Annotated in this window: 57 protein-coding genes and 1 tRNA gene; 24 read left to right on the top strand and 34 right to left on the bottom strand. The window is 66.5% G+C overall.

All coding sequences use genetic code 11. The annotated features are described in order from the left end of the window. Nucleotides 1-136: 136 nt before the first annotated feature. A tRNA-Tyr gene (locus tag A5733_RS11450) sits at nt 137-219 on the bottom strand. A gap of 107 nt (nt 220-326) precedes the next feature. Here A5733_RS11450 and A5733_RS11455 point away from each other — a divergent pair. Then, nucleotides 327-818, top strand: a complete 492-nt coding sequence (locus A5733_RS11455; protein WP_067767699.1) for a YajQ family cyclic di-GMP-binding protein — start codon at nt 327-329, stop codon at nt 816-818. Nucleotides 819-868: 50 nt separating this feature from the next. Here the strand turns inward: A5733_RS11455 and A5733_RS11460 are convergent, their stop codons facing one another. From A5733_RS11460 to A5733_RS11535, 16 genes are all read right to left on the bottom strand, one after another. Then, complete coding sequence (locus tag A5733_RS11460) at nt 869-2,038, bottom strand: MFS transporter (RefSeq protein ID WP_076240202.1); 1,170 nt, start codon at nt 2,036-2,038, stop codon at nt 869-871. Then, nucleotides 2,035-3,372: an LLM class flavin-dependent oxidoreductase gene (locus tag A5733_RS11465; protein ID WP_076240203.1), complete on the bottom strand. Its 1,338-nt coding sequence runs from the start codon at nt 3,370-3,372 to the stop codon at nt 2,035-2,037. Before A5733_RS11465 ends, A5733_RS11460 begins: the two co-directional genes overlap by 4 nt. Before the next feature lie 11 nt (nt 3,373-3,383). Then, nucleotides 3,384-4,241, bottom strand: a complete 858-nt coding sequence (locus A5733_RS11470) for an ABC transporter permease (RefSeq protein WP_067767690.1) — start codon at nt 4,239-4,241, stop codon at nt 3,384-3,386. Continuing rightward, nucleotides 4,234-5,037 carry an ABC transporter ATP-binding protein gene (locus tag A5733_RS11475; RefSeq protein WP_076240204.1) on the bottom strand — a complete coding sequence of 268 codons (804 nt, stop codon included), beginning with the start codon at nt 5,035-5,037 and terminating at the stop codon, nt 4,234-4,236. Before A5733_RS11475 ends, A5733_RS11470 begins: the two co-directional genes overlap by 8 nt. After that, the gene (locus tag A5733_RS11480; RefSeq protein ID WP_369830928.1) at nt 5,034-6,065 is read right to left on the bottom strand and encodes an ABC transporter substrate-binding protein; all 1,032 of its coding nucleotides are present in this window, start codon (nt 6,063-6,065) and stop codon (nt 5,034-5,036) included. The genes A5733_RS11475 and A5733_RS11480 overlap by 4 nt, the downstream gene beginning before the upstream one ends. Before the next feature lie 285 nt (nt 6,066-6,350). Beyond that, nucleotides 6,351-7,160 (bottom strand): mannan-binding family protein, encoded by an 810-nt coding sequence (locus A5733_RS11485; protein ID WP_076240243.1) that lies wholly within the window; start codon nt 7,158-7,160, stop codon nt 6,351-6,353. An 11-nt stretch (nt 7,161-7,171) separates the two neighbouring features. Continuing rightward, entirely contained in the window at nt 7,172-7,864 is a 693-nt protein-coding gene (locus tag A5733_RS11490; protein ID WP_076240206.1) for a hypothetical protein, read from the bottom strand. 22 nt (nt 7,865-7,886) lie between these two features. Further along, a complete protein-coding gene (locus tag A5733_RS11495) occupies nt 7,887-9,131 on the bottom strand; it encodes an MlaD family protein (protein ID WP_076240207.1) in 1,245 nt (414 codons plus the stop codon). Beyond that, nucleotides 9,128-10,381, bottom strand: a complete 1,254-nt coding sequence (locus tag A5733_RS11500; RefSeq protein ID WP_076240208.1) for an MCE family protein — start codon at nt 10,379-10,381, stop codon at nt 9,128-9,130. The genes A5733_RS11495 and A5733_RS11500 overlap by 4 nt, the downstream gene beginning before the upstream one ends. Further along, nucleotides 10,378-11,493, bottom strand: coding sequence for an MCE family protein (locus A5733_RS11505; protein WP_076240209.1), 1,116 nt, complete (start codon nt 11,491-11,493; stop codon nt 10,378-10,380). The genes A5733_RS11500 and A5733_RS11505 overlap by 4 nt, the downstream gene beginning before the upstream one ends. Continuing rightward, the gene (locus tag A5733_RS11510; RefSeq protein ID WP_076240210.1) at nt 11,490-12,527 is read right to left on the bottom strand and encodes an MlaD family protein; all 1,038 of its coding nucleotides are present in this window, start codon (nt 12,525-12,527) and stop codon (nt 11,490-11,492) included. The genes A5733_RS11505 and A5733_RS11510 overlap by 4 nt, the downstream gene beginning before the upstream one ends. Beyond that, nucleotides 12,520-13,575 carry an MCE family protein gene (locus A5733_RS11515; protein ID WP_067772636.1) on the bottom strand — a complete coding sequence of 352 codons (1,056 nt, stop codon included), beginning with the start codon at nt 13,573-13,575 and terminating at the stop codon, nt 12,520-12,522. The genes A5733_RS11510 and A5733_RS11515 overlap by 8 nt, the downstream gene beginning before the upstream one ends. Then, the gene (locus A5733_RS11520; RefSeq protein ID WP_076240211.1) at nt 13,572-15,278 is read right to left on the bottom strand and encodes an MlaD family protein; all 1,707 of its coding nucleotides are present in this window, start codon (nt 15,276-15,278) and stop codon (nt 13,572-13,574) included. The genes A5733_RS11515 and A5733_RS11520 overlap by 4 nt, the downstream gene beginning before the upstream one ends. Beyond that, entirely contained in the window at nt 15,279-16,136 is an 858-nt protein-coding gene (locus A5733_RS11525; protein ID WP_067772642.1) for an ABC transporter permease, read from the bottom strand. Between the two features lies 1 nt (nt 16,137). Then, the gene (locus A5733_RS11530) at nt 16,138-17,007 is read right to left on the bottom strand and encodes an ABC transporter permease (RefSeq protein WP_067772647.1); all 870 of its coding nucleotides are present in this window, start codon (nt 17,005-17,007) and stop codon (nt 16,138-16,140) included. A 443-nt stretch (nt 17,008-17,450) separates the two neighbouring features. Further along, the gene (locus A5733_RS11535) at nt 17,451-17,780 is read right to left on the bottom strand and encodes a helix-turn-helix transcriptional regulator (RefSeq protein ID WP_076240212.1); all 330 of its coding nucleotides are present in this window, start codon (nt 17,778-17,780) and stop codon (nt 17,451-17,453) included. Between the two features lie 95 nt (nt 17,781-17,875). Between A5733_RS11535 and A5733_RS11540 the strand changes: the two genes are divergently transcribed. Together A5733_RS11540 and A5733_RS11545 are read left to right on the top strand one after the other, a co-directional pair. After that, nucleotides 17,876-19,087, top strand: a complete 1,212-nt coding sequence (locus A5733_RS11540; protein ID WP_076240213.1) for an MFS transporter — start codon at nt 17,876-17,878, stop codon at nt 19,085-19,087. Nucleotides 19,088-19,141: 54 nt separating this feature from the next. Next, the gene (locus A5733_RS11545) at nt 19,142-20,167 is read left to right on the top strand and encodes an NAD(P)H-dependent glycerol-3-phosphate dehydrogenase (protein WP_067772655.1); all 1,026 of its coding nucleotides are present in this window, start codon (nt 19,142-19,144) and stop codon (nt 20,165-20,167) included. Nucleotides 20,168-20,170: 3 nt separating this feature from the next. Here A5733_RS11545 and A5733_RS11550 read toward each other — a convergent pair whose 3' ends face one another. The 4 genes from A5733_RS11550 to A5733_RS11565 form a co-directional block, all read right to left on the bottom strand. After that, nucleotides 20,171-20,683, bottom strand: coding sequence for a hypothetical protein (locus A5733_RS11550; protein ID WP_067772658.1), 513 nt, complete (start codon nt 20,681-20,683; stop codon nt 20,171-20,173). 51 nt (nt 20,684-20,734) lie between these two features. After that, the gene (locus tag A5733_RS11555; protein WP_082957789.1) at nt 20,735-21,046 is read right to left on the bottom strand and encodes a hypothetical protein; all 312 of its coding nucleotides are present in this window, start codon (nt 21,044-21,046) and stop codon (nt 20,735-20,737) included. A 128-nt stretch (nt 21,047-21,174) separates the two neighbouring features. Then, the gene (locus tag A5733_RS11560) at nt 21,175-22,683 is read right to left on the bottom strand and encodes a cell wall metabolism sensor histidine kinase WalK (protein WP_067772661.1); all 1,509 of its coding nucleotides are present in this window, start codon (nt 22,681-22,683) and stop codon (nt 21,175-21,177) included. Between the two features lie 7 nt (nt 22,684-22,690). Further along, nucleotides 22,691-23,464 (bottom strand): response regulator transcription factor, encoded by a 774-nt coding sequence (locus A5733_RS11565; protein WP_067772664.1) that lies wholly within the window; start codon nt 23,462-23,464, stop codon nt 22,691-22,693. 488 nt (nt 23,465-23,952) lie between these two features. On the opposite strand from A5733_RS11565, the gene A5733_RS11570 reads away from it, so the two are divergent. Next, on the top strand, nt 23,953-26,115 hold the full coding sequence (locus tag A5733_RS11570; protein WP_067772667.1) for a bifunctional SulP family inorganic anion transporter/carbonic anhydrase: 2,163 nt from the start codon (nt 23,953-23,955) through the stop codon (nt 26,113-26,115). A gap of 83 nt (nt 26,116-26,198) precedes the next feature. Here A5733_RS11570 and htpX read toward each other — a convergent pair whose 3' ends face one another. Both htpX and grcC1 read right to left on the bottom strand, forming a co-directional pair. Next, nucleotides 26,199-27,074 (bottom strand): zinc metalloprotease HtpX, encoded by an 876-nt coding sequence (htpX, locus tag A5733_RS11575; RefSeq protein ID WP_067772670.1) that lies wholly within the window; start codon nt 27,072-27,074, stop codon nt 26,199-26,201. A 74-nt stretch (nt 27,075-27,148) separates the two neighbouring features. Then, on the bottom strand, nt 27,149-28,156 hold the full coding sequence (gene grcC1, locus A5733_RS11580; protein WP_198938773.1) for a nonaprenyl/(2E,6E)-farnesyl/geranylgeranyl diphosphat synthase: 1,008 nt from the start codon (nt 28,154-28,156) through the stop codon (nt 27,149-27,151). A 21-nt stretch (nt 28,157-28,177) separates the two neighbouring features. Between grcC1 and menJ the strand changes: the two genes are divergently transcribed. Next, entirely contained in the window at nt 28,178-29,398 is a 1,221-nt protein-coding gene (gene menJ, locus A5733_RS11585; RefSeq protein ID WP_076240215.1) for a menaquinone reductase, read from the top strand. Nucleotides 29,399-29,404: 6 nt separating this feature from the next. Here the strand turns inward: menJ and A5733_RS11590 are convergent, their stop codons facing one another. From A5733_RS11590 to A5733_RS11600, 3 genes are all read right to left on the bottom strand, one after another. Continuing rightward, the gene (locus A5733_RS11590; protein WP_076240216.1) at nt 29,405-29,887 is read right to left on the bottom strand and encodes a TspO/MBR family protein; all 483 of its coding nucleotides are present in this window, start codon (nt 29,885-29,887) and stop codon (nt 29,405-29,407) included. Between the two features lie 262 nt (nt 29,888-30,149). After that, nucleotides 30,150-30,431, bottom strand: coding sequence for a pyrimidine/purine nucleoside phosphorylase (locus tag A5733_RS11595; protein WP_067772682.1), 282 nt, complete (start codon nt 30,429-30,431; stop codon nt 30,150-30,152). Between the two features lie 60 nt (nt 30,432-30,491). Next, complete coding sequence (locus A5733_RS11600) at nt 30,492-31,427, bottom strand: GTP-binding protein (protein ID WP_076240217.1); 936 nt, start codon at nt 31,425-31,427, stop codon at nt 30,492-30,494. Between the two features lie 342 nt (nt 31,428-31,769). On the opposite strand from A5733_RS11600, the gene A5733_RS11605 reads away from it, so the two are divergent. From A5733_RS11605 to A5733_RS11660, 12 genes are read left to right on the top strand one after another with little or no spacing between them, the layout of a single operon-like run. Further along, on the top strand, nt 31,770-32,579 hold the full coding sequence (locus A5733_RS11605) for an ABC transporter permease (RefSeq protein WP_067772687.1): 810 nt from the start codon (nt 31,770-31,772) through the stop codon (nt 32,577-32,579). Continuing rightward, nucleotides 32,579-33,436, top strand: a complete 858-nt coding sequence (locus tag A5733_RS11610; protein ID WP_142253940.1) for an ABC transporter permease — start codon at nt 32,579-32,581, stop codon at nt 33,434-33,436. The genes A5733_RS11605 and A5733_RS11610 overlap by 1 nt, the downstream gene beginning before the upstream one ends. After that, entirely contained in the window at nt 33,433-34,869 is a 1,437-nt protein-coding gene (locus tag A5733_RS11615) for an MCE family protein (protein WP_076240218.1), read from the top strand. Before A5733_RS11610 ends, A5733_RS11615 begins: the two co-directional genes overlap by 4 nt. Continuing rightward, entirely contained in the window at nt 34,866-35,918 is a 1,053-nt protein-coding gene (locus A5733_RS11620) for an MCE family protein (RefSeq protein WP_076240219.1), read from the top strand. The genes A5733_RS11615 and A5733_RS11620 overlap by 4 nt, the downstream gene beginning before the upstream one ends. Further along, nucleotides 35,919-36,977 (top strand): MCE family protein, encoded by a 1,059-nt coding sequence (locus A5733_RS11625; RefSeq protein WP_369830927.1) that lies wholly within the window; start codon nt 35,919-35,921, stop codon nt 36,975-36,977. Further along, on the top strand, nt 36,974-38,077 hold the full coding sequence (locus A5733_RS11630) for an MCE family protein (protein WP_076240245.1): 1,104 nt from the start codon (nt 36,974-36,976) through the stop codon (nt 38,075-38,077). Before A5733_RS11625 ends, A5733_RS11630 begins: the two co-directional genes overlap by 4 nt. Before the next feature lie 2 nt (nt 38,078-38,079). After that, the gene (locus A5733_RS11635) at nt 38,080-39,135 is read left to right on the top strand and encodes an MlaD family protein (protein ID WP_076240220.1); all 1,056 of its coding nucleotides are present in this window, start codon (nt 38,080-38,082) and stop codon (nt 39,133-39,135) included. Continuing rightward, nucleotides 39,132-40,355: an MlaD family protein gene (locus tag A5733_RS11640; RefSeq protein ID WP_076240221.1), complete on the top strand. Its 1,224-nt coding sequence runs from the start codon at nt 39,132-39,134 to the stop codon at nt 40,353-40,355. The genes A5733_RS11635 and A5733_RS11640 overlap by 4 nt, the downstream gene beginning before the upstream one ends. Further along, nucleotides 40,352-40,948, top strand: a complete 597-nt coding sequence (locus A5733_RS11645; protein ID WP_083666118.1) for a hypothetical protein — start codon at nt 40,352-40,354, stop codon at nt 40,946-40,948. Before A5733_RS11640 ends, A5733_RS11645 begins: the two co-directional genes overlap by 4 nt. 26 nt (nt 40,949-40,974) lie before the next feature. Continuing rightward, nucleotides 40,975-41,880 carry an oxygenase MpaB family protein gene (locus tag A5733_RS11650; protein WP_076240223.1) on the top strand — a complete coding sequence of 302 codons (906 nt, stop codon included), beginning with the start codon at nt 40,975-40,977 and terminating at the stop codon, nt 41,878-41,880. Nucleotides 41,881-41,885: 5 nt separating this feature from the next. After that, nucleotides 41,886-42,584, top strand: coding sequence for an oxygenase MpaB family protein (locus A5733_RS11655; protein WP_076240224.1), 699 nt, complete (start codon nt 41,886-41,888; stop codon nt 42,582-42,584). Between the two features lie 31 nt (nt 42,585-42,615). After that, nucleotides 42,616-43,290 (top strand): sensor domain-containing protein, encoded by a 675-nt coding sequence (locus A5733_RS11660; RefSeq protein WP_142253941.1) that lies wholly within the window; start codon nt 42,616-42,618, stop codon nt 43,288-43,290. 16 nt (nt 43,291-43,306) lie between these two features. On the opposite strand, the gene A5733_RS11665 is transcribed toward A5733_RS11660, so the two are convergent. Further along, nucleotides 43,307-44,011 carry a hypothetical protein gene (locus A5733_RS11665; protein ID WP_142253942.1) on the bottom strand — a complete coding sequence of 235 codons (705 nt, stop codon included), beginning with the start codon at nt 44,009-44,011 and terminating at the stop codon, nt 43,307-43,309. A 215-nt stretch (nt 44,012-44,226) separates the two neighbouring features. On the opposite strand from A5733_RS11665, the gene A5733_RS11670 reads away from it, so the two are divergent. The 4 genes from A5733_RS11670 to A5733_RS11685 all read left to right on the top strand — a co-directional run bounded on the left by A5733_RS11670 (nt 44,227) and on the right by A5733_RS11685 (nt 47,735). Then, nucleotides 44,227-44,865, top strand: a complete 639-nt coding sequence (locus A5733_RS11670) for a hypothetical protein (protein WP_076240227.1) — start codon at nt 44,227-44,229, stop codon at nt 44,863-44,865. After that, entirely contained in the window at nt 44,862-45,176 is a 315-nt protein-coding gene (locus A5733_RS11675) for a hypothetical protein (RefSeq protein ID WP_076240228.1), read from the top strand. Before A5733_RS11670 ends, A5733_RS11675 begins: the two co-directional genes overlap by 4 nt. A gap of 34 nt (nt 45,177-45,210) precedes the next feature. After that, nucleotides 45,211-46,068 carry an AraC family transcriptional regulator gene (locus A5733_RS11680; RefSeq protein ID WP_076240247.1) on the top strand — a complete coding sequence of 286 codons (858 nt, stop codon included), beginning with the start codon at nt 45,211-45,213 and terminating at the stop codon, nt 46,066-46,068. Between the two features lie 200 nt (nt 46,069-46,268). Further along, the gene (locus A5733_RS11685) at nt 46,269-47,735 is read left to right on the top strand and encodes a hypothetical protein (protein WP_142253943.1); all 1,467 of its coding nucleotides are present in this window, start codon (nt 46,269-46,271) and stop codon (nt 47,733-47,735) included. Nucleotides 47,736-47,869: 134 nt separating this feature from the next. On the opposite strand, the gene A5733_RS11690 is transcribed toward A5733_RS11685, so the two are convergent. After that, the gene (locus A5733_RS11690; RefSeq protein WP_067766623.1) at nt 47,870-48,562 is read right to left on the bottom strand and encodes a demethylmenaquinone methyltransferase; all 693 of its coding nucleotides are present in this window, start codon (nt 48,560-48,562) and stop codon (nt 47,870-47,872) included. 162 nt (nt 48,563-48,724) lie between these two features. On the opposite strand from A5733_RS11690, the gene A5733_RS11695 reads away from it, so the two are divergent. Continuing rightward, a complete protein-coding gene (locus tag A5733_RS11695) occupies nt 48,725-49,549 on the top strand; it encodes an SDR family oxidoreductase (RefSeq protein ID WP_076240230.1) in 825 nt (274 codons plus the stop codon). Nucleotides 49,550-49,574: 25 nt separating this feature from the next. Here A5733_RS11695 and A5733_RS11700 read toward each other — a convergent pair whose 3' ends face one another. Then, on the bottom strand, nt 49,575-50,702 hold the full coding sequence (locus tag A5733_RS11700; RefSeq protein ID WP_076240231.1) for a glycosyltransferase family 1 protein: 1,128 nt from the start codon (nt 50,700-50,702) through the stop codon (nt 49,575-49,577). Between the two features lie 89 nt (nt 50,703-50,791). On the opposite strand from A5733_RS11700, the gene A5733_RS11705 reads away from it, so the two are divergent. Continuing rightward, complete coding sequence (locus A5733_RS11705; RefSeq protein WP_233152673.1) at nt 50,792-51,484, top strand: thioredoxin domain-containing protein; 693 nt, start codon at nt 50,792-50,794, stop codon at nt 51,482-51,484. Here the strand turns inward: A5733_RS11705 and A5733_RS11710 are convergent. From A5733_RS11710 to A5733_RS11730, 5 genes are read right to left on the bottom strand one after another with little or no spacing between them, the layout of a single operon-like run. Then, nucleotides 51,474-52,007, bottom strand: a complete 534-nt coding sequence (locus A5733_RS11710) for a DUF3592 domain-containing protein (RefSeq protein ID WP_067766608.1) — start codon at nt 52,005-52,007, stop codon at nt 51,474-51,476. The genes A5733_RS11705 and A5733_RS11710 overlap by 11 nt on opposite strands. Continuing rightward, nucleotides 52,004-53,647, bottom strand: a complete 1,644-nt coding sequence (menD, locus tag A5733_RS11715; protein WP_076240248.1) for a 2-succinyl-5-enolpyruvyl-6-hydroxy-3-cyclohexene-1-carboxylic-acid synthase — start codon at nt 53,645-53,647, stop codon at nt 52,004-52,006. The genes A5733_RS11710 and menD overlap by 4 nt, the downstream gene beginning before the upstream one ends. Nucleotides 53,648-53,672: 25 nt before the next feature. Further along, nucleotides 53,673-54,455, bottom strand: coding sequence for an alpha/beta fold hydrolase (locus A5733_RS11720; protein WP_076240233.1), 783 nt, complete (start codon nt 54,453-54,455; stop codon nt 53,673-53,675). A gap of 37 nt (nt 54,456-54,492) precedes the next feature. Next, the gene (locus A5733_RS11725; RefSeq protein WP_076240234.1) at nt 54,493-55,218 is read right to left on the bottom strand and encodes a DJ-1/PfpI family protein; all 726 of its coding nucleotides are present in this window, start codon (nt 55,216-55,218) and stop codon (nt 54,493-54,495) included. 11 nt (nt 55,219-55,229) lie between these two features. Next, nucleotides 55,230-56,198 (bottom strand): GlxA family transcriptional regulator, encoded by a 969-nt coding sequence (locus tag A5733_RS11730; RefSeq protein ID WP_198938776.1) that lies wholly within the window; start codon nt 56,196-56,198, stop codon nt 55,230-55,232. Between the two features lie 87 nt (nt 56,199-56,285). On the opposite strand from A5733_RS11730, the gene A5733_RS11735 reads away from it, so the two are divergent. Next, the gene (locus A5733_RS11735; protein ID WP_233152674.1) at nt 56,286-56,642 is read left to right on the top strand and encodes a type II toxin-antitoxin system HicB family antitoxin; all 357 of its coding nucleotides are present in this window, start codon (nt 56,286-56,288) and stop codon (nt 56,640-56,642) included. Nucleotides 56,643-56,703: the final 61 nt, after the last annotated feature.

Consider the following 56,703-nt stretch of genomic DNA (forward strand, 5'->3'; position numbering starts at 1 on the left):
CACGGCTGGGCCGGCAGATCAACACCCTAACCGCCACGACACACCGACAGCCGTACACACATTTTGGCCATTAACCCCCCAGAACCCCCGGGGCCAGAAACCACACAGGCCCCCTCGAAAGGGGGCCTGACTTGGGTGGCAGGTACAGGATTCGAACCTGTGTAGGCGTTAGCCGACGGATTTACAGTCCGCTCCCATTGGCCGCTCGGGCAACCTGCCGGGTTCGCGCCGCCCCGTCTCCGGTTTGGTGCGACTAGCAGGGTACAACGAGGATGTACCAAAGTTACAAACCGGCAGGACTCACCGAGGGAAGGGAGAGGCATCCAATGGCGGATTCCAGCTTCGACGTCGTCAGCAAGGTCGACCGTCAGGAGGTCGACAACGCGCTCAACCAGGCCGCCAAGGAGCTGTCCACCCGGTTCGACTTCCGCGGCACCGACACCAGCATCGCCTGGAAGGGCGAAGAGGTGATCGAACTCACCTCCAGCACCGAGGAGCGCGTCAAGGCTGCAGTCGACGTGTTCAAGGAAAAATTGGTCCGGCGCGACATCTCGATGAAGGCCTTCGACGCGGGTGAGCCGCAGGCCAGTGGCAAGACCTACAAGGTGACCGGCGACATCAAGCAGGGCATCAGCAGCGAGCAGGCCAAAAAGATCACCAAGATCATCCGCGACGAGGGCCCCAAGGGCGTCAAGGCTCAGATCCAGGGCGACGAGATCCGGGTCAGCTCGAAGAAGCGTGACGACCTGCAGGCCGTCATCTCGTTACTCAAGGGCTCGGACCTGGACGTGGCGTTGCAGTTCGTCAACTACCGCTAGGCCGAGCGTGAAGAAGATCGCGAGATTCTCGAGGCATCTCGCGATCTTCTTCACGTTGGGCGCCAGGCCGGGATGAACCGGTGCATGGTGGCTGCCCCGGCGCAGGCCACCACTCCGAGAGCGGCCGCCGCGACACCCAGCGGCGCCACCACTGCCACTCCGCCGACCGCGAGCGGGCCGAGAAACATCCCGCTGTCGTGCATGAGCCGCCAGGCCGCCAGAAACTCGGCCCGGGTCGCGGTGGGCGCGACATCGGCGCCCAGCGTCATGATCACGCCGTTGCCGAGTCCGTTGCCCACACCCATCAACACCGCCACGGCCGTCATGCCGATCACCCCGGCGGCGAACGGCAACGCGAACAGCGACACCCCGATCACGAGCAGGGACGGCACGGCCATCGCCCGGCGCCCGTAGCGGTCCATCACCATCCCGGCCGGATACGAACACAACAGGTCGGCCAACGCTCCGATGCCGAACACCACCGAAGCGGTCGCCGCACTCAGCCCCAGGTGATCGGCCCACAACGGCAGCACCGCATCTCGGGACGAGCGCGCCGCCCCCATCATCAGCGCACCCAGGCCCAGAGTGCCCAACACCGCGCGGTGGGTGCGCACGATCTCGGCGAGCCGCGCTCCGCCGGGCACCGCTCCCTCGGCCCGCGGTGGATCGGCCAGCCGGGCCATCAGATACCCCGACACCACGATGCCGACCAGCTGCACGAGGAAGCCGCCGTGGGTGCCGACAGCCAGGATCACCGCCGCGCCGATGAGCGGCCCGACGAAATAGCCCAGCCGCCACGTCATCGCGAACATCGCCATCGCGCGGGCGCGTCTGGCCACGCCCACCGCCTCAGCCAGATAGCTCTGCCGCGCCAAACCCCAGACCGCACTGGAGAACCCGGTCAGCAACACGCCAATGCCGAGAACCAGTGGATTCCAGGCGATCAGGCACAACAGCACCCCCGCGGTACCCAGCGAGGACCCGACGATGATGGACCGGCGCTCACCGAACCGGGCCACCATGCGGCCGGCCGGCAGATCACCGAGCACCGCGCCGAGCCCGACGAGCGCGACGATGAAACCAGACGCGCCCACCGAGGCGCCCAGATCGCGGGCGATCAGCGCGATGACGGGTGCGCCGGCGCCCTGGCCGATCCCGAAGATCGCGGACGGCAGGAAGACCGTGGTGACGAGCGAGCGGAGCGGGACCCCCTCGCTCACGCGCTGGTTTCGGCCGCCGTCGCCGTGTAGCGGCTGGGGCGGTGGGCCAGCCCGTAATGCCCGCGCAGCGTCGTCGCGGTGTACTCGGTGCGGAACAGCCCGCGGCGCTGCAGGATCGGCACCACCTGCTCGACGAAATCTTCCAGACCCCCGGGCAGATATGGCGGCATGATGTTGAAGCCGTCGGCAGCGCCCTCGGTGAACCACAGCTCGAGGTCATCGGCGACCTGCTCGGCGGTGCCGGCGAACGTCCGGTGCCCACGCCCGCCACCGAGCTTGGCGATCAACTGCCGCACGGTCAGCGACTCCCCCGCGGCCAGATCCTTGACCAGTTGGTAGCGGCTCTTGTTGCCCTGGATCTGCTCGATGGGCGGCAGCGTAGGCAGCGGGGCGTCGAGGGCGTGCGCGGTGAGATCCACCCCCAGCATCTGTGACAGCTGCCGCAACGAGTACTCGGGTGAGATCAGATCGGTGAACTGCTGCTCCAACTCGAGCGCAGCCTCCTCGGTGGGCCCGATGAACGGCACGACACCGGGCAGGATCTTGACCTCGTCGGCACCGCGGCCGAACTTCACCGCCCGCGCCTTCACGTCACGGTAGAACGCCTTGCCGTCGGCCACCGAGCGCTGGGCGGTGAAGATCGCCTCGGCGTAGCGCGCGGCGAAATCCTTACCGGACTCCGAGGATCCGGCCTGGACCAGCAGCGGACGGCCCTGCACTGAACGCGGCGAGTTCAGCGGCCCCCGGACCGTGAAATGCTCGCCGTCGTGGTCGATCCGGTGCACCCGCTCCGGGTTGGCGAAGATGCCGGTGGATTCGTCGAGGACGAGCGCGTCGTCCTCCCAGCTGTCCCACAATGCCGTTGCCACGTAGACGAATTCGGCGGCCCGGCGATAACGCCCGGCGTGGTCTGGAATGCCTTCCACACCGAAGTTGGCGGCCTCGTCCTCCCCGGCCGAGGTGACGATGTTCCACCCGGCCCGCCCGCCACTGATGTGATCGAGCGACGCGAAACTACGGGCCAGAGTGTAGGGCTCGATGTAACCGGTGGTCGCGGTGGCGATCAGGCCGACGTGCTCGGTGACCGTGGCCATCGCGGTCAACAGGGTGATCGGTTCGAAGATCGCCTGCGTGTTGTGCTTCACCCGGGGTCCGACCGCGAGCCCGTCGGCGAAGAACACCGAGTCGAGCTTGCCGTGCTCGGCAAGCTGGGCCAGTCGCTGGAAGTGCGTGACGTCGGTCAGGTTTCGCACATCGGTGCGTGGGTGCCGCCACGCCGCCTCGTGGTGGCCGACACCCATGAGAAAGGCGTTGAGATGAAGTTGTCGAGTCATGTGACCGTCCTCTAGGTAGTGGCCCGCCAACCGGACAGGCGTCCCTCGATCGCCACCAGAATGGCGTTGAAGGTGACACCCACCAAGGCGATGGTGACGATGCCGGCGTACATGTTCGGGATCTGGAAGTTGAACTGCGCAGCGGTGATCAGATAGCCGAGCCCGGCTTTGGCCCCGACCATCTCGGCGGCGATCAGCACCAGGATCGAAGAGGCGGCAGCCATGCGCAGACCGGTGAAGATCGTCGGGACCGCCGCGGGCAGGATCACTTTCTGGAACAGCCGCAGTGGTGAAAGACCGAGCGACCGCGCCGATTTGATCAGCAGCGGGTCCACGGTTCGCACGCCGGAGATGGTGTTGAGCAGGATCGGGAAGGACGCCGCGTAGATCACCAGCGCCACCTTGGAGGTCTCCCCGATACCCAGGATCAGGATGAACACCGGCAGCAGCGCCAGCGCGGCGGTGTTGCGGAAGAGTTCCAGGATCGGGTTGAGAAACTCCGCGACCGGCCGGTACCAGGCGATCGCCACGCCCAACGGGATACTGACCGCGATCGCCACACCCAACCCCAGCAGCGCGCGCGACAGGCTGGCCGAAACATGCTCGGCCAGTTGACCGTTGCCTGCCAGGGTGAACCAGGCGCTGACAACCTCCGACAGCGGTGGCAGAAACACCTTGTCCACCAGTCCGATCCGCGGGGCGGCCTCCCACAACGCCAGGAACGCGGCAACCACCACGACGGGACGCAGCACACGCCATGTGAGCGCTTGCAGGCGCCGGCCCCGGTGGTGGGGTTCGGGTAGCTCCGGTGTCTCGGCCGGTGCCTCTGCCAGAGTGTCGACGGGTGCCTCGGCGATGGCGTTAGACATGCTGAACCTCCTCGGACTGGGCGCGTTGGACCTCGTCGTGCAGCAGCGACCAGATGTGGTGGCGCTGCGCCCGGAATCCCGCGCTGGACCGGATGTCGTCGGCGCTCCGGTCGATGTCGACGTCGACGATCTTCTTGATCCGTCCCGGCCGCGACGTCAGCACCGCCACCCGCTGGCCGAGATACAACGCCTCGTCGATGCCGTGGGTGATGAACAGGATGGTCTTGCCGGTGGCCTGCCAGATTCGCAGCAGCTCGTCCTGCAGGGATTCACGGGTCTGGGCATCCAGCGCGGCGAACGGCTCGTCCATCAGCAGCACCTCGGGGTCGAAGGCCAGACTGCGCGCGATTGCGACGCGCTGCTTCATCCCGCCCGACAGCTCGTGCGGGTATCGGTCGGCGAAGCCCTTCAGACCGACCAGCTCGAGATACTCGTCAGCTCGTCGGCGACGCTCCGCGGTCGGCAACCCCTTTGCCTCCAGGCCGAATTCGACGTTCTTGCGGGCGGTGCGCCACGGCAGCAGGGCATATTGCTGGAACACGATGCCGCGGTCCAGGCCAGGACCGCGGACGGGCTTGCCGTCGAGCAGGATCTCCCCCGACGTCGGTTGCGTCAGCCCGCCGAGCAGGTCCAGCAGTGTCGACTTACCGCAGCCACTGGGCCCGACCAGGACCAGGAACTCACCGGCGGCCAGGTCGATACTGATGTCGTCGATCGCGGTGAAGCTGGTCTTCTCGCCGCGGATTGCGAAGCGCTTGGTGACGTGGCGTAGTTGCAGTTTGGGTTGTGTACTCATCGGTGTGCCAATGCCTGACCGTCGGGCCCGCTGCCGTCGGGATAAGTCCCGTTGGCGTACGGATTGAATTCGTTGGTGTAGAGGTCTTTTGCCGTCAACGTGCCCGGTTCGAGTTCCCCGTTGCGCACCAGCCAGTCGATCCAGGTCTGCAGTTCACGGTCGGCGATCACCGCGCCGGGCACCGGAATCCCTGAGCTACGCCAGTATTCGACGGCCTTGGTGTCCTCATTGCGGTGGCGCTTGTTGATGATCGCGCGGAACTTCGCCACCACCTCGTCCCGCGGGGTCACCTGTGCCCAGCGGACCGCGCGCGCTGTGCCCTGGACGAAATCGGCCACGGCATCGCGGTTCTTGGCCAGGAAATCGTCGCGCACCACATAGGTGCCGTAGCTGAACGCACCGAACAGCGCCTTGTCGGTGAACAGCGGCCGGATCCCACCGCGTTGCAGCGCGGACTCCCGGTAGATCTCGTTGAGCGCCGCGACATCGATCTGCCCGTCGCGCAGGGCCTGCTCGGTGTTGACGGGTGGCACCACCGTGAGGGTGACGGTCTTGATCTCGTCGTTGGTCAAGCCCTCTTTGGCCAACCATTCCCGGGTGAGGAATTCGTGGTGGGCGCCGAGGGTGTTCATCCCGACCTTCTTGCCGATCAGGTCGCGGGCCGAGCGAATCGGGCTGTTCTCCAACACGTAATAGCCGGTGTACTCGTCCTCGTCGGCGCCGTAGGAGCTGAGTACCGAGGTGATCGGGGCACCGGCGGCGTTGAGTTTGACCACGGCACCGTTGAACGCCGAACCGAAATCGATGTCGCCGGTGGCCACCGACTGGATGTCCTGCGGCCCGCTGGTGGTGTTACCCACCCACTCCAGCTTGACGTTCTTGTAATAGCCGAGTTCCTCGGCGAGTTCGTGGAACTCGACCTCGCCGGTCCACCCCTGATACCGCAGCACGGTCTTGCCGTCGTCGGTGCGCGCCGCCTCGCCGGAGGAGCCACACCCGGTCAGCACCAGCACGAGTGCGCTGAGCATCGCGAGTACCGAACTGAATAGGCGCATGGCCGTTGTCTCCCAAAGAGTCGCGGTGATGGTCGCGGCTCATGGTGGCAACAAACGTCGGTCGAGTAACCCTTTAGCCTCGCGAAGAATCGAATGGCCGACGGACCGCCCGGGGGCACCCATGTGCCTTTCGGAATGCTGCGACGAATGTGCACGCTGTTGTCGAAGAGCTGCAGTGATTTCGCCGACAACCGACACATTCGTCATAGGGATCGACACCCATAGTGCGCGCCAGGCTGGGACGCTTCGTTAGAAGGGTCAGACGCCGCCGAACTGCGGTTGCAGCACCGGGGCGAGTGCTGAGAGTGGGATGTGTGCCTGCACGGTGCCGCCGTCCATCGCCCACTGCATCCGGCCCGGCGTGAAGTCAATTGGACTGTCATGTCCGACCGGGTAATCCGGCATGTAGAGGATCAATTCGTCCGGCGTCAGCGCCCAGGCCTTGTAGCCGCCCGAGTACACCTTGTCCGGGGTCCAGCGGTCCGGGGTGAACGGGTATGTGCCGGGCTGGTGCGGCGGCGGCGCGGCATCGAGCGCGGCGACGATGAACGGCTCCCCCAGGCGCGGAATCTCGACCCGGTGGTCGACATCCGGTTTGAACAAGTCGGCGAGCTGCACCTGCCGCCCGTCGACGAAGGTGAACGTGCGGTAGGCGTCACTGAAGATCGGGGCGTTCGGGTGCGCCAGCGCGTCGGTACCGACCGTGCCGGAGTACATCTCGTGGAAGACCGCCGTCATCGCGCCGCCGTGGTGAAAGATCTCGAAGTGCTGTTCACCGGAGCTGTCGGCGGCCATCTTCATCGCCGCGGTGCGCCAGTTGTTCATCAGGTTGGTCAGGTACTGCCGGATGACGGGGTTGTCCACCAGGTCGCCCGGTAACGCCATCTTGATGTCCCGGACCGCTTTTCGGTCCGAGACCACGGACGTGTTGCAGAACTGTCCATCCCACTGTCCGCCCAGTTCGTCGCAGAACGTGGCCGCCGACGCCGCGGCGTCGGGAGCGGTCGTGGTGGCCACCATGGTGCCGGCCAACCAGGCTGCCGCGCCGATCAGCTTGCCGATGCGCATCATGGGCCGGCTCAGGCGAGTTCCACTTTGCTTGTGCGCCACTGCCCGTCGACTTTTTCCATCGTCATCTTGATGCGGCTGCGGTCGATCCGCGGGTCGGGCACCTGGGTGTTGGACACCGACTGGTCGACGAACAGCAACACCACGACCTTGTCCTTGCTCGCCGACTGCACTGCCGACTCGACGACCACACCGTGCGCGGTGGCCTTGTTGTCGATGAGCAACTGGCGCAACTGCATGCTCGACTGCGAGTACATGTCCTTGAACTCACCGGTGGCGCCGGCCAGCACCTGGTTGAAGTTCTCGTCGACCTTGTTGGAGTCGATGCTCGTCAAGATCTGGGCATAGGCCACCGCCGCGTCTTGCGCCTGCCGACTGGCCTGCGCCACCTGCTTCGTCTGCCACAGCTGCCAGCCCAGGAATCCCGACAGGGCCAACGCGGCGACGAACACCACGACCCCGGCGCCGATGAGCACGCGACGACCCCAACCCCGCGGCTTGGCCGCGTCGGAGGGCTTGGCCGCGTCGTCCCCGGCCGCATCGTCGGCCTTATCGTCGGCCTTGTCGTCGTCGTTGGTCTCGTCCTTCGCCTCGGAATCCGGCTCGGTCATTTCCTCGGCGGTTTCCTCGATACCGATCGCGTCGTCCACGGTGCCAGCTTGCCCGTCGCCGGTCGGCTTGTCAGTCGTGAGGGTCACCGTCATCTCCTTGGGTGCATCGGGTGGATCACCGGGGCGGCTCGATCGGCAACGTCGGACCGCCGTACGGCGTCGGGATGGTGTATCGCCCCTTGGGCGTCGGATCGGTGGTACGCCCCAGGTCAGCGCCCGGGGGCGGGCCCGCGGTGTCGTCGCCGGCCGGACGCGGCGCATTCTTGGCGCCGCGGACCAGCACACCGGGATGCTCGTCGCGGCAGTACGTGTACATATACGGCTCCGGGTAGTCGGCCGCCGACGGTGGCCGACGTGGTGTCCCGTAGTCACACGAGTAACGCGGATAGATCTCGCCGGTGGCCCACAACCCGTTGTCGTGCATGACGCTGCCGATCGCGTCGAGGGCCGAGGTGCGGTAGTCCGGGAACAGCGCATGCAGCGCCGGCACCCGCAGATACAGGAGTTGCGACGTGCTGGCCAGGCTTCCCAGCAGCTGCACCATCGTGTCGGAGTTGTCGACGAACAAGTTGTCGACCGAGGTCAGCGCGCCCGGGGTCTCGTTGGTGAGCCGGCGGAAGCCGTCCCGCATCCGGTTGATCCCGTCGAAGGTGGAGCTCAGGTTGTCCGAGGCCACTGCGATGCCGGCGTTCTTGTCCGCCGCCAGGCTGAACACCACGCGGCTGTTACGCAGGATGCTCGTCGTCTCGGGAAGCACCGAATCCAGCGTCGACAGCAGAAACGTGCCGCCGTCGATGATGTCGGACAGCTTGCGCGGACCGGCGCTGCTCATGCTCAGTTCCCGCCGGATCAGTTCCAGCTTGTCGACGTCGACCTGGGCCAGGGCACCGTCGGCATCAGCCAGCAGCTGGGCCAGGCTGACCGGAACCGAGGCTTCGGTGATCACATTGCCGTCGCTGAGGAACGGGCCCTGGTCCGAATGCCCGACGAAGTCGATGTACTGCTCACCGGCCGGGGACAGCCCCGATACCCGGACATCGCTGGACTTCGGGATCTGAACTGCCGAGTCCACGTTCACCACGGCGTCGACCCCGGACGGGGTGATGTCGAGGCGTTCGACCCGGCCCACCCGCACGCCACGCAACGTCACATCCTGGTTCGGCAACAACCCTGCCGACTCCGGCAACTGGACCGTGAGCCGATAGGTGGAGTCGAACGGCTTGACCCGTAACGCGCCGATCATCAGATAGGCGGTGGCCACCACCAGGGTCATCACCAGGGCCCCGGCGGACAGCCAGGCCTTCCGCCGGTAACCGAACCGGACCATCCTGACGACGAGATCTGCCAGTGAGTCGATCATCGCGGTGCCTCGGCGGCCGGTGCGACGGGGGCATCGGCGGGTGGTGCCTCCGCCGGTGGGGCCGCGCCGGGTGGCGGCGCGGTCACGATCTCACCCGGTTCGGTGGGACTGGGAATCACCGGCATCTGCGGCACGGACGGTCCCCGTCCGACCACCCGCTCCTGCAGCCGCAGCAGCGTGTACTGCAGTGAGCCGACCAGCTGATGCCAGTTGTAGCGCTTGGGCCCGTGCAGACCGGCGTCACCGGCGAACCCGATGTCGGGAATCGAACCGAGCACCAACCGGTCGATGCTCGCCCTCGTCGACCAGGCATTGCTCGGCATGCTCTTGACGATCGGCGGCATCAGCCGGTTGAGCGCGTACAGCGTGGCGTCGGGCGTCAGGGCCACGTCGTTCCACGCCCCGGCGACCGTATTGGCATCGGCGATCACGCTGCGGCCGCTGGTGTCGGTACCGGCGATCGACGGGAACTTGCGCAGCTCTTCGGACGTGTCGCCGACCTGTGCGATCAAATCGGCGATCTGGGTGGTGTGTTCGGCCAGAACCTGGGTGGCCGGCGCAGCCTGATCCATCAGTTCGCTGACGGCCTGGTTCTTCTCGTCGATCTGGCCGAGCAGTTTCGAGGTCTCCGACATGGCGGTGTCGAGTTGCTCGGAGCGGGCGTTGAGCGTGCCGAGGGTGTGATTGGTCTTGGAGATCAGGGTGCCGAACGCCTGGCCCTGGTCGCCGGTGGCCTTGCCCAGGCCGTTGATGATGTTGGTGAAGTTGCGTACCGCACCGCCGTTGACCAGGATCGCCGCCGAACTCAGCAGCGACTCGACGGTCGCGGCGGCCCGGGTCGAATCCAGATCGATGACGTCACCGTCGCGCAGCAGCGGAGCATTCGGATCGACCGGGCTGGGCGGGCGGACCGAGACGAAGACGTCCCCCAGCGGTGTGGCCGAACGCAATTCGGCGGTGGTGCCCTGCGGCAGCCGGACGCCATCCATGATGCGCAGCGTGGTCACCGCGGTGTAGTTGCGCGCCACCATCGAATCGACCTCGCCCACATCGGCACCGGCCAACTTCACCTTGGCATTGGCCGGCAGGTTCAGCGCGTTGGAGAAGATCGCGGTCAGCCGGTAGCCGCCTGAACCGACGCCGGGCGCGGGCAACGGCAGGCTGGCCAGGCCCTCGCTGGCGCACCCCGACAACGTCAAGGTCGCGGTGAGCACCACCGGAAGGACGACTGTGCGTATCGGTTTTCTCATCGCTGCCCCATCGCCGCCAGGCCGTCGAGCATGTAAGACAGCCCGAAATCCGGGCCGAAATCCTGCACTGTCCCGGTGCTGCACCCCAATTGCCGCAGCCCCATCATGTTGCACATCTCCTTGACGGTCTGGGAATCGAACAACACCTTGTCGACCAGCACGTGTACCCGAGCCGCACCGTTCTTCTGATCGACGATGTTGTAGAGGTTGTCCAGCGTCATCGGGGCGAGGTCGAGAAGCTCGGCCAGATCACGGTTGTGGGCGACGAAGGTGCCGGTGGCGGTATTGCCGTTGAGGACGATCTGTTTGATCTCCTCGCGGTGGGCTTCGAGCACCTCACCGGCCTGGGTGATCACCTGATTGAGCTTCTTGCCGGTGGTGCCGGTGCCGAAATTCTCGTCGGCCAGGATCTGGCTGAGTTGGCGCACCGCGGAACCGAATTCACGCAGGGTGGCGTCATTGTTGGCGGCCGCCTGGAACAGCGAACTGAGGTTGCGCACGATCGTGGTCAGCTGATCGCGGGTCACGGCACCCTTGTCGGCGCTCAGCCGCAGCGCCTCGGACAGTTCGCCGAGGGCATCCTTCATCGCCTGGCCGTTGCCGTCGGCGATCGCGGCGCTGGCGTTGACGACCTCGGCGATCGGCCCGTTGCCCTTGCCGTCACCGCGCAGCGACGCCGACAGTTTGTCCAATACGTCGAGCACCCGGGCGAATTCGACCGGGGTCTTGGTGCGGTTGAGCCCGATGGTGTCGTGGTTCTGCAGCGTCGGCCCACCGCGGTAGGGCGGGGTGAGCTCGATCTGCCGGTCGGTCAGGATCGAGTTGGACACCGTGACCGCCTGCACGTCCTGGGGCACCTGGACGTCCTTGTCGACGGTGAACACGACCTCCACATACCCGCCCTTGGGCGTGATCTTGGTGACCTTGCCGACCTGCATGCCAAGCACCGCCACCGTGTTGCCCTCGTAAAGCCCTGCCGCGCTGTCGAATTGAGCGGTCACGGTGATGGTGTTGGTCATGTCCTTCAGGAACCACCAGCCGACCCCGAGGACCGCGACGGCGGCCAGCGCAGCGACCGACACCAAAGCCAGGAGCCTGTTGCGGCGACTCATTTGCAGTCCTTCAGGTACTGGATCATGTTGAACTGCTTGGCCCGACCACTGATCGCGCACATCCATGAGTCGATCAGCAGACCGTTGGCGACGTTGAGGTCGGCCGCGTTGCCGGTGCCGGTGGCGTTGGCGAGCCCGCGCAGGGCCACCGGGGCGGATTGCAGCACGCTGCGCAGCAGGTCGTCGTGCTGGCCCAACATGTCCGACAGCTCGCGGATGTTGGTCAGCAACACCTCGAGTTCGGGGCGGTCGTCGATGACGATGCCGCTGAGGGTCTCGACGAGATTGGTCAGCGAGGCCAGCATCGCCTGGAATGAGGCCCGCCGCATGACGAATTCGCCCACCAGATCATTGCCCTGGTTGACCAGGCTGCCGATCGTCGACTGCTGGCGGCGCAGGGTATTGCTGACGACCTCGGTGGTCTGCAACAGCGTGCCCAGTTGGTCGCGCCGGTTGGCGATGATCCGAGCCAGCGTGTGGGTGTTCTGCAGGGCCCGCGGCACGATCTCGGGCAGCCCGTTGAGCTGGTGGCCCAGGATGCCCAGCGACTGGGCGAACTTGTCGGAATCCACCTGCTCGTAGGTGGTGGTGACGTCGGCCAACGCCTCTTGCAGGTCGTAGGGCACCTCGGTGTGGGCCAGGTCGAAGTTGTCGCCGGGCACGGCTCCCTCACCGGCCGGCTCCAGCGACAGGTAGCGCGAACCCAGGATCGTGGTGATCTTGATGACCGCCCGCGACTCCTTGCCCAGCGGAACGTCGTTGCGCACTTTGAGTTTGGCCTCGACGTGGTCGCCGGCCAGCTTCATGCTGACCACCTCGCCCACCGGGATCCCGGCCACGGTGATCGGGTTGCCCGGTTTGAGTGCGGCGGCCTGCAGGAACTGCGCGGTGTACTTGCGGTAGCCGATATCGGCCACCTTGACGATGAGCATCGCCCCGATCAGCACGCTGACCACCGCGATCGCGATGATCCCCAGCCAGGTCCGGTTGTAACCCTCCAGCGGCTTGCGCCGCTTCTTCTTTTGCTCAGCCATTGGCCATGTTCCTGCATCTCGGGCTGTAAGTCGCCTTGTTCCCGGGGGTGGCGGCGTCGACGATGATCGGCGTGACGTCGTTGAGGCCGGGGAAGAATCCCGTCGCGTTCAGATCGCACGCGTAGGAGTTCGCGTAGGAGCCCTCGTTGGTGATCCGGGCGAATCCCTTGAGCAGCAACGGCAGATTGGCTCCGGTGAACGCCAACTGCGGTTCGATGCCCACCATGTGCTGGACGAAACCGGGTTCGCGGGTGACGAGTTGGTTCAGCGAGGGGTAGACCTCGTCGGTGATGGTGGACAGTTGGCGGACCACCCGTGAGATGGAGCCCATCGATTCCACCATCTCGGGCCGTCGGGCGTCGAAAGTGCTGACCATTCCCCGGGTTTCGGTGATGACCTGATCGAGGCTGTCGTTGTGTCTGGCCAGATTCTGGGCCACCGTGTTGAGGTCGCTGATCACCTGGCCGAGCTCCTCGTCCCGGCCGGCGAACGAGTCGGTCAACTGTGCGGTCTGATCGACGAGCGCGGCGATCGAGGCCTGGTCACCCTGCAGCGAGGCGATCACCCCCTGGGTGAGGTTGTCGGCGTCGCGCGGGTTGAGCACGCTGAACAGCGGCTCGTATCCGTTGAGCAGGGTGCCCACGTCGAACGACGGATCGGTGCGTTCGACGGGGATGACCGAGCCGGCCGGCAGCACTCCGGGATCACCGATCTTGCCCAGCGACAGCCCGAGATAGCGCTGGCCCACGATGTTCTGGTAGGTCACCGACGCGACCGTGGTGCCCAACAGCTGCTGATCGTTCTGCACCACGAACGACACCTTGGCCTGCGCGCCGTCCAGCTCGATCTTCTCGACGCGGCCGACGCGCACTCCGGCCATGCGGACGTCGTCGCCCTCACGCAGGCCGAACACGTCGCTGAACATCGCCGCGTACGGCGTGGTCTTTCCGGCCACGTCGCGCCGCAGCGTGACATACACCAGCCACGTCAGCGTCAGCGCCACCACCATGAACAGGGACAGGCCGATCATTGCTCCGCGATATTTCATCGAGGCTCCCCGGACGAAACTGGTTGTGCCGCTTGACTATCAGATACCGTCACGGTGGTACCCCGAGCCACCGGACCCAGCAGCAGTTGGGTGGCCGCGGTGGCCGGTTGGCCGGTCGCGAGGCTCAGCGCGGCGCGTTCCTGGGTGCTGCCCACCGGGCCCACATTGCCGCCGAAGGCGGCGGGTGCAGCATTGCCGCCGAAGGAGGCCGGGGCGGCCTCGGCGGGCAGCAGTGGTCCGGCGGGTGTCGACGGGCCCCCCGGCGGCGCCGGGGACGACCCGGGGATCGACGCGGCGGGCGGGGAATTGGGCGGCCGGGGTGCCACCGGAGCCAGCGGTGACTGGTTCACCGGCGGGGGCGGCGTCGGCGCCAGCGCCGGATTGGCCGTGCCGGGGACCGGCGGGGACGGCGGCATCCAGGACGGCAGCGGCGGATTCGGGTCGGCCAGATTGGGATTCGGGTTCACCAGGGGCGGCCCGACCGCCATGAGGTTGCCGTTTGGTCCCACCACCGTGCCGGGCGGCGGCGCCAGATCGGCGGGTGGCTGATAGTTCTGCGGCAACAGCACATCCGGCAGGGCCGGACGCGTCGGCACCAACGGCGCGGTGTAACAGCTGGGCCCTTTGAGCGCGCCGTACTGCGGACAATCGGCCCGCGTGTAGGTGTAGCTGGGGGTGAACGACAGATTCACCCGCATGTTGCCGAAGTCGTGATCGGGCATCCACACGTTGTCGAAGAACTTGGTGGACAGTTGGTTGAGCTTGACGAAGGCCGGCACCCAGTTGTGCGAGGACAGCGCCAATTCCCCGATCACCGGCGTCATTTCGGTGGTGATCCGGACGAGCTGATCGGAGTGGTTGGCCAACGACGTGTGGCTGGTGTTCATGGTGTTGATGCCGCCGTTGATCAGGGTGGTCAGTTGTGAGCGTTGCTCGACGAGGGTCTGCATGGGCTGTACGGCCTTGTGCAGCGCGTCGACCAGATCCGGCGCGGTCTGCTGCAGGCCCCGGGTGGCGTCGATGAGCGCCGAGACGGTCGTCGGGCCGGGTTCGGTGGCCACGATCGCATCGAGTTGGTCGAGGAGACGGTTCAATTGGGCACCGCTGTTGAGCAGCTCGGTGCGGCGGTTCTCGGTGGCGGCGTTGACCGCGGCCAGGATGCCCACCGTCTTGTCCTCACGCCCCCGGCCGGTCGCGGCCAGGATGTCGCGCAGCTTGCTGATCGTGGTCTGGAACAACACCGTCGGCAGTTCGGTGTCCTTGGGGATCTGCGCGCCGGCCGCGATCGGTGCGCCGGCGCTCGAACCATTTGCCGGCTCGCCGGCGCCGTCCACCAGCTGCACCGACGACACCGCGAACACATTGCTGGGCACCACTCGCGCGGTCACCGTGTTCGGAATCGACGACGCGTATTCGGGTTTGAGGTTGATGTGGACGTAGTTGGGATTGCCGTTGGCGGCGGGGACGACGTCGTCGACCATCCCGACGAGCACGCCGTGGTACTTCACGTCGGACCGCTGCGGCAGTCCGTCGCCGACGTTGACCAGGGCGGCCACCACGGGTACGCGGGCGTCGAGCCGGCCGGTCGCCTTCACCAACAGGACCGTCGACACCAGCGCGGCGACCGCGAGAACGGCGACGCCGCAGACCAACAGTTGTCGGTCGGTCGGCCCGCGGCCGTCGGTTTCCAGTGAGTTACCCATCTAGCCGCCGAACCTCGCTCCAGAATCGACCGTCCACAGCGCCATGGTGAGCAGCATGTTGACGATGATCACCACGGTGATGCTGGCGCGCATGGCGTGACCGGCGGCCACGCCGACACCCACCGGGCCGCCCGAGGCATAAAAGCCGTAGTAGCACTGCACGGTGGAGGCGATCCACACGAAGATGACCGTCTTCAACAGCGAATAGAGGATGTCCTGGCCGGACAGCATCAGGGTGAAGTAGTGCAGATAGGAACCGGTGGACCCACCGCTGATCAGGTACACCACCACCTGCGTGGTCAGGTAGCTCACCGCCAGGCAGAGCACGTAAAGCGGGATCACCGCCACCACCGAGGCCATCAGCCGCGTCGTCACCAGGTACGGAATCGGGCGGATGGCAATGGAATCGAGCGCGTCGATCTCCTCGGCGATGCGCATCGAGCCAAGCTGGGCGGTGAAGCGGCAACCGGCCTGCGTCGCGAAGGCCAGGGACGCGGCGATCGGCGCCAGCTCGCGCGTGTTGACCAACGAGGAGATGATGCCGGTGGCCGGGCCGAGCCCGAGCAGGTCCAGGAAGTTGTAGCCCTCGATACCGACGAGGGCGCCCACCGTGATGCCGAGTACCACCGCCACGCCCGCGGTTCCGCCGCCGACGACGAGAGAGCCGTTGCCCCAGGCGATGTCGGAGAGTAGCCGGACGAATTCACCGCGGTAGTGACGCAATGCAATCGGCACGGCCGTCACCGCGCGCACGAAGAACACCATCATGTGGCCCAGCCGGATCACCGGCGTCGACGAGCGTCGGTAGAGCCGCACCAACGGTGCGATCAGCGGCGGGGTGAAGGTGGAAGCGGTCATGTCACAGCCCGACCCGCGGGAACAACATGATGTAGAGCTGGCTGATCGCGACGTTGACCACCATCAGCAGCAGGATCGATTCCACCACCGCGGCGTTCACCGAGTTCGCCACCCCGGTCGGACCACCCTTGGTGGACAGCCCCTTCTGACACGAGACGACCGCGACGATGGCGCCGAAGATCACCGCCTTGACCAGAGCCACGATCATGTCGCCGGTGGTGGCGAACGAGGCGAAGGTTGCCACGAAGCTGCCGGGAGCCCCGTTCTGGAAGTACACGTTGAACAGGAAGCTGGCCAGGAAGCCGACGAAGCACACCACCCCGGTGAGCGCGACGCCGATCATGATGGCCGCGGCAAAACGCGGCACCACCAACCGCTGGATCACCGAGACGCCCATGACTTCCATGGCATCGGTCTCCTCACGCATGGTGCGCGACCCCAGATCGGCGGTGATGGCCGAGCCGACCGCGGCCGCCATGAGCACGGCGGCGGTCAGCGAGGCGGCCTGCCGGATGACCGCCAACCCGCTGGCGGCGCCGGCCAGTGACGTGGCGCCCACCTGCCCGGCCAACAGCGCGAACTGAATCGAGAGGGTGACCCCGATCGGCAAGGCCACCAGCACGGTGGGAACCACGGCCGTGCCCGCCATGAACGCGCCCTGACGGATGAACTCCTGCCATTGGAACCGGCCCGTCACCAGGTCGACGAACAAGGTCTGAAGGGTGCGGACCCCCAGAACGAACTGATCCCCGACCGTGGTGAGCGATGCGAGCGGATGGCGCCTGGCATAGCCGGTGGCCCATTTCTCGATGGCGTCGACTCCCCGGTCCGGTTCGACCCCATCGGAGACGCTCTCGGGCGGCGCCGTCATCCTCTCTCATTAAGCAGAAGCACCAGCAACAATGAACCCTCCCCAGGCCCGAGGTACGGCCGCCTTCGGCCGGATAACTCAGCAGTGGTTCGCACCGTAGCCTCGGGACTCGACGCGCGTCAACGTTTTGCCGAATTCTCATTTACTTAGTGAGCCCGGCTCAGCATCTTCCGGCAAACGAACCGCCGCGGCCGGCTCGAGACCGCCGGGGCGCGATATCTGGGTGGCGACGTTTCATTTCCCGGATCACCTGTAAACACAGTGGATTCAGGGCGACGTACGCCTCACCGATGTCCACGGCGGCCCAGCCGGCGAGCTCGATCGACGGCGTCCGGTCGCCGGCGGGATGCCCGCACAACGGAATCCGTGGCCGGTATGCATATTAACTTTGCCGATGGTGGTGAAACCGTCGAAAAACTGGTCAAAAGTTCGCCGGCCGGATGTCAGCCGCTGGAGTCGGCCTCCCGGTTGGCCTGGGCCACGACTGCGGCCAACAGGCCCGGCATCGCGGCCTCGACGTCGTCGACGCGCAACCGTTGATGGGTGTGCCCGTCGCCGGGTGTCCGCACGATCAGGCCGGCATCACGCAGGATGTTGAAGTGGTGGGTGGCGGTCGACTTGTTGATGCCGTCGTAGAGCGCCGCGCACTTGACCGGCTCACCCGCGTTGTGCAGCCGCCGCACCATTTCCAACCGGACCGGATCCTGCAACGCACTCAGGACCTGGTGGATCGGCGCGACTGCGAGGGTCTCGATCGTCGGCGCCTGTGCCATGTGCCCGCCACCCCAAAATAAGTTTGATGGTCATCAAACCTGACGTAGGCTCGACCAGGTTCGATGAACATCAAACTACCGGACGGGGTGAGCAGATGACGTCGGTTTCGGCAGAACATCCACTCGACACCGACGGCCAGCGCTGGGCCTATCCCCTCCTGCTCGTCTTCAGCGGTGTGGCCCTGGGCGTCTCCGGCCTGCCCGCGCCGCTGTACGGGATCTACGAGACGGCGTGGCATCTCACCCCGCTGGCCACCACTGTCGTGTTCGCGGCGTACGCCCTGGCCGCCCTGGCCGCCGTGCTGGTCTCCGGCCGCATCTCCGATGTGATCGGCCGCAAACCGGTGTTGGTGGGCGCACTCGTCGCGATGCTCGTCGGCCTCGGCGTGTTCCTGGTCGCCGACAACATGGCGCTGCTCCTGCTCGCCCGCGTCATCCACGGCGCCGCCATCGGCTCGATCGTGGTCGTGACCGCCGCCGCCCTGCTCGACCTGCGCCCGCACCGGGGCGTGCGCTCCGGTCAACTCAGCGGCGTGGCGTTCAACATCGGCATGACCGTGGCGATCATCGGATCCGCCGTGCTCGCGCAGTACGCCCCACATCCGTTGCGCACGCCCTACGCCGTGGTCGCGGTGATCTGCGTGCTCGTGGGCGTCGGCGTCCTGGCCCTGCGCGAAACCCACACCGTCCGCTCCACCGGACCCATCCGGATCTCGAAACCCGCAGTGGCCAAAGAAATCCGGGCTGACTTCTGGTTCGCCGCACTCGGCGCGATGGCCTCCTGGTCGGTGCTCGGCGTGCTGCTGTCGCTGTATCCGTCACTGGCCGCCCGCCAGACCCACATCGACAACCTGGTGTTCGGTGGCGCCGTCGTGGCCGTCACCGCCTTCGCCGCGGCGATGGCCCAGTTGGCCGCCACCCGCATCCCGGCGCACCGCTCGGCGATCGTCGGCGACGTCGGCATGGCGGTCACGCTGGCCTTGACCGTCCCGGTGCTGCTCACCCACTCGTGGCCCCTGGTGTTCGCCGCGGCGGCGCTGCTGGGCGCGACGTTCGGGCTCGGGTTCGGCGGATCGCTACGGCACCTGTCCCACGTGGTCCCGGCCGCCCAGCGCGGTGAGACCATGTCCGCGTTCTACCTCCTGGCCTACACCGCGATGGCGGTCCCGACGCTGCTGGCCGGCTGGGCCGCCACCCGCTGGGATCTGGACACCGTCTTCCCGTGGTTCGCCGGCGCGGTCGCCACGGCATGCCTGGCAGCCGCACTCATCGGCGCGCTGAGCCGGCGTCGCCGCGCCACCGGGTGACCCAGTTCGGCAACTTGGGCTCCCCCAGCGCCACTCGGCAATACGCTGATCGCCATGGCACCAGCGCAACGAGAACCCAACGTCGTCGTCCTCGGCGGAGGATCGTGGGGCACCACCGTGGCCTCCATCTGTGCCCGGCGCGGACCGACCCTGCAGTGGGTGCGCTCGGAGGAGACCGCCAAGGACATCAACGACAACCACCGCAATTCACGCTATCTCGGTGACGAAGTCGCATTACCCGAAAGCCTCAAGGCCACCGTCGATTTCAGTGAGGCGGCGCACTGCGCCGACGTGATCGTGATGGGGGTGCCGTCGCACGGGTTCCGTGGCGTGCTCACCGAGCTGGCTCGCGAACTGCGCCCCTGGGTGCCGGTGGTCTCGCTGGTGAAAGGCCTGGAACAGGGCACCAACAAACGGATGAGCGAGATCGTCGACGAGGTGCTGCCCGGCCACCCCGCCGGCATCCTGGCCGGGCCGAACATCGCGCGCGAAGTCGCCGAGGGTTACGCCGCTGCCGCGGTACTGGCCATGCCCGACCAACATCTCGCGGCCAAACTCGCAGAGTTGTTCCGCACCAAGCGGTTTCGGACCTACACCACCGATGACGTGATCGGTGTGGAGATGGCCGGGGCGCTCAAGAACGTCTACGCCATCGCGGTGGGCATGGGCTACTCACTGGGCATCGGCGAGAACACCCGCGCGATGGTGATGGCGCGGGCGGTGCGCGAGATGGCCAAACTCGGCGAGGCCATGGGTGGGCAACGCGACACCTTCGCGGGCCTGGCCGGTATGGGCGATCTCATCGTCACCTGTACCAGCCAACGCAGCCGCAACCGGCACGTCGGCGAACAACTCGGCTCCGGAAAGAAGGTCGAGGAGATCATCGCCTCGATGAACCAGGTGGCCGAGGGGGTCAAGGCGGCCAGCGTCATCATGGAGTTCGCCGACAACTACGGGCTCAACATGCCGATCGCCCGTGAGGTGGACCGCGTCATCAACCACGGCCACTCCGTCGAGGACGCCTATCAGGGGTTGATGATCGAAAAACCCGGGCACGAGGTACACGGGTCGGGGTTCTGAACCTCAGCCGATCGTGAAGGTGGGCTTGAAGTCCGATTCCTGCTCGCCGATGACGAAGCTGCCCGACGGGCTGATCACGAAGCCCGACTGGTTGCGTCCGTCGATGCACGACGTCGTCACCCCGTCGGTACCGCAGCTGATCGTCTGATAACTGATCCGCGAGTTGGCCGGCAACGGCTTGGCCTCGCCGACGACGGCGAACACCGGGGCCGGCGAACTGGCGAACCCGGGCACCCCGGGGCCACCGCTGACCAGGTTGGCGCCGTTGGGTGCGGCCGGAATCGGCCCGCTGCACCCGTAACTGCCGCTGCGCTGCAGCACACACGTGAGGCCTTCCGGCGCGCTGAACGCGTACCAGTTGTTGTCCATCACGGCATATTCAGAGGTCTTGACCGGCGCGTAGGCGTTCACGTTGGGAACGACCGGCGGCGGCGGCGGATCCGCTTGCGCAATCCCGGGCCCGCTCATCACCGCTGCGGCGGCACCCACCAGGCCAATCAGCACTCTGCTCAGCACGCCGTCACCCTAACGTGCGGCGGTGAGGCGGTCCACCGCTGCAGGAATCGGCTATTTACCCCCGCAGGCCAGGTCGACGTAAACCGTGGTGTACCGGACACGCTCCTCGGTGTTGCCCCGCGGCGCGGCCTTGAGTTCGGTGATGTCGCGGCCGGGCCGGACCGCCTTGACGTTGCAGTCGCTGATCGAGCCGCTGCCGACCCGCGACAGGATGACGCGGTAGCCCTCGTCCTCCAACTGCTTGATGGTCTGCTGGGCCGACCCGGTGCCACCCGGTGCAGCGGCGGCCGGTGCTGCCGGCGCGCCCAATGCCAGACCGGCTCCGACGATGGCGACGGCAAGACTTTTCCAGATGTTCATCATTGAATTACCTGGCCTTTCCCTTACTGAGGTAGGTCCAGCCTAAGGAGCCAATTTGCCGGGGTCTATCAACTCATATTGAACGCATACGTATTTCTGCATACGGCCCGACGGTCAAAGAGTATTCAGGCCTAATTCATATTTTTTGCCTGCGCGGCAACCGTCTCCGGCGCGACCTCGCGGGCGAGCGGGATACGCACGGTGAACACCGTCCTCCCAGGTCTGGACTCCACAGCAACCGTGCCGTTGTGCGCTTCGATGATGGATGCCACGATGGCCAGCCCCAGGCCGGTGCTGCCCAATTCGCGGGAGCGCGATTTATCGGCCCGGACAAACCTGCCGAACAAATTCGGCAACAATTCGGCATCAATTCCGGGACCGTCGTCGGCGACGGTCAATATCGCGGAATCGTCTGCCTCGGTCAATGCGATCGTGACGGTCACACCGGGCGGCGTGTGCACCGCCGCATTGGTCAACAGGTTGCTCAGCACCTGGTGCAACCGGGCCAGGTCACCGCGCACCCACATCGGGTCGTCCGGTAGCTCGGCCACCCAATGATGATCGGGCGCCCCGACCGCCACATCGTTGACCGCGTCGACCGCGAGGTCACTCAGGTCCACATCGTCGGTCTCCAGCTCTTGGCCCTCACTCAACCGGGACAACAGCAACAGGTCGCTGACCAACCCCGTCATCCGGCGGGCTTCGGCCTCGATACGGGCCAACGCGTATTCGGTGGTCGGCGGAAGGTTTGCACTGTCCTGCCGGGTCAGCTCGGCGTAGCCCTGGATGGCCGCCAACGGGGTGCGCAGCTCGTGGCTGGCATCGGTGAGGAACTGCCAGGTCCGTCGATCGGACTCGGCCAACGCCGCCAACGCACTGTCGACGTTGACCAGCAGCCGGTTGAGCGTGTCACCGACCAGGCCGACCTCGGTGTCTGGATCGGTGTCCCGGTCCCGGACGCGCGTGGTGATGCGGTGATCGCCGACGTTCAACTGCAACGTCGCCACCTTCGCCGCCGTCGCCGCCACCCGGCTCAACGGACGCAGCGCGATGCGCACCACCGCGATGGTGCCCAGGGCGGTGACGATGAGCGCCAGCACGATCATCACCGCCACCGTCACCGACTTGCGGGCGATCACCATGTTCGCGCTGTCCATCGACACCCCGGAGACGAGTACGTCTCCATCCCCCACGATGTGGCTGGCCAGCCGGTAGGAGCCCAGCGCCGGCAGCTTCACCGTGCGGCGATCGTCGTCGGTCCAGCTGTACTGGTCGAGCGCACGGGTGACGGCGACGGGCGCCGGATGCGGCTCACCGTCGGAGAACACCGCCGACTGGATCACCTCACCGTCGTGCAGCACCGCGATCAGGTTGCCCGGTGCCTGCCCGACGAATGCGGTGAGAGCCTCGGCATCGCCGGTCAGCTCGTGCCCGGCCTGCTTGTCGCGCAGCTTGTCATAGGAGTGGGTGAACGCCGCCAGCGACCGCGACACCTCGGTATCGCTCATCGTCGTCACATAGGTGTGCAGGCTGTAGACCGACAGCGCACCGACTGCGAACAGCACAACCGTGACGATCGCGCTGACTCCCAGCACCAACCGCCTGCGCAGTGAACGCGGCCCCCATCGTCTGGGCGGCATCAATGCATCATGACGCGGGCCGCAGCATATAGCCAACCCCGCGCACGGTGTGGATCATCGGCTCACGGTCGGTGTCGACCTTTTTACGCAGATAGGAGATGTACAGGTCGACGATGCTGGACTTGCCGCCGAACCCGTAGTTCCACACCCGGTCGAGGATCTCCGCGCGGCTCAACGCCCGGCGCGGGTTGCGCATCAGATAGCGCAAGAGCTCGAATTCGGTGACGGTCAGGTTGATGGGCTCACCGCCACGGGTGACCTCGCGGCTCGCCCCGTCGAGCACCATGTCCCCGACCTTGAGGGTCTCGTCGGCCGGCGGTGTGGTGTGGCTGGACCGGCGCAGCAATCCGCGCAGCCGAGCCACCAACTCCTCCAAACTGAAGGGCTTGGTCATGTAGTCATCGGCGCCTGCGGTCAAGCCGGAGACTCGGTCGATCACCGAATCCCTGGCGGTCAAGAACAGCGTGGGCGTGTAGCCGTCGGCCTCACGGACCCGCTGCAGGATCTGCAGCCCGTCGATATCGGGCAGCATGATGTCGAGCACCACCACATCGGGCTCGATCTCGTCGAACTTCGCCACGGCGTCATGGCCGTTGTGGGCGACGTCGACTTCCCAACCCTCGTAGTGCAGGGCCATCTTGACCAGGTTTGTCAGCGCCGGCTCGTCGTCGACCAGCAACACGCGGATGGGAGATCCGTCTGCACGGTGAATCTTCGGCAACTGTCCGAGGATCGCCTGCCGCGGCTGCTGGGCACGGGGGGAAACCGACATCGTGGTCATATTTCCATTGTGCGGAGCGCACAGAGCATTGTCACGGAGTTCATATGGAGTTCTAAGACGACGCCTTGCCACGACCGTTCTATGACGTAGGTCACCATCAAGATCAACCGTGATCCAGCCAGAGTCTTTGCAATACAAACCTTTTCGGAACCTTTTTCGGAACCAAAAGGTGAACATTCGGTGTCACGACCGGACGACGTTCGGCCATTCAGGCTGGCTGACAGGCATATTCGCGCCGGGACACATACCCGAAACATTTGGGTTCTCTATGCATGACACCGAATGCCTTGCACCTGTTCACAGCGATAAATACGCTCGCCCACAGCAATTGGATGTAGGCGAGCCACAACTGGACCATAAGTCGACTTGTGTCGTTGTGCGCTCCAACGCTTTTCGAGGTTGTCCTGGAGACAACGTCGTCGAATATCTGTGCGCGGGCCCGCAGCGTGGCGGGCCCGCACATCACCAGTTCCAGACGGAGGCGCGCAATGCAGCAAACGACCCCACTCGCAGAACGGGCCCGCGCCATTCTGCGCTACGACCTACCTGCCTCCCTGGTGGTGTTCCTGGTCGCCCTGCCGTTGTCGCTCGGCATTGCCGTGGCCTCCGGCGCGCCAGTGCTGGCCGGCATTATCGCCGCGATCGTCGGCGGCATCATCGTCGGCGCCCTGGGTGGATCACCGTTGCAGGTCAGCGGCCCGGCCGCCGGCCTGACCGTGGTGGTCGCCGGGTTGATCTCCCAGTTCGGCTGGGCGGTCACCTGCGCGATCACCGTGGGCGCAGGCGTGCTGCAGGTGCTGTTCGGCCTGAGCCGGATAGCGCGTGCCGCGCTGGCCATCTCCCCGGTGGTGGTGCACGCGATGCTGGCCGGTATCGGCGTCACCATCGCGCTGCAGCAGGTCCACGTGTTGCTCGGCGGCAGCTCCAACAGCTCGGCCTGGGCCAACATCTCTGAACTGCCCGCCCAGCTGATGAGCGCCCACTGGCCCGCCGTGCTGCTGGGCGTGCTGGTGATCGTCACCCTGGTGGGATGGCGCTGGGTCCCGGCCCCGATCAACAAGGTGCCGGCCCCGCTCGTCGCGATCGTGGGTGTGACGGCCTTGTCGGTGCTGGCACCGTTCGACGTCAGCCGCATCGAGATCAACGAATCGCTGATCGATGCGCTGGCACTGCCCAGCCTGCCGGACGGCAACTGGGCCGCGTTCGCCGGCGGCATCTTGACCATCGCGCTCATCGCGAGCGTGGAAAGCCTGCTGTCAGCGGTATCCGTCGACCGGATGCACAACGGGCCGCGCACCAACTTCGACCGCGAGATGATCGGCCAGGGCACGGCCAACATGGTCTCCGGTGCGATCGGCGGCCTGCCGGTCACCGGTGTCATCGTGCGCAGCTCCACCAACGTGGCCTCCGGCGCACGTACCCGCGCCTCGGCAATCATGCACGGGGTGTGGGTGCTGGCCTTCGCCGTACCTTTTGCCGGCCTGGCCCAGATGATCCCGACCGCCGCACTGGCCGGCCTGCTCATCATGATCGGCCTGCGTCTGGTGAACCGGGCCCACATCGAAACCGCAAGGCTCACCGGCGATTTGGCGGTCTACCTGATCACCATCTTGTGCGTGGTGTTCCTCAACCTGCTCGAAGGCGTGGCGATCGGCCTGGTGTTGGCGATCGCGCTGACGGTGTGGCGAGTGGTGCGCACCAAGATTCACGCTGAGCCGGCCGGCCAGGACGATTGGCGGGTCACCATCGAAGGATCCTGCACCTTCCTGTCGCTGCCCAAGCTGACGAAAACCCTTGCCTCCGTGCCCGCCGACGCCGATGTCACGGTGGAACTGTCCGTCGACTTCATCGACCACGCCGCCCATCAGGCCATCGAGGACTGGTGCCGTCAGCACCGCGCCGCAGGCAACAACGTCGACCTGCACGACCTGGGGGCCGTCGAAATGGACAGTGCGGTACTGGGACCGCCGATCCGCAACTTCACCCCGTTCGACAAGCGTTCGGGCGTGGTGCCGTGGAGCTCCTGGCAGCCGGAGAAGACCCCGTCGGTGCTCCACGGACTGGCCGCCTACCACCGCCGCACCGCTCCGGTCCTGCGCCCGCACATGCAGGAACTGACGCACGCACAGAACCCCGAGACACTGTTCTTGACCTGCGCCGATTCCCGAGTGGTGCCCAACGTCATCACCAGTAGCGGGCCCGGTGACCTGTTCACGGTGCGCAACGTCGGCAACATGGTCCCCGCGGGACAAACCGACGAGTCGATCGAGGCGGCCATCGCCTTCGCCGTCGACAAGCTCGACGTCGACTCGATCGTGGTGTGCGGGCACTCCAGCTGCGGGGCGATGACCGCGCTGCTCGGCAAGACCGACCCGGGTGACGAGAACCTGAAATCCTGGCTGTCCCATGGTGATCCGTCGCTGACGGCGTTCGACGGCGGACGCCACCCGGTCGCCGTGTCGGCCGCCGAAGCCGGCTTCGGCACTGTCGACCAGCTGTCCATGGTGAATGTCGCGGTGCAGGTGCAAACCTTGCAGTCACACCCATTGGCCCGCCGGGTCAACGTGATCGGGCTGTTCTACGACATCGCCAGCGCCGCGGTGCTGCGGGTGACGCCCACCCATGTCGAGCAGCTGGCCGGCGTCGCTTAAGGACCCAGACAGCCGAACGGCCAGTTATGTCACGCAGAGCACAAAGAAGCGTGCCATAACTGGCCACTCGCCCTTGCTGGAGATCAGTAGTGACCCGGACCCCGGCCGGCCATGTCTTCCAGGCGACGGATGCGGTCGGCGATCGGCGGGTGGGTGGAGAACAGCTTGCCGATGCGCTCGCCGGCACGGAACGGGCTGGCGATCATCAGATGTGCTTGATCGGCCAGCTGCGGCTGCGGGGGCAGCGGGGCCGCCTCCACCCCACCGGAGATCTTGCGCAGGGCCGAGGCCAAAGCCAGTGGGTCGCCGGTCAATTCGGCACCGGACTGGTCGGCCTGGTACTCACGCTGGCGGGACACCGCCATCCGCACCACGGTGGCCGCGATCGGGCCGAGCAGCGAAACCAGCAGCATCGCAAGCGGATTGCTGCCCTCACGGTTACCGCCGAACATTCCGGCGAACATCGCCATGTTGGCCAGGGCGGTGATCACCGACGCCATTGCGCCGGCCACGCACGAGATCAGGATGTCGCGGTTGTAGACGTGCGACAGCTCATGTCCGAGGACCGCACGCAACTCACGCTCGTTGAGGAGCTGCAGAATGCCGGTGGTGCAGCACACCGCGGCATTGCGCGGGTTGCGGCCGGTGGCGAAGGCGTTCGGGTTGGCGGTGTCGGAAATGTACAGGCGTGGCATCGGCTGATGCGCCGTGGTGGCCAACTCCCGCACGATCCGGTAGATCTCAGGGGCTTGCACCTCGGTGATCGGCTGGGCGTGCATCGCCCGCAGCGCCATCTTGTCGCTGTTGAAGTACACGTAGACGTTCATGCCGACGGCGAACAGCACCGCCAGGTACATCACGTTGCGACCGAACAACGAGCCGACGAACACGATCAACGCCGAGAAACCGACCAGCAACAGGAATGTCTTGATTCGGTTCGCGTGCGGGTTCCACGTCATCGCAGTTTCCTCCTAGGAACTACTCGGCAACCTTCGCTGATTAAACGCTCAGTTACCCGGCGCGGTTCCGCAGATCAGCCGTGCCGGTGCACCGTGTAATCGACGAGGGTGGCCAGTGCGTCACGTCCTGGGCCGGCCGGAAGGCTGGCCAGCTCATCACGGGCCTGCGCCGCGTACTCGGCGACGACCTCCTTGGCGCGCGTCATGCCGGGCGAGCGCCGCAGCAGCCCCAGCGCCTCGGCCACGTCCTCGTCGCGTTCGACCGGACCGATCAGCAGCTCGCGCAGCCGGTCGGCATCCGGGCCTGACTCCCGCAACGCGTAGAGCACCGGCAGGGTGTGTACCCCTTCGCGCAGGTCGGTGCCGGGGACCTTGCCCGATTCGTCGGGATCGCTGTCGATGTCGATGATGTCGTCGGAGATCTGGAACGCGGTCCCCACGATGCCGCCCAGCCGGTGCAGCCGCTCGACCTGTTCGGCGTCGGCGCCGGAGAACGTCGCCCCGAACCGGCCTGAGGCCGCGATCAGGCAGGCGGTCTTCTCGTACACGACCTTGAGGTAGTGGTCGACGGAGTCGACATGCTCGGCCGCGCCGCGGGTCTCGCGCATCTGGCCCGTCACCAATTGGGCGAATGTGTCAGCAATCACACGAACCGCGTCGGGTCCGAGCCGCGAAACCAGCCGCGACGCCGTGGCGAACAGGTAATCGCCGGCCAGGATCGCGATGTTGTTGCCCCAGCGGGCGTTGGCGCTCGGTGCGCCGCGCCGCATCTGGGCCTCGTCCATCACGTCGTCGTGATACAGCGTGGCCAGGTGCACCAGCTCGATCACCGCACCGGCGATCGCCACCTCCGGATCATCGGGCCGGGGCCCCAACGACGCCGAGAGCACGGTGAACAGCGGACGGAAGCGTTTGCCGCCGGCTTGGAACAGATGCTGCACCGCCTCGGCCATGAGCTCATCGGCTTTGCCGAGCTCGTCAGACATCAGTTGTTCGATCCTGGCGACGCTGTCACGGACGTCGGCGGCGAACGCCGCGTCCCCGAAATCAACGCCTGCCACCACAGTCGCTGGTGTCCTCATTCGTCCAACATACTGGGAGCAATGGATATCAAGGCAGACGTGGTCGTTGTCGGCGCCGGACCGGCCGGGTCGGCGGCCGCCGCATGGGCAGCTCGAGCCGGTCGTGACGTACTCGTCGTCGACGCGGCGCAGTTCCCGCGGGACAAGTCCTGCGGCGACGGACTGACGCCGCGGGCGGTTGCCGAGCTGGAACGGCTCGGCATGGGCCCGTGGCTCGACACCCGGATCCGGCATCACGGCCTGCGGATGTCCGGATTCGGCTCCGACGTCGAAGTGCGGTGGCCCGGACCGTCGTTCCCGTCAACCGGAAGCGCGGTGCCGCGCACCGAACTCGACGACCGGATCCGCTCCGTCGCCGCCGACGACGGCGCCAAGATGCGGTTGGGGGTCAAAGCCGTTGGGGTGGATTACGACTCACGCGGACGGGTGGAGTCCGTACAGCTCGACGACGGCGCCAAGGTCGGCTGCTCACATCTGATCGTGGCCGACGGGGCCCGCTCCACCCTGGGCCGCGTGCTGGGCCGCACCTGGCACAAGGAAACCGTGTACGGCACCGCCATCCGCGGATACATCGCGACGCCGCGCGCCGACGAGCCGTGGATCACGTCGCATCTGGAGCTGCGTTCCCCCGAGGGCCAGGTGCTGCCCGGCTACGGCTGGATCTTCCCGCTGGGCAACGGTGAGGTGAACATCGGTGTGGGCGCGCTGGCGACCGCCAAACGTCCCGCTCATGCCGCCCTGCGTCCGCTGCTGTCGTACTACACCCAGCTGCGCCGCGAGGAGTGGGGTTTTTCCGGGGAGCCACGGGCCGCGCTGTCGGCGCTGCTGCCGATGGGCGGCGCGGTATCGGGAGTGGCCGGGCCGAACTGGATGCTGGTCGGCGACGCGGCAGCCTGCGTCAACCCGCTCAACGGCGAGGGCATCGACTACGGGCTGGAAACCGGACGGCTGGCCGCCGAACTGCTGGGCTCGGGCTCGTACGCGCAGTCCTGGCCCGCGGTGCTGCAGGAGCACTACGCCCACGGGTTCTCGATCGCCCGGCGGCTGGCCGTGCTGCTCACGCTGCCCCGGTTCCTGCCGGCCTCGGGTCCAGTGGCGATCCGCTCGTCGTTCCTGATGAACATCGCGGTGCGGGTGATGGGCAACCTGGTCACCGAAGAAGACGACGACTGGGTGGCCCGGGTGTGGCGGGGTGCGGGCCTGGCGTCGCGTCGCCTTGATCAGCGCAAGCCGTTCAGCTGATCGCCGTCACCTGCGGTTGAGCATCCAGATTCGGGTGGACAACGCCGTCGCGAAGGCACACCACAGCGGGTAGGGCGTGAGGATGGCGCCGGGCGCGCCCTGGGTCTGCACTGCGCGACGAGTGAGATCGGCGCTGCTGGCGGTCAAGACCGCGGCGGTGACGGCTGCGACGCCGAGCTGCCGCCGGGTGAAGAACACCCACGACCACGCGGCGTTGACGATGAGGTTGCCGGCCAGTGCGGCGGTGTAGGCGCGCGCCTCGTCTTGCTGGCCTTCGGCGCGCAACCGATCGAGCGTGCGGGCTGAAGTGACCGCGATGTCGGCATAGAGGATCGGCCAGACGATCGGAAAGGCTTGGCGGGGCGGCTGAAATGAGGGCTTGCGCAGCTTTTCGTACCACTTCGATTGAGCCGGGCGGCTGGCCAGCCCGCCGACGATCGACGTGGCCAGCGTTGCAGAGGCCGTCTTTACCAAGGTGATCGGGCGCATGTCGTTCTGATTACCCCGCGTCGTCGCTTTTTACCCGTGGGTCGTGATCGGCGTCTTGGCACCGCCCTGGAGTAGAAATCGGCGCAATGGCGTGGCAGGCCCAGTCACCGATTTCTACCCAGGGGTCGCGACTGCACGCCATCAACAGCCCCGAGGTAGAAATTCGCGGGCGCGTCACGGGCCCACTCACCGATTTCTACCCAGGGGTCGCGACTGAACGCCATCAACAGCCCTGGGGTAGAAACCGGCGCAGAGGCGTGGCTCAGCGGTACTCGCAGAGGTAAGCCGTCTCCACCTCGACGCGGACCTGGAACTTGCTGTCCGCGGGCACCGTGAATTGCTCACCGGCCGCGAAAGTTTCCCACTCCTCGCGGCCCGGCAGCTTGACGGTCAGCGCACCCGAGACCACCCGCATGATCTCGAGCTGGGAGGTACCGAACTCGTATTCGCCGACGGCCATGACGCCGACGGTCGCCGGGCCCTGTTGCGTCGCGAAGGCGATCGAGGCGACGTCGCCGCCGAAGTACTCGTTGACCTTGAACAATGCGGCTCCTTGAATTCGGGTGAGTGGAAGGATAACCGGGCGCGAAACCGCTGCTGACGGCTACACCACGTACTTGAGCACCCCGAGCATCGCGTTCTCGTCGGCCGGCTCCTCGGTGCAGCGCGTCAGCCCGGCCAGCACCGCCGACGCGTCCATGCCGGTGCCGATCAACACCAATTCGGTGCCACCCCCACGCCGCTTTTCGAAGCGCAGCGAGCTTCCGACCAACTGCACCAGGAAGCGCTGCACACCGAAGTCGACGAAACCCTTTGCCCGGTACAGACCTTCGGGGCGGTCCTGCAGAAACTCCATGAACCGCCGGGGGTTCACCACGGCGTCGGTGCGGAACTCGACGCTCTGATACTCGGGGTGGTGATGATCGTGCTCATCGTGCAGCAGCTCATCGAAGGACAGCTGGGCCTGCGGCGCCCGTGACCGCGGCCGGTCGATCAGCAACTCGGGGTCGATGCGGGCAAATTCGGTGGGCAGCACGGGAACCCGCGGACTCTGCTCACGGATCCGCGCCGCCAGGCCCTCGAGGTCCGTGCACTCCGACGCCTTGTTGAGCACCACCAGATCGGCGACCCGCAACCCATGGCCGAGCTCGGGTTGCAGGCCGTCGACCACCAGCACCAGCCCGGCGTAGTGGAAGCGAGGATCATCGGTGGCGGTGATGGTGCGGGCCAGTGCGGCCGGCTCGGCGACACCGCTGGCCTCCACGACGATGAGGTCCAGCCGGGGTTTGACGGCCGCGAGCGTGCCGAGCATCTCGCCGGTTTCCTCCGCATCCACCACGCAGCAGATGCACCCGTTGGACAGTGAGGCCATCGCGTCGACCTGACCGGCCACCAGCATGGCGTCGATGTTGACCGCGCCGAAGTCGTTGACCAGCGCGCCGATGCGCACGCCGCGACTGTTGCGGAGCAGGTGATTGAGCAGCGTGGTCTTCCCGGCGCCGAGATGCCCGGCGACCGCCAGCACGGGTACCGATGTCACCGGGCCATCGTAGGCGGTGGCCTGAATCCCGAGACCGGTGTTCTCGGCAACCTCCTCGGCGGCTAAGTTAATGCTGGTTCCCCCGCTGGCGGGCCGAAACGCCGCGGCGAGCCCCCGCCTGAAGCGTCACGATCGACGAATCACAAACTCGGGCATCCAACTGTTCTGGACCTGAGAAGACACGCCGTCCCACTCGAGAATGACCATTCACTTAATTCTTGCGGTGGCGTCACGAAATGTGACATGCTCCACAGGCGACCGGGGGGTCGAAAAGTGCGTCAGCACAGCCGGTGGTCACCGGTTCCGGCCCCGCGCATGCCACCACATCGCGGAAGGAACTCGATGACCTACGAGCTACCGGCGTCCAAGGGCCCCGTACGGGACGTCCTGGTCCAGGGCGGCTACGTGCTCGGCTTCTCGGTGCAGGCGCTCGTCAGCGTCGTCACCGCGTTGGTCCGTCGCCGTCTGGTGCTCGATGAGGTGGTCACCCAGACCCTGTTCATCGGCCGGGTCTGCACCGGCCCGGCGCTGCTGCTGATGATGCCGATCGGCGTGTTCATCGCGGTATCGGTCGGTGAGCTGGCCGGGCGGATCGGCGCCGGAGGCTACTCGGGTGCGGTGGTGGCCTTCATCATCGTCGGGCAGGCCGCGGCCCTGGTGTGCGCGTTGATGATGGCCGGCGTGGCCGGCTCGGCGATCTGCACCGACCTCGGATCACGCACCATCCGCGAGGAGATCGACGCGATGGAGGTGATGGGGCTGGACGTGATCGAGCGCCTGGTCGCACCGCGGCTGGTTGCCGCCGTCATCGTCGCCCTCGCGCTGTGCTCGATCGTCACCTTCGGCGGCGTGATGGCCTGCTACCTCTACCACATCAGCGTCCAACACCTGCCCGCCGGAACGTTTTTGGCCACTTTCAGTCAGTACGGCCAGGTGTCGGACTTCGTGATGGCGCTGATCAAATCGGCGGTCTTCGGGCTCACCGCCACCCTGGTGGCCACCTTCAAGGGCCTGCACACCAAAGGCGGCGCCGGCGGCGTGGCCAACGCGGTCAACGAGGCCGTGGTGCTGGCCTTCGCGCTCGTCTTTATCCTCAACACCACCATGTCGGCGCTGTACACCGTGGTGGTTCCCGCGGTGGGTAGTTACTGATGACCGCCCTGAGCAGCAGTGCTGCGCTGCACCGGATTTCGCGTCCCGCGGTCGCCGGGTACGACGCCCTTGCGGTGGCCGGCCAACATGTCACGTTCTACGCCAAGGTGCTGCGCTCCCTGCCGTACGCCCTGGTGCACTACCGCAAGCACACGCTGGGCCAGATCGGTGAGGTCACCTTCGGCACCAGCTCGCTGTTGTCCGGCGGCGGAACCATCGGCATCGTGTTCGCCATGTCGCTGGCGGCGGCGATGATGCTGGGCGTCGAGACCCAGCGCGGGCTGGACCTGGTCGGGATGAACACGCTCTCGGGCATGCTCGCCGCGATCGCCAACACCCGCGAGCTGGCGCCGGTGGTGGTGGCAATCGCGTTGGCGGCCAAGGTCGGAACCGGATTCACCGCCCAGATCGGCGCGATGCGGATCTCCGACGAGATCGACGCGCTCGACGCGATGGCGCTGCGCTCGATCCCCTACCTGGTCGGCACCCGCGTGCTGGCCTCGGTGGTCTGCGTCATCCCGATCTACATGATCGGTCTGCTGGCCAGCTACCTATCCACCCGCACCGTGGTGGTGATCTTCAACGGCGCCTCCCCCGGCACCTACGACTACTTCTTTCATCTGGCTTTGGGACCGAGCGACCTGCTCTACTCCGGGATCAAGGCAATCGTCTTCGCCATCGTGGTGGCGTTGGTGCACTGCACCTACGGCTACTTCGCCTCCGGCGGTCCGGCCGGGGTCGGCCAGGCCGCGGGCCGGGCGCTGCGCACCGCGATCCTCGCGGTCGGCATCCTCGACGTGCTGCTGACGTTCGCGTTATGGGGCCTGGTTCCCGAAATCCCGGGGATGGGAATATGACCCGGCTCAGGCGTCTCGGAAAGCGCCGCGGGTATTCGGAACCCAGCCGGGCACGACTGGCCCTGCGCGGCCTCGGCGCGGTGGGGGTGGCCCTCGCCGTGGCGGCCGTGCTGGTGGCCCGAGCCTCGGGAAATCTGGAGCGCAGCGCCGACGTGTACGTCGGGGTCCCGGTGTCGGCCGGGTTGATCACCGGTGGCTCCCCGGTCCGCTACCACGGCGTCAACGTCGGGCGCATCGCCGACATCGAGTCGGGCACCCATACGTCACGGGTCCGGCTGGCGATCGAGCCCGGCAGCCTCGGGATCATCCCGTCCTCGGCCGTGGCCCGGATCGTGCCACGGACCTTCTTCGGCGACATCTACCTGCAGCTGGTCGACCCGCAGGGCACCCGGTCCGCCACGGGACTGCGGCCCGGAGACACCGTGGCGATCGACCAGAGCCCCGATGCGATGGCCCTCTACGACGTGTTCACCAAGATCGTCGAACTGTTCTCACAGATCAAGCCCGAGCGCATGCAGACCGCGCTCACCGCGATCAGCCAGTCGTTGCGCAACCGCGGATCGGAACTGGGCGAAACGATCGACAACCTGAGCGCCGGGGCCGAGGCACTGACCCCGTCACTCGTCCGATTCCTCGACACCACACCGCAATTCCGCGACGTGATGGTCTCACTGAACACCGCGACGCCCGACATCATCTCCACGCTGTCGGCGGCCACCTCGGTGTCCAACCGGATGGTGGACGATCAGAAGAAGTTCGCCACCGCGATCGACGGTTTCGCCCGGTTTTCCTCGGTGCTCACCTCGTTCCTGTCTGATCACCGCGAGCAGTTGATCACCGTGGTCGACGCGGCCGGAAAGATCATGGCCACCACCGCAGCTCAGCCGCTGGGGTTGGTCGACACCCTGGCCGGTGCGCAAGCGTTCGGTGAGGCCGGCGCCAAGGTGTTTGCGACGGGCAAGTTCAACATCACCGCGGTGGCCACCTTCGCCGGGCCGATGCCGTATTCGATGGAGGACTGCCCCGTGTACGGCAGCACCCCGGGCGCCCGGTGTGCCGAATCCGCGCCGTCAGGACACGTTCCACCACAACCGGCCGACGTGCTGTCCCGCCCGGCGGCCTCCCTGCCGGTCACACCGTTCACGCCGCCGGCACCACACCTGCCGACGCACTCTTCCCTGCCGCCGGGGCCGGGCCTGCCACAGTCCGCGCCCATCCCCTCGGATCCGCTTCCGGCCGAGGCGATCCCGAGTTCGCCGGCCGTCGCGGCACCTGCCTCGGCCGTGGTCGACGCCGACGGCCAGGCCCATGCGCTGGCCGTGCTGCAGGACGAACTGCTGCCGCCGGCCGGTGCCCCGTCGACCCAACCGAACATCGCCACGGTGCTCATGCTCGGCCCGCTGGTGCGCGGCACGGAGGTACAGATCTCATGAACCGCAACCGGCGATGGCAATCCTGGGCCAAACTGGGCGCCTTCAGCACCACCGGCGTCCTCAGCGCCGTCCTGGTGATCAACACCCTGTCGGTGCCGGTGCGTGGCAGCACGGTCACCTATCAGGCCCAGTTCACCAGCGTGGAAGGCCTCAATGTCGGAAACCCGGTGACCATGAACGGGATTCGCATCGGCCGGGTGGATTCGATCCGGTTCGCCTCCAACGCCGACGGCACCAGCCGGGCCGACGTGGACATCGAGGTCAAATCCGATTTCACATTGACCAGCAACGTCACCGCGGCCGTGCGTTACGGCGACATGCTCGGCGCCCGCTACGTCGCCCTGTCCGATCCGGGTGGGGCGATCATGGACGTCTCCACCGACGAGCCGCCGGCCCGGCTGGCCGCCGGCGGTGTCATCCCGCTGGCGCAAACCTCCCCGGCGGTGGATCTGACTGCGCTGCTCAACGGATTCAAACCGCTGTTCGACGCGCTGGCCCCCGAGCAGGTCAACACCCTGACCCGAGGATTCGTCGAGACCTTCAGCGGCCAGGCTCAGACGCTGACCACGCTGCTCACCCAGATCGCCGCCATGACAAGCTCGTTGAGCAACAATGCGGGGATTTTCACCCAGCTGATCGACAACATGTCGAGCCTGATGCACACGATGAACGCGCGGCAGCCGCAGCTGGAGCAGATGCTGACCGGGCTCAACCGGCTCAGCGCCGCCGTCACCTCAGGGGACCGGCAGTTCGAGTTGCTCATCGACGAGGGCAACGCCGTGCTGGCCACGCTGGCCAACACGGTCAACAGCTCCAGTGCGGCCTACGGAGACACCATCACCAACCTCAATGCCATGCTGCAGACCTGGCAGCCCAACACCGAGCAATTCACCACGTTGCTGGCCCGGCTGCCGGAGTTCGGCGATGCGATCAACCGCACCTCCAGCTACGGCGGATTCGTCAGCCTGTACCTGTGTAACTTCACCCTGAAAGTTGCCAGCCACGAAGCCAACATCTTCGGCTACACGCATTCCGAGGTGTGTCTGTAGATGATGTTCCTCGTCAAACTGATCGACCTCTTCGTCGGCGCGGTGATCTTCCTCTTCATCAAAGATCAGCGCAAACACAACCCGTCAATTCCCTTGGCGCTGGGACTGATCGGCACCATCACCTTGGTGGCGATCATGGTGGTCTCGGTCGGTATCCCGCGAGCGGTGTATCACGTGCGCACCAACGCCTATGTCGCCGAACTCGCCAACGCCAGCGGTCTGACCGCCGGCGATCCGGTGTACGTGGCCGGGGTGCCCGCCGGGCGGGTGGAAGACGTCGCCCTGGCCGTCGACCGCGTCCGCGTCGGCTTCCGGCTCGACAAGGCCCAGCCGCTGGGCAACCGCACCACCGTCACGGTGCGGCTGCGCACCGTGTTGGGTAAGCGGTTCCTCGATGTGATGCCGGCCGGGACCGTCAATGGCGTTGATTCCAATGTGATTCCGTTGTCGCGCACCACCGTCCCGTACAGCCTCGATGAGGTCGGACGGAAGGCCGCCGACACCGCCGAGCACGTCGACCAGCAGCCGCTGACCGCGATGATGACCACCCTGACCGAGACCATGCCCGGCAACAGCGCCGAGCTCGGTAAAGCCCTGGCCGGGATCAGCGCCGCCAGTTCGGCCTTCGCCGACAACGGCGACAAGATCGACGAGATTCTGCGGATCAGTCGGCAGATGGCCGAAATGCTGTCCCATCAAACCGATTCCCTGGCCGACACCGCCGCCAACGCCCAGTACATCGTGTCCTCGTTGGCCGCACGCCGGCAGGCGCTCACCGACATCGTGAACAACCTGACCGCGATCATGCATCACCTGGCCGCCGTCTACACCGACAAGCAGGCGGACTTCAGCAGCCTGATCACCGGTCTCACCGCGGTCACCGGCACCTTGAAGGCCAACGTGGACAAGATCGACCAGACCCTGGTGAAGATGCCCCCGGCGATCCGCGCCGTCACCAACGCCACCGGCAACGGCACCTGGGCCGACGTCAACTCGCCTTCCCTCGTGATGCCCGACAACCTGTTGTGCTTCCTCAACGTTCAGCGGGAGTGCCGATGACACGTAAAGCCGTGATTGCCATTCTTGTCGTGTTGTCCCTGGGCGCGGGCGGCTGGTACGTGTTCGGCCGCACCGACCGGGCCCGCACCGTGCACGCCGACTTCGGCTACATCAACGGTATCTACCCGGGCAGCAAGGTCACCGTGCTCGGGGTGCCGGTGGGGCGGGTGACGGCGGTGACGCCGCACGGCACCACGGTGCGAGTCACGATGACCCTGCCCGACGACGTCATGTTGCCGGCCGAACCCGACGCGTACGTGGTGAGCCCGGCCCTGATCAGTGACCGCAGCGTCGAACTCGGCCCGGCCTACAGCGGATCCGGCCCCACCCTGGCCGACGGCCACGTCATCGGAGCCGACCACAGCCACTCCCCGATCACCTTCGACAGCATGCTCGGCAGCCTGAGCACCTTGACCTCGGCCATCGGCCCTCAGCAGGGCGACATCGGCGCGGTGCTGTCCCGCGGCGCCGAGCAGTGGCGCGACCAAGGCAAGCTGTTCAACTCGGCGATGCGCAACCTGAGCGCGGCCAGCGGCGTGCTCGGGGCGCGGGCCGAGGACATCGGCGCGGTGGTCGACAACCTGAGCACGCTGATGGCCGCGTTCAACCAGCGGCAGGTGTCGCTGAACCAGATGGTCGACGAGCTCGGTCAGGTGGGCGGCAGCTGGGCCGACGCCAACGTCGACATCGCTGCGCCCATGGCCGATCTCAAAACCGTGCTCGACCAGGTCGACGCCTTCGTCGCCCAACACGGGGACGACCTGGGGACCATCGCGGCCAACCTCAACGCCGTCGGTGAGGTGTTGACCGCCAAGCAACCTCAGCTGGCCGAGTTCATGGATCTGGTCCCGTTGATGATGCAGAACCTGTCCAACACCATCGGCCCCGACCGGCGCGGCCGGATTCGGCTCAATGTGTCGACGGTGCTGACCCAGTTCGCCGCGGCGCAGAACTTCTGCGACCGCAACATGTTGCCGATGTGTGTGGGGGCCGGGATCACCAACCCGATCTCGTATCCGATCAGCCGCTCGGACCCGCTGGGCATCGTCTCCGCCGTCACCGGCAACGCCCCGGCGCCGAACCCGAAGTACCCGAGGTGACCATGCGTGTATCTCTCAGCAACGCGGCCACCGGATGCGCCCTGATCGTGGCCGCCGCCGGCGTATGGGCATTGAGCGATATCGGGATTCAGGATCTGCCGCTGGGCCGCAGCTCACCGGGCGACACCATGGCCGTCACCGTGGTGCTGCCCACCGCCGACGGCATCACCATCGGCGCCGACGTACGCAACGGGCAGAAGGTGGTGGGGCGGGTCAGCGGGATGAGCCTGTCCACCTCGGGCGCCTCGGTGCAGCTGAGCCTGGCCGACGCCGACGGGCTGGACTCCGGCACCGTGGCCAGCGTGGAACTGCCCTCCGCGCTTGGTAATCCGTTCGTGCGGCTCAGCAGTGTCCAGCAGGCCCCACAGCGGGCGCTGCGCGACGGCGACGTCATCCCGCCCAGCCACACCGAGCTGGGGCCGCAGATCGAAAGTGCGCTGGCCACATTCGGGGCGCTGCTGTCACGTAGCGGTGTCGACCAGCTGGCCACCATCGTCACCGAACTGGACAAGGCGTTCGGCGGCCGGGCCGACAAGGTACGCGGCCTGATCGACTCGATGTCGCTGTTGAGCGCCAAGGCGTCGGAACACCAGGGCGAGTTCGATCGGGCAATGAGCCTGGCCGCCAATATTGCCGGGCAGTTCGGCCATGAGCAGCAGACCGTCGCCGGTTACCTGGACGCGGTGCCCAAGGTGGTGGCGATGCTCGACGTGCAGCGCGCCAAACTGCAGACGTTGTTCTCCTCCACCACCGCACTGGCCGCGACCGCCAACAACGTATTGTCCTCGGCGGACCTGGGCGTCATGGTCGATGATGCCGGCACCGTCGTGTCGATGATGGGCACCTTCAACGACCGGCTGGGCGGGATGCTCACCGCGATGAACGACTTCCTGGAGAAGTTCGGCAACTCCGTCCACGGCGACTACCTGATGTTCGATGGCGCACTGGACATTCCGGGCACCATCGACAAACTCCTCACCGGTGGGTTGATTGTCAACGGCACCCCGATCACCGGGGATGTGGCGCTGGATGGGTTCTTGTCGGGAGGGCTGAAATGAGGCGCCTGGTCGTGGTTCAGCTGGCGATCTTCGCGGTGATCGCGGCGCTCGTCATCCCGTTCGGCATCCGCTATGTGGCCGGCCCTCAGGGCTTTCGGACCCCGATGACCCTGACCGCGACGATGGTCGACGCCTTCGGCCTGACCCCGGGCACCAGCGTCACGGTCCGCGGGGTGCAGGTCGGCACGGTCGACGACGTCTGGCTGGCCCCCGACGGGACTGCGATGGTGCGGCTGGTGATCGACCCGGCCACCAGGATTCCGCGCGACGCCATCCTGACCGTGGGGATGGGCACCGCGGCCGGCATCCAGAGTGTGGACATCATGCCGCAGTCCGACGGCGGACCGTACCTGGCCTCCGGGGATACCATCGCCGCACCGGCCGACCGGCAGCCCGTCCAGATGGACCGGATCATGGGTGACACCGCACAACTGGTGAAAGGCATTGATACCCAAGCGGTCCGCGACGTCGGCACCGAACTGGCGAACGCCTTCGACGGGCTGGGACCTGACCTGGCCATGCTCATCGACAACGCCTCCGACATATCGGCCCGCATCCACAGCCAGGCCGGTCAGCTGCAACCGCTCATCGACGGCACCGCGGAACTGGTCACCACCATGGCCGGTCAGGGCGATGCCTTCGTGCGCGGCATGGGCGCCAGCTCACGCCTGGCCAACCAACTCGACGGCAGCGGGCCGGCTTTCCTGTACCTGACCGACCGGTCTCCGGAGGCCTTGAAGAACCTGCAGCGGGTCCTGGACACCTACCAGGGGACGTTCGGCGCCACCCTGGCCAACCTGGCCACCGTCACTCCGATCATCGGTGACCGCACCGACTCGCTGCAGGCCGGCCTGTCGGCGATCCCGAAGGGTCTGCAAGGTCTCACCTCGATCGTCAAGAAGGACGCCACCGGCCAGACCCGCGCCGACTTCTCGTTGATCGCCACCCAGGGGCCGGTGTGCAACTACGACGTCGACCGCCGGGCCATCGGGGACGTGAGCCCGAAAGAGCCCAACCTGGTGATGTACTGCCCGCCCGCACCGGACATGCTGATGCGGGGCGCGGTCAACGCGCCGCGGCCCAACGATCTCGGCCTGCAGAACTCGCAGGTCCCTGGGCATCCGATCGGACCCGAGGTGGTCAACGACCCGGTGCAGATCCCGACACTGGCACAGTTGGCCTACAAATGGCGCAGCATCCTGAAAGGCGGCCCCCAGTGAGTGTTTCCGAAGACACCGTCGACGACGAGCACGATGAACCCCTAGTGACATCGGAGGATGCCGAGTCGGACGAGCCGGACGAAAAGTGCGAGGACGAGCCGGCACCGGCAGGCCGGCTGCGACGGCGGCTGATCGCCGGTGTGCTCGCAGTGGTGGCCGTCACGGCACTGGCCGCGCTGGTGTGGTTGTCGCTCAACGAGTATCAGCACCGCCGCGACGACGCCCTGCGCACCGATGCGGTGCAGATGTCGCGTGACTATCTGGTGGCGATGGCCGCCTTCGACTATCAGAAGATCGACGCCAACCGTGAGCACATCGTCGCCAACTCCACCCCCGGATTCGCGGCCAAGTACGACGAGATGGTCAAGGCGCTGCGCGACATCGTCGTGACGAGCAAGGGGGTGGCGACGGCCACCGCCGAGCACGTGGTCGTCGAGTCGTCCGATGACAATGCCGCCACCGTCGTCGCCTTCGTCGATCAACACGTCACCAATGTGACTGCGCCCCAGGGCAGCAATCAGAAGTACCGAATGGTGGTCAAGCTGGTGCGCAGCGATGACCGCTGGATCGTCGACGACGTACAGACCGTGTAACGACCGTTCGACCCGAAAGGAGTTCCATGCCAGCGACATATGTAGATCCGCAAGCCGAGCCGCGCCTGAACACGGCTGAAACCCGGATCACCGTCACGCAGCGGATTCCGCGCTGGATCCGCAAGAAGGACGTCGACCTCACCGACGCCCTGGACTTCTGGTCGGCAGCAGGTGCGGCGGCCAACGTCATCATGCAGATGAGCTGGCCCGAGGTGGGCTACGGTGTGGCCGAAAGCCGGGTCGAGTCAGGCAGTTTGGTGCACCATCCGTGGAAGCGGCTGCGTACCACGGCGCAGTACCTGACCGTTGCGATCCTCGGCACCGACGAGGAGAAGAACGCCTACCGCGAGGCCGTCAACGTCGCCCACCGCCAGGTCCGGTCGACCGACGACAGCCCGGTGAAATACAACGCGTTCAACCGGGAACTGCAGCTGTGGGTGGCGGCGTGCCTGTTCATCTTCTACGAGGACACCCATCAGCTGCTGTACGGCAAGATGACCGACGAGCAGGCCGAAGGTTTCTACCAGAGCGCCATGACCATCGGCACCACACTGCAGGTGCTCGAGGAGATGTGGCCGGCCACCCGCGCCGACTTCGACGCCTACTGGAACACCGCCTGCGAACGCGTCCAGATGACCCCGTTCGTACGGGATTACCTCATGGTGCTGGTGGAACTGCGGATGATCAACTGGCCGATGCGGATGATCCTGGCGCCGCTGCTGCGGTTTTTGACGATCGGGTTCCTGGCGCCGGTGTTCCGGGATGCGATGGAACTGGAATGGACGGATACCGACCGGCGCCGGTTCGAGCATCTGTTCCTGTTCGTGGCGGTGGTCAACCGGTTCCTGCCCAAATCACTACGTACCGGCAACTATTCGGTGCTCATGAAGGATGTACGACGCCGGATCCGGCGCAAGAAGGCGCTGATCTGACGGCCGTGGCAACCGATCTCGGTCCCGACACACTACTGTGGCGTCACCTCGACGACCGGCGCTACATCTTCGTCCTGCCGCGGGCCGTGTGCCTGCAACTGCTGCACCCGACGATTGCCACCGGGATATCCGAACACGCACTGATGCGGGAGCGAATCTGGTTGCACAAGAAGCGAACCGTCAGCCAGGCGATCCGGATCGCCTACACCGACACCGACATGCGGCCCCACATCCGGTTCGCCCATGAACACGTCAAGGGCCACGACCCGGCCGGGAACAAATACCACGCACTCAGCCCCGACGTGTTCCACTTCCAGCACGCCACGTACGTGGAAAGCCTGGTGATGATGGTCAACACCTTCATCCGGAAGCTCGATGACGACGAGCACGAGCAGCTGTACCAGGAGTGCTGTGCGTGGTACCGACGCTACGGAATCTCCACCCGTCCGATGCCGGCCACCTGGCCGGAGTTTTGCGAGTACTTCGAAGACCACTGCCGCACACAGCTGTCGGCGGGCGCACACTTCGAGCCGTTCCGCCGCCAGATGTTCGCGCCCACGGACTGGTGGGTGCGGGCCGTGCCGCGGCCGGCGATCCGGGCCATGCAGCATCCGCGCGCTGCCGAGCTGACGGGTACCTCGGTCAGCGCCGGCGATCGGCGGGCACTGCGACGGTTCACCGTGACCAGCCGACTGTTCTCCTGATCTTCCGCCGGCCCTCGTGGACAATGCTCGAGTGCCCAGAACTCGAGCGTGGTGTGCGGTTGCCGCGACGGCCGTGCTGATCGGATTGACCGGCTGCACGAGCACGGTGTCCGGCACCGCCCTGCCCAGAACTCCGCCGCCCGAAGAGAACAAACTCGACGAGATCATGCTGCCGATCGAGCAGCTCAAGACAATCGTCGGCGCCGGTAACCTGGTGCTCACCAGCAAGACCGCGGACATGAACGACAACTTTGGCAAGGTCCGGGACGAAAAGTGCCTGGGCGCGCTCTATCCGGCCGAAGACATGGACTACCTGTTCTCATACTGGACGGCGGTGCGCAACCAGGTGGCCCAAGACCCGGACTCCGAGCATCGCCACTGGGTCCAGCAGTCGGCCATACTTTTCGCCTCCGAAGACGAAGCGCGGTCTTCGCTGAAGATCTCGACGAAGGTGTGGAACAAGTGCAACGGTGCGACGATCCCGATCCACGAGGGTCAGACCGAACAGACTTGGCACATCCGCGATCTCATCGTCGAGAAGGACGTGATCAAACAGACGTCCACCCGTGCCGGCGGCGAGGGATGGACATGCCAACACGCCCTATCGATCGTGGGCAAGATATCCGTCGAGGCCAAGGTGTGCGGTTACTCCGTACGTGACGAGGCGGCGACCATCGTCGACAAGCTGGTGGCCAACGCCCGTTGAGCGTGCCGGGCGGGTCTCAGACCTGCCAGCGCCCTCCGTCGGCCGGCGGCCGCGGATAGCGACGAAAGTACCTGCGGTTCAACACTCTCACCACGGTCACCAGGATGATCAACAGTAACACGTACCCGACGAAGAAGATCGTCACGCCGGTGGACGAGTCAGGCTTGCCGAGCACCAGATCGAGATAATTGTCGACCGCGCCGCCTTTTGTACACGTCACCGTCAACGGTCCTTGGTCGGTGGGAAGTTCGGCCACCGACACATAGTCAGTCGTCGGCCGGGCGCCGCGAGATGTGTGCAACACCTCGTCCGGCACCGATACAGACACTGCCTCTCCGGCATCGGTAGTGGCAGAACAACGCACCGAACTCGCCGGCTTGCCGTCGAGGTGCTTCTCCTTGACGAAAACGATGTGCTCATCCGCCGTCGGGGTGACCGTGTCTCCATTTCTGAAGTAGCCGCCCGTGTCACCCCCGATCAGGAACATGGCGACCATGACAAACACCGCGCCGAAGACGCCGGACGCAATCACGGTGTACTTCGTCATGTTCTTGGACCCGGGCGTCGGGGATTGCGGTGCGGCAGACAGGTTCTGCCATGGCGGCGGTGGCATCGGCGGCGGGTAGGCGGGCTGGGAGTATTGGGGCGGGTACGGCTGATTGTGCTGCGGCCCTTGGTGGGGATAGCCGGACGGTGGGTACACGCGAAGCCCTTTCGTCATCACCTGTACAGCGATGGTAAAGCCCACCGAAGGTGGCCTCGCGCGGCAATATCGCCCGGAAAACTGGTGTCTCACCGAAGAACTCCGACGGCTTAGCATGTGACAGTACCGATCCGAGATCGCCCGGGAAGAGAACGATCATCGAGCCCTCACCGCCGTACGCCGGACCCGCGCTTCCGTCGGCTCCGCATGCCCGCCCCGCCGCGGGATTTCCGTTGGGGGAACCGGTGCTGTATCTGCGTGCGGTACCCGACCGCACCGATCGCAACGTGTACTGCTCGATCGAGAATGTCTACGACCAGCAGATCGCCCTGGCCCGGCCGACAGCCGACATACCGGCCTGGACCATCAGCCGCATGCACGCGGATATGCAATTCGTCATGGTGCGTCCCGATGGTGCCGTCTTACTGCACATCACCCGATTCGGTGGCAGCAGCGCAACCGACTGGCAAGGCCAGTTCATCCAGGTGCACGACGGCGCCGGGCGCGACCTCGGCCGGCTCCGGACGACGGCCCCGGTGGCGCAATTCACCCAAACCAGCGGTTTCACCTTGGGTCTGGAGGCCAACGGGCAGTGGCTGGGCGCCACCGAGGTCCATCAGGGTGCCTCGTGGAAGCAACATCCCGTGCCGATCTTCGACGCTGTCGGCTCATCGATCGGACGGATCGACCGCCAGACCCTGAAGTCTGGTGAAGTCCGACCGCGAGTCTGGTTCTCCGACTACCTACTCGACTGCCCGCGGCCACTGCCCGGCCCCCTGCCCGAGCTGTTGCTGGCGGCACTGTTCACCCAGTACCTCTATGAGCGCCTGGCCCAGGGCCCGGTCAACACCATGTTCGGATTGTTCAAGTGACGCCACGCGTCGTCGCGAAGGACCTGGGTCCGACACCGGACGCCCTTGTCGCGCTGCGGAACTCCCGGCTGTGGGAGACACATGCCCAACGCTGCACCGGCGCCGAACGTGACCATGCCCTCTGGGCGGCCGCGCAATGGTCGAGCACGCACCAGATGTTGATGGCCGCCGCGCCGGGCACCCGGCGGGTGCCGCTGCGGCGGGGCGCCGTGGAGAAGAAGATGTCGGCGGGAAGCTACGTGTATCTCGTCGTGGTGGGCGGCATATTGCTTTTCATCCTGGGCTCGAGCGTTTGGCGCCTGTTCACCTGATAACGGCCTCGTCGCCGTGGATACACTCGGCGAGATGGCCATGAAGCCGTGGGACGGTGACCGTCCACAGACGCCGCGCGTCGTGCTGGAGCAGCACGACGTTGCTGCCCGCGGCCTGTCGTTCACCTTCGCCACCGAGCAGATTTCGGCACCGACCGACTGGTGCAGTTTCGACCCCGACAACCACCTGATGTACGTCTACCGGCACGGTTCGATGCGCTCGATGGACACCCTGCTGGACTGGGGTCCGTCGGGCCGGGTGCCACCCAGTGCGGGCGACATCTGGTGGAAACCGGCCGGGATTCCGTGTGCTGCGTTGGTTCAGGGTGACGTGGCCGGGTACTGCGAGATCACGATCCCCGGGCGTGCCATCGGCGACGCCGCCCTGATCCCCCGGGTCAAATACAAGAACTCACTGGTCCATCAGCTGGTCGAGGAGATCTACAGTGTCGCCGGCCGGGAGGACGCCATCGCTCGGCTGCTGACCGATTCGCTCGCCGAGACGCTTCGCCTGTTGATCATCGACACCTATACGGCACCGCGCCCCCGCAAGGAACACCAGCGCACCGATCTGGATGCCGCGACACGGTCAGCGATCGTGGAATACCTCAGTGACAGCCTCGACACCGACATCACGCTGGATGCACTGGCCGAGATGGCGCAGATGTCGGTGGGCGCCTTCACCCAGGCGTTCCGCAAGGCGTTTCACACCACGCCGTACCAGTTCGTGTTGGACCGGCGTATCGCCCGGGCCCAGACACTGCTGCTGACCACCTCGCAGTCCATCACCGAGATCGCCGCGAGAGTAGGCTTCTCGAACCCCAGTCACTTTGCCACCGCATTCAAGCGGCGCGTCGGAATTTCGCCGCGCGGCTACCGCCTTGGTGGATGAAGTAGCTGGTCACAACGAGGATACGTTATTGCGGCCGCAACCTGGCGACTTCCTGGCGCATTTTTTCTTAGCCATGTGAACATTCGCAGTCACAAGAATTGAAACGTGTTTCAGAATGCGAATGTTTCTCAGAATCCTCTCAGCTACGTTCGCTCGGTCAGTGATCGCTGACACATTTTCACGATCAGAAGGAGACCGAGTTGCAACTCGCACTACGGCCCTATGTGACTGCCGGCGTGGCGATTGTCGGCGCTGGCGTCATCGCGGCCACCCCCATCACTGCGGCGGCGCCCGAGATCCAGAACCGCGCGGTGACGTTGTCGGCCGCGGTGCAAAACCTGGACCTGCCAAGCCCCGCCGACGCCAGCCCGTTCGCGGCGATCCTGGGCGAGGCCAACCCGTTCGCAACACCTTTGGCTGAGTCCTCGTTCGTCGATCCCATTGCGCGGTGGGCCGAGGTGCTCGAGCTGACATCCACCAACCTGACAAAGCTCGTCCAGAACGCACTGGCCGACCCGGCGCCGGTCCTACGCCAGATCATCGCCAATCAGACCGGCTACGCAGAACTCGTCGGCGAGTCACTGTCGACGGTCGTCCAGAACATCATCAACACGGTGACCATCTACATACCGGATTACCTGGAAGAGGCCCGCGCGGAGTTCGAGGCCGGTGACATCATGGGCGTCGGCAATGTCATGTCGCGCGCCACCCTGACTGTCGCATCGAGTCTGTTCCCGATGCTCAATCTCCTCTCCATCCCCAATCAGATGGTCGGCAATCTGTCCTCTGTGCTGAATCTTCTGTCCTACAAATCATTCATCGATGTAGGGCTGGTAGGCCAGGTCGGCATGGGCTACGTCAGCCTCATCCAGGGCTACGTGTCAGCGGGGGCCGCCCGGATCGGACAGGACCTTTACGACGCCATCCAAGACGGCGACATGGTGAAGTTCGCGAGCACGATCATCAACGCACCGGCCGATACCGTCAGCTCGATCCTCAACGGGTCCTATGTGCCGCCTCGGCGGCCCGGAGCGCCCGGCAGCTGGACCGCCGGGCTCTTCAGCCCCGACCGGGGGTACGCCCCGCTGCGCGCGTTCCTGATCGACATCCCCAAGGCGATCGCCGCGGCGATCACCCCGCCTGCCGCGCCGGCCGCCGCACGTCTGGTGACCGAAACGACCTCGGATACAACAGGATCCGAGGTGGTCGGCGCCGACGACGCGCTCGCGGCCATTGTGAAAGCCGATGACACGACATCCGGCGTTTCGGCCAGCCCGCTGACCGAGAAGTCCGGATCGCAAGCGTCGCCCGCCGATACCGGCGCTGCGGTGACCGACCCGGCAGCGACGCCGTCGGAAACCACGACCCCGGTGTCCTCGGAAACCGAAGCGGCACCGGCCGCCGACGAATCCGAGACGCCGGCCGCCACATCCGACGCCCCGAGCACCAAGCCGTCCAAATCCCTGGTGCGCCACAGCATTGTCGCGGTCCCGGGCAAGACCGCCGCAGACACCGCTGCCGGCGGAAAGACGGTGAAACCGGTCAAGGCAGCCGCCGAGAAGGTGTCGGCGACCCTGGACAAGATCGGTCAGAAGGTCAAGAAGGCGTTCGACAAGCCGGCCAAGAAGGCGGCAACCGCCGACAAGGACACCGGCAGCAAGGAATAGCGCTGCATCACATGACAATCGGCCCCTCTCGTAACCCGAGAGGGGCCGATTTCTTGCCTGTGCGAGCGTGCGCACATTGCCGACAGATTGCGGCGTGTCGGGCAGCAGACACGCACGCTCGCAGTGCTGGGGGGTTAGGCGAGCGGCTTGGTGGCGGCGTGCAGGGCCACGATTCCGCCGGTGAGGTTGCGCCACTTGACGTTTGACCAGCCGGCCGTACCGATGCGCTGGGCCAGCTCGGCCTGGTCCGGCCAGGCCCGGATCGACTCGGCCAGGTACACGTAGGCGTCGGGGTTGCTCGACACCGCGGTGGCCATCCGCGGCAGCGCCTGCATCAGATACTCCTTGTAGAGCGTGGCGAAGGCGCGGTTGGTCGGCGTGGAGAACTCGCACACCACCAGCCGGCCGCCGGGCCGCGTCACCCGGGCCATCTCCCGCAGGCCGGCCACATGGTCGACGACGTTGCGCAACCCGAAGCTGATGGTGACGGCGTCGAACACGCCGTCGGCGAACGGCAGCCGGGTGGCGTCGGCCCCGACTTTGGGCACCGGGCGTGAGGCGCCGGCGGCGAGCATGCCCACCGAGAAGTCCGCGGCCACGCACCACGCGCCCGAGCTCGCCAACTCGACCGTGGACACCGCGGTGCCGGCGGCCAGATCGAGCACCTTGTCGCCGGGCCCGATGCCCAGTGCCGCACGGGTCTGACGGCGCCAGAACCGGTCCTGCCCGAGCGAGAGCACCGTGTTGGTCAGGTCGTAGCGTCGCGCCACGGCGTCGAACATCGACGCCACTTCGTGGGGGTTCTTCTCCAGGCTGGCTCGACTCACGCTGCTGACGGTACCGGGCGCGGGTCAAAACATTGTCAGTGACCGAAACTCTGGACCCGCGCGGAACCTGCCTGTGGACTTCCTGCCAGTCGGAAACCGACGGGAATGGGTATGGCAATGGCACGCCTTGAACCGCAAGGATCGAAAAACGAAGGGTTGAGCATGACTGAAAAAGTGTGGTTCATCACCGGTGCATCGCGGGGCTTCGGCCGGGAGTGGGCGATCGCGGCTCTCGACCGGGGCGACAAAGTGGCCGCCACCGCCCGCGACACCGCGACACTGGCCGACCTGACCGCCAAATACGGCGACGCGCTGCTGCCCATCCGGCTGGACGTCACCGACCGCGAGGCCGACTTCGCCGCGGTGAAGCAGGCCCACGACCACTTCGGCCGACTCGACATCGTGGTCAACAACGCCGGCTATGGGCAGTTCGGTTTCATCGAGGAACTGTCCGAGGCCGAAGCCCGCGATCAGATCGAGACCAACGTCTTCGGCGCACTGTGGGTCACCCAGGCCGCGCTGCCCTACCTGCGCGCCCAGGGCAGCGGGCACATCATCCAGGTGTCGTCGATCGGTGGCATCACCGCGTTTCCGTTGGTCGGCATCTATCACGCGTCCAAGTGGGCGTTGGAAGGTCTGTCCCAGTCGTTGGCCCAGGAGGTCGCGCCGTTCGGCATCAAGGTGACGCTGATCGAGCCGGGCGGATTCTCCACCGACTGGGCCGGCTCGTCGGCCAAACACGCCACCCCGCTCACGGATTACGACGGGGCCCGCGACGCCGCGCAACAGGCGCGGGCGCAGCGCAGCGCCAAACCGGGCGATCCTAAAGCGTCGGCTGCTGCGGTACTCAAGATCGTGGACTCCGAAAACCCGCCGCTGCGAGTGTTTTTCGGTGAGCTGCCGTTGCAGTTGGCCAAGGCCGATTACGAGAGCCGGCTACAGCTCTGGGACGAGTGGCAGCCGGTGTCGGTGGAAGCTCAGGGCTGAGTTTTTCTGGCCGAGCAGAGGGGGATCAGGCGGCGCGCAACTGGCGCAGGCCCTGCACGGCCTCGTAGTGGCCGATCAACTCGTCGCAGATGGCCGGCCAGGTGCGGCCCAGCACGCTACGCCGGGCGGCCACCGAATAGCGGGCCCGCTCGGCGATCAGGTGTTCGACCGCGGCCGGCAGCGCCGCCTCGAATTCGTCGACCGCAAGCAACAATCCGGTGCGGTACGGCGCGATCAGATCGCGCGGTCCGCCGGCATCGGGGGCGATCACCGGCAGTCCGGAGGCCATGGCCTCCTGCACCGCCTGGCAGAACGTCTCGTGCTCGCCGGGGTGGACGAACACGTCCATGCTGGCGTAGGCCGACGCCAATGCCTCACCGTGCAGCTCACCGGTGAAAACCGCGGCCGGCATGAGTGTTTCGAGTTTGACGCGATCGACCCCGGCGCCCACCACCACCAGTTGCAGATCGTCGCGCGCAGACAGGGCGGCCAACCGTTCCACGTGCTTTTCCGGCGCCAACCGCCCGACGAAGCCGACGATCGGTTTGCCCTCCGGTGACCACGTCACGCGCAGCCGCTCGTCACGGGCCGACGGGGCGAAGCCCGTGATGTCCACCCCGCGCCCCCACTTGAAGACCCGGGGAACCCGATGGGCGGCAAGGTTTTCCATCGCCGAGGTGGACGGGGCCAGGGTACGGTCGGCCTTGCTGTGCAGCCGGCGGGTCCAAGCCCACGACGCACGGGAGAGCATGCCGACGCCATAGCTCTCGGCGAAACCGGCGACATCGGTCTGGAACACCGCCACCGTCGGCACCCCGAGGTGCCGGGCGGCATGCACGCCGCCCCAGCCCAGCAGCGCCGGCGACGCGAGATGCACGACGTCGGGGTCGAAACCGCGCAATACATTGACCATTCGAGGCCGCGGCACCCCCAGCGGCAGCGAGGTGGCTCTCGGGAACATCCGCGACGGCACCCGGTGCACCCGCACCCCGTCATGGACCCGTTCGGCCGGGGCCTGGCCGCGGGGGGTGTCGGGGGCGATGACGAGTACCTCGTGGCCGGTGCGGCGGAGATGCTCGATCACCCGAAGCACCGAGTTGGTGACGCCGTTGACATTCGGGAGGAAAGACTCTGCAACGATTGCAACGCGCACATCAGGATGTTCTCAGCGGCAGCTGTCGCCCAGGTAGCGTCCGGGGATACGACACCCTAAAACCTGATGCCCGCGGATAAAGTTGGCCCATGCGATTGACGCGGATTGCCACCGCGATGCTGGCTGCGCTGGCCTTGTCTGTTGCGGGGTCCACGGCCGGCTGCACGCGTCTGGTCGACGGCGCGGCGCAGGCCAGCGGCGACAAACCCGGCAGCGCGATCACCCAGGACGGCACAGGCATCCAGATCGGCTATCCCGATGCCCCGGCCCAGATCGACCTGTTCACCGAACCGCAGTGCCCGGCGTGCGCGCATCTGCAGCACAACGTCGGCGACGAGATCGCCTACGCCGTCGAATCCGGCCGACTGGCGGTGACCTACCGGCCGCTGACCTTCCTGGACTCGACCGGCACCGACTACTCGGCCCGGGTGGCCAACGCCATGTTCCTGGCCGCCGGTCCGGGCACCACCGGGGTCGCATTCCAGCTGTTCGTCCAGGACCTGTGGGGCCATCAGCAGCCCGAGGGCTCGACCGGCCCGAGCGACGACGAGATCGCCGCCATGGCCTCCGACAGCGGCGTCGGCTCCGCGCAGACCGACAAGATCGCCGCAGGTGAACACCTCATCGACGCCGACGAGCTCAACGAAGCCAACGCCGGCCTGCTCAGCGAGACGACGTACGAGGTGGCCACCCCGGCGGTCTACGACCTGGTCGGTGAGGAGATGGTCGACATCGGCGACCCGCAGTGGCTGGCCAAACTGCTGAATACGCCTACGAGCTGACCGGGGCTGCAGCGCCGGGCCGGCTGAGCCGTCGCTGCAGGAACGCCAGCAGGGCCAGCGCCGCGCTCGCGGCCAGCCAACCCACCACCGCGATCGATCCGGCCGGGATGATCGCCAGCGAGGCGTTGCGGTCGCGGACCCGCACCAGATCGGGATTGTTCTTGTCGTACTCGACGTAGATCCGCATCCCGGTGTCGAGCTCGGAGGGATACAGCACGCCCAGCTCGGGGCGGTAGGTCACCCGGTCGGGCGTGACGAACTCGATCGTCGAGCGGCGCGGACCGGCGCTGAGCACCTCGGCCGCGGCCACCCCCATGTTGCGCTCGATCTGCTGGTCGTTGCGCCACGCGCCGAGCACCAGCAGCACCGACTGCAAGGTGACCAGGCAGGCGGCGATCACCACACCGATCCGCACCCGACGGATGATGCGCTGCGATCGCGTCTCCCCCGGTTCGCCATAGAGGTGCGGGATCAGGGCCTGCACCAGCGCGCGGAATCGCGCCGCGATCTCCGCGGGTCTCACAGGGCGGCCTTGATCGACGCGTGCAGGGCACGCAGCGACGACCGGTCGGCCTTCACCTCCAGCACCCGCATGCCGTCGAACGGTTCGGCCAGCGCGGCGGCGAGATCGTCGACCTCCAGCTGCCTGCTGTCGACGTGATAGGCCCGGCACAAGGCGGCCACGTCCACGTCGTGGGGCGTGCCGAAGATCCGCGACGACACGTCAGAGAACCGCGGATCGCCCTGCTCCAGAAGCTCGAAGATTCCGCCGCCGTTGTCGTTGGACACCACGATGGTCAGGTTGCGCGGCGTCGGCTCGGTCGGCCCGATCAGCAGCCCCGAGCTGTCGTGGACGAATGTCAGGTCGCCGATCAGCGCGATGGTGCGGCGCGGTTCGTTCCCGGCTCGCTCATGGGCCAGCGCCGCACCGATTGCCGTCGACACCGTGCCGTCGATCCCGGCCACCCCGCGGTTCGACCGCACCTTGACGTCCTCGGCGGTCAGCCCGACCAGGGCGGCGTCACGCACCGGGTTGGACGCCCCGAGCACCAACTGGTCGCCTGGGCGCAGCGCGTCGGCGACCACCGCGGCCACGTGCAGACCGGTGGTCATCGGGTGCGACGCGAGTTGATCGCGGACCGCCGCGACGGCATGCTTGTTCGCTTGCGCGCACCGATTGAGCCAGGCCGGGTCCGGGGTTCCCGACGTCACCGCGCGGGTGCCGTTGGCCATCGAGTTACCGGAGACATCCGGCCAGCGCGGGCCGGTGGTCAAGGCATACACCGGCACCGCCGGGTCGGCCAGCAGCGCCGACACCGGCCGGTGCAGGGTGGGCCGCCCCAGCATGATGACCTGCTTGGGGTGCACAAGGCGTAGAGCCAAGGGGTGCAAGGGGTTTCGCGGAAGTGGGGCGGTGGGCTCGGCCACTGTCGGCAGATCGGCCAGGTTCGGGTGCGTGCCGGCGCCATGTCCGGCGATCACCACGGTGTCCGGGGTGAGGTCGATGTCCAGCGGCTGGTCGAAACTCACCGGCGGGGTATACGTCCACGGTTTGCCGTCCGGCCGGCCCGGCGGGAACGAGGTGTCACCGTGGGCGTTGTCGGGGACCAACGGCTCACGCAACGGGATGTCGAACTGCACCGGACCGGCGTTGGCGCTGCGGGCGCCGGTGGCCGCCACCAGCACCCGGCAGGTCGCCGACCGCCACTGGGCGTTGAAGGCCTCCAACTGGTCTGGGTGGTCTTCTGCCAGGCCCAGGCTGATGTTCGCCCGCACCTGGTTACCGAAATAGCCCAACTGCTCGAAGGTCTGATTGGCGCCGGTGCCCAGCAGTTCGTAGGGCCGGTTGGCGCTGAGCACGATCAACGGCACCCGGGCGTAGTTGGCCTCCACCACCGCCGGGCCGAGGTTGGCCACCGCGGTGCCCGAGGTCATGGCGATACAGACCGGCGCCTGTTCAGCCACAGCGAGGCCGATCGCCAGATAGCCGGCCGTGCGCTCGTCGATCCGGACGTGCAGACGCAAGCGTCCGGCCCGATCGGCGTCGGCCAGCGCGAAGGCCAGCGGGGCGTTGCGCGAGCCGGGGCACAACACCACATCCCGGACACCGCCGCGGATGAGTTCGTCGACGACTACGCGCGCCTGTGCCGTCGAGGGGTTCACCACTCCACCTTATTGGGTCAACCCGTCAGTTCTGACCGGCGAAGAACTCGAGCAGCGCGGTGTTGACCACATCGGGCTTCTCGATGAAGCCCAGGTGACCGGTGTCGGGGATCTCCAGATACCGGGCGTTGGGGATGGCGTCGGCCACCTCACGCCCCAGATGCACCGGCAACACCACATCGTCGGCGAACCCGATCACCAGGACCGGCTTGGTGATGGACCGGTAGGCCGGCAGCCGGTTGTCCTTCGGACCACAGTCCAGCTGGGCAAGCAGGCCCGGGGTCTGCTTGGTGGGCCACATGGTGAACATCTCGCTCCAGTCCCGCACCAGGACGTCGTCGTTGAGCGTTTTGGGCGAGAAGCTCTCCAGCATGCGCAGCTTGGCGTCGAACTTCGCCGGCAGCTGGATGCCCGACGTGGCGAACTCGCGCTCGGCGTCGCGGAAGAACTCGCGGGCCCGGTCATGACGGCCCCGGGTGGCCATCAACACCGCCGAGCGCACCAGTTCAGGACGCGCCACCATCAGTTCCTGGGCGATGAACGACCCCATCGACACGCCGGCCAGATGTACCGGACCGGCCTCGAGCTTTTCGATCAGCTCGGCGGTGTCGGCCACCATCTGCTCGGTGCCGAAACCCTCGGCGTTCTCCGTCGCGCCGATGCCGCGGTTGTCGAAGGTGATGACGCGGTAACCCGCCCGCTGCAGCGCAGGCACCTGGTGCAGGTGCCAGGTTCGGCCGGCGCCGCCGCGGCCGGCGATGAACAGCACCGCCTCACCCTTGCCTCGGTCGTCATAAGCCAGGTTCATCCGGCCGACGCTACTTCATGGCGAGCAGTGCACCAGATCACGCGGTGCGTCGACCCCGCACCTTGCGGATCGCCTGATCCCAGGCCAGCAACACCCCGGCCTTGAGCGGTTCGGGCTTGATCATGTCCTTGCTCAGCAGCGCGGTGGCGCCGGCCTTGGTGGTGGCCGATGCCTTCGACATGTGCCCGGAGTCGAACGGCGGCTGCGGGTCGTACTCGATCATCAGCTGGATCGCCTTGGCTTTCGCCTCGCCGCCGATCTGCCCGGCCAGCCAGAGGGCCAGGTCGATGCCCGCCGAGACCCCTGCCGCGGTGATGACCTTGCCGTCGGGTTCGGCTCGCACCACACGCTGATCGCCCACCGGGTCAGCGCCCATCAGTTTCAGCGCACTCAGTGCCGCCCAGTGCGAGGTGGCGGGTTTGCCGTCGAGCAGGCCGGCAGCGGCGAGCACCATCGACCCCGAGCACACCGACGCCGTCCACGTGGTGCCCGGCGACACCCGCCGTAGCCAGTCCAGCACTCTGTCGTCACGTGCCGCCACGGCCGAGCCCGGGCCGCCGGGCACCAGCACGACGTCGGGCGCCGGCGTTTCGTCGAAACGGTGGGTGGCCCCGACCGTCAGCACACCGGAATCGGCGGTGACGGGGCCCGGCTCGTGCCAGAGGAACCGCACCTGGGCGTCGGGCAGGTTGCGCAGCACCTCGTAGGGGCCGATGAAATCGAGCGCGGTGAAACTCGGGTACAACACGATGGCGATCTGCATTGCTAATCCTCTCAAGTGAACGTTCGTCGATACTGATCCGGCGAAACACCCAGACGCCGAACGAAATTGCGCCTCATGGTCTCGGCGGTGCCGAACCCGCAGCGGGCGGCGATGACGGTGACGGTGTCGTCGGATTCCTCGAGCTGGCGGCGCGCGGCGTCGGTGCGGATGCGTTCGACGTAGGCGCCGGGCGCCTCGCCGACCTCGTCGGTGAACACCCTGGTGAAGTGCCGCGGGCTCATCGCGGCGCGTCGGGCCAGCGCGGAAACACTATGAGCGCCACCGGGTTCAGCCTCGATGGCCTCCTGGACCTCACGGATCGGGGCACGTTTGGCCCGCGGCATCCACACCGGGGCGGCGAACTGCGTCTGACCACCGGGCCGACGCAGGTACAGCACCAGGTACCGCGCGACGGTCTGGGCGACCTCGGTGCCGTAGTCGTCCTCGACAAGCGACAGTGACAGGTCGATTCCTGCGGTCACCCCGGCAGCCGTCCACATCCGCTCCGAACTGCGGACGAAGATCGGCTCCGGATCGACTGCGACGCTGGGGAATTCATCGGCCATACGGTCGGCGAATGCCCAGTGGGTGGTGGCGGGGCAACCGTCGAGCAGGCCGGCCTGCGCGGCAATGAACGCACCGGTGCAGACGCTGACGACGCGGCGGGCATTGCGCGAGGCGGTGCTGATCCAGTCGATGACGGCGGGGTTGTTGCGGGCGGTGTCGGCGCCAACGCCGCCCGGGATGACGATCGTGTCGATGGGCGTGTGCGGATCCGGTGGTGCAGCGGCGACGAACTCCAACCCGGTGAGGGTGGTGACCGACTGGCCGTCGACGGATGCCAACGTGACGGCATAGCCGTCGTCAGCGCGGCCCAGACCGGCCAGGCACAGCGTCGCGGTGGCGAACACGTCGAACGGGCCCGCCAGGTCCAATGCCTGCACGCCGGCATAGCCCAGGATCACCACCGATCGCGTCACGTCTTCAGTGTTGGCGATTCCGCTGATGGCGTCTACGCCATGTACCCCACAAATCAGGACACGAGGTTTATGTCGGCGGGTGTGGCGATGATCGTCGACATGACCGAGTACACGTACCGTGCGCACTGGATGCCCGATGACCGCTATTACCTGGGCCTGTGCCTGGAGTTCCCGAACCTCTCGGCGAGGGGATCCACCGCGCACGAGGCTGTCGCCGCTGTGGAGAAGAAGGTCGCGGAGGAGGTGGCGCTCCTCCAGGCCGATGATGAGACACCGCCCGCCTCATTGACCGACCACCACTACAGCGGCAAATTCCTGGTGCGCCTTCCGCCGGTATTGCATGCCAAGCTGGCAGTGGAGGCCGCCGAGCAGAGAATGTCGTTGAACCAGTGGATGATCCATAAACTCTCGGGCCGCCCGTCGATGTCATTGGACCTGTTTTAGGAGCGATCTGTTTCCAAAGGCATGTCCACTCTCAAAAGGTGATATCGCCGGCGATACTGCA

This window comes from Mycobacterium sp. NS-7484 (assembly GCF_001953975.1).
GTDB lineage: Bacteria > Actinomycetota > Actinomycetes > Mycobacteriales > Mycobacteriaceae > Mycobacterium.

Bases quoted from the DNA above. Each gene is read 5' to 3' on its own strand.
- A5733_RS11490 (WP_076240206.1), bottom strand. From the start codon at position 7,864: ATGACGGTGACCCTCACGACTGACAAGCCGACCGGCGACGGGCAAGCT.
- A5733_RS11570 (WP_067772667.1), top strand. From the start codon at position 23,953: ATGCAGCAAACGACCCCACTCGCAGAACGGGCCCGCGCCATTCTGCGC.
- A5733_RS11540 (WP_076240213.1), top strand. From the start codon at position 17,876: ATGACGTCGGTTTCGGCAGAACATCCACTCGACACCGACGGCCAGCGC.
- A5733_RS11735 (WP_233152674.1), top strand. From the start codon at position 56,286: ATGATCGTCGACATGACCGAGTACACGTACCGTGCGCACTGGATGCCC.
- A5733_RS11610 (WP_142253940.1), top strand. From the start codon at position 32,579: ATGACCGCCCTGAGCAGCAGTGCTGCGCTGCACCGGATTTCGCGTCCC.
- A5733_RS11505 (WP_076240209.1), bottom strand. From the start codon at position 11,493: ATGAGTCGCCGCAACAGGCTCCTGGCTTTGGTGTCGGTCGCTGCGCTG.
- A5733_RS11500 (WP_076240208.1), bottom strand. From the start codon at position 10,381: ATGAGAAAACCGATACGCACAGTCGTCCTTCCGGTGGTGCTCACCGCG.
- A5733_RS11620 (WP_076240219.1), top strand. From the start codon at position 34,866: ATGAACCGCAACCGGCGATGGCAATCCTGGGCCAAACTGGGCGCCTTC.
- A5733_RS11485 (WP_076240243.1), bottom strand. From the start codon at position 7,160: ATGCGCATCGGCAAGCTGATCGGCGCGGCAGCCTGGTTGGCCGGCACC.
- A5733_RS11525 (WP_067772642.1), bottom strand. From the start codon at position 16,136: ATGACCGCTTCCACCTTCACCCCGCCGCTGATCGCACCGTTGGTGCGG.
- A5733_RS11510 (WP_076240210.1), bottom strand. From the start codon at position 12,527: ATGGCTGAGCAAAAGAAGAAGCGGCGCAAGCCGCTGGAGGGTTACAAC.
- A5733_RS11465 (WP_076240203.1), bottom strand. From the start codon at position 3,372: ATGACTCGACAACTTCATCTCAACGCCTTTCTCATGGGTGTCGGCCAC.
- A5733_RS11590 (WP_076240216.1), bottom strand. From the start codon at position 29,887: ATGCGCCCGATCACCTTGGTAAAGACGGCCTCTGCAACGCTGGCCACG.
- A5733_RS11560 (WP_067772661.1), bottom strand. From the start codon at position 22,683: ATGCCGCCCAGACGATGGGGGCCGCGTTCACTGCGCAGGCGGTTGGTG.
- A5733_RS11555 (WP_082957789.1), bottom strand. From the start codon at position 21,046: ATGATGAACATCTGGAAAAGTCTTGCCGTCGCCATCGTCGGAGCCGGT.
- A5733_RS11635 (WP_076240220.1), top strand. From the start codon at position 38,080: ATGCGTGTATCTCTCAGCAACGCGGCCACCGGATGCGCCCTGATCGTG.
- A5733_RS11515 (WP_067772636.1), bottom strand. From the start codon at position 13,575: ATGAAATATCGCGGAGCAATGATCGGCCTGTCCCTGTTCATGGTGGTG.
- A5733_RS11640 (WP_076240221.1), top strand. From the start codon at position 39,132: ATGAGGCGCCTGGTCGTGGTTCAGCTGGCGATCTTCGCGGTGATCGCG.
- A5733_RS11475 (WP_076240204.1), bottom strand. From the start codon at position 5,037: ATGAGTACACAACCCAAACTGCAACTACGCCACGTCACCAAGCGCTTC.
- A5733_RS11470 (WP_067767690.1), bottom strand. From the start codon at position 4,241: ATGTCTAACGCCATCGCCGAGGCACCCGTCGACACTCTGGCAGAGGCA.
- A5733_RS11615 (WP_076240218.1), top strand. From the start codon at position 33,433: ATGACCCGGCTCAGGCGTCTCGGAAAGCGCCGCGGGTATTCGGAACCC.
- A5733_RS11605 (WP_067772687.1), top strand. From the start codon at position 31,770: ATGACCTACGAGCTACCGGCGTCCAAGGGCCCCGTACGGGACGTCCTG.
- htpX (WP_067772670.1), bottom strand. From the start codon at position 27,074: ATGACGTGGAACCCGCACGCGAACCGAATCAAGACATTCCTGTTGCTG.
- A5733_RS11650 (WP_076240223.1), top strand. From the start codon at position 40,975: ATGCCAGCGACATATGTAGATCCGCAAGCCGAGCCGCGCCTGAACACG.
- A5733_RS11455 (WP_067767699.1), top strand. From the start codon at position 327: ATGGCGGATTCCAGCTTCGACGTCGTCAGCAAGGTCGACCGTCAGGAG.
- grcC1 (WP_198938773.1), bottom strand. From the start codon at position 28,156: ATGAGGACACCAGCGACTGTGGTGGCAGGCGTTGATTTCGGGGACGCG.
- A5733_RS11530 (WP_067772647.1), bottom strand. From the start codon at position 17,007: ATGACGGCGCCGCCCGAGAGCGTCTCCGATGGGGTCGAACCGGACCGG.
- A5733_RS11725 (WP_076240234.1), bottom strand. From the start codon at position 55,218: ATGCAGATCGCCATCGTGTTGTACCCGAGTTTCACCGCGCTCGATTTC.
- A5733_RS11720 (WP_076240233.1), bottom strand. From the start codon at position 54,455: ATGAACCTGGCTTATGACGACCGAGGCAAGGGTGAGGCGGTGCTGTTC.
- A5733_RS11535 (WP_076240212.1), bottom strand. From the start codon at position 17,780: ATGGCACAGGCGCCGACGATCGAGACCCTCGCAGTCGCGCCGATCCAC.
- A5733_RS11480 (WP_369830928.1), bottom strand. From the start codon at position 6,065: ATGCTCAGCGCACTCGTGCTGGTGCTGACCGGGTGTGGCTCCTCCGGC.
- A5733_RS11665 (WP_142253942.1), bottom strand. From the start codon at position 44,011: ATGACGAAAGGGCTTCGCGTGTACCCACCGTCCGGCTATCCCCACCAA.
- A5733_RS11565 (WP_067772664.1), bottom strand. From the start codon at position 23,464: ATGACCACGATGTCGGTTTCCCCCCGTGCCCAGCAGCCGCGGCAGGCG.
- A5733_RS11630 (WP_076240245.1), top strand. From the start codon at position 36,974: ATGACACGTAAAGCCGTGATTGCCATTCTTGTCGTGTTGTCCCTGGGC.
- A5733_RS11495 (WP_076240207.1), bottom strand. From the start codon at position 9,131: ATGATCGACTCACTGGCAGATCTCGTCGTCAGGATGGTCCGGTTCGGT.
- A5733_RS11545 (WP_067772655.1), top strand. From the start codon at position 19,142: ATGGCACCAGCGCAACGAGAACCCAACGTCGTCGTCCTCGGCGGAGGA.
- A5733_RS11625 (WP_369830927.1), top strand. From the start codon at position 35,919: ATGATGTTCCTCGTCAAACTGATCGACCTCTTCGTCGGCGCGGTGATC.
- menJ (WP_076240215.1), top strand. From the start codon at position 28,178: ATGGATATCAAGGCAGACGTGGTCGTTGTCGGCGCCGGACCGGCCGGG.
- A5733_RS11520 (WP_076240211.1), bottom strand. From the start codon at position 15,278: ATGGGTAACTCACTGGAAACCGACGGCCGCGGGCCGACCGACCGACAA.
- A5733_RS11680 (WP_076240247.1), top strand. From the start codon at position 45,211: ATGGCCATGAAGCCGTGGGACGGTGACCGTCCACAGACGCCGCGCGTC.
- A5733_RS11695 (WP_076240230.1), top strand. From the start codon at position 48,725: ATGACTGAAAAAGTGTGGTTCATCACCGGTGCATCGCGGGGCTTCGGC.
- A5733_RS11705 (WP_233152673.1), top strand. From the start codon at position 50,792: ATGCGATTGACGCGGATTGCCACCGCGATGCTGGCTGCGCTGGCCTTG.